This is a genomic window from Enterococcus sp. XAF26B05_ASV22, from assembly GCF_056727285.1.
Genome location: NZ_CM161538.1, coordinates 2,764,334 through 2,822,004, shown reverse-complemented (window position 1 = coordinate 2,822,004; position 57,671 = coordinate 2,764,334). Strand labels below are relative to the sequence as shown.

The following is a 57,671-nucleotide window of genomic DNA, read 5'->3' as shown; positions in this document are numbered from 1 at the left end:
AACAAAACGAAAAAGCAGTTGTTGGAAGCGGAAGAAGAAACCTATCGGAAACAACGGAATGCGCTATTGGAGGAAGAAAAGGAGAAGCAGTAAATGGGGTTGAAATTTTATGTTGGTGAAATGCAGGCGCAAGCAAGTGACGCTTCACGAATGAACCAAGAAGCAAATCAAGCAATCGCTTCGCTTCAAAAAAGTATCGCGCAATTTTTATTCGCACCGTTATCAGGAAAAGCCTACGACTCGGCGAAGCGTTATTTCAATGTGGTCTATACACCCATCTGTCGTTCTGTTACTATGACAGGAGAAGCAATGGCAAGTGCCCACAAACGACTGATCAACGAGTATCAAAGTTCCGTTTCAAGTATCGATACAGACGAAGACCAAATCATGAGTCAAATCAACCGATTCGAACAGTTGAAACAACAGTTAGAGCATCAGATGACCGTGTCAAAAGAGGTCCAGCCAAGTTTAGAACGTCGCTATATCAACGCTTGTGAGAGTATTGCCAAAAAAAGAGAACAATTAGAGAAGTTTCATGCTTTTAACGCCCGCTCGGCCAGTTTCTTTTCAGAATACGAAGCTTGCCAACAAGAGCTATCTCGAGGGATAGCGCAAGTCAGTGGATGTAAAGCTTGGAATGGGGCTTCGGGGACATTTGACCTTGGGAAATTAGATATGACCTGGGCAACTTCGATCAATGAACGGTGGAAAAATCGCGCTGAAGCAATCGAAAACAAACGAGCAAAAGAATTTGCGGAAGGGATGAAAGGTCGTTACCATTGTCGTGTCCAACTTGCCACAGGCGCTTACGTATGGATGTGGGTGACTGATCCAAGTAAAGTCACACAAGCAGATGTTCAATTCAATGAAAAATATAAGGAATACCTAGATATTTTGACGAAACCCGAAAAGGGTTTGGTTGACGAGTACTTTCAAACAATTACAGAAGAATTGAAGACAGGGATCAACAAAAAAACTGGGAAGCCATTAACGGATTTAGAAAAAGCGCAACGATGGTCGACCATCGCAAGTGCGATTGCAGCCGTAGCAATTGGTGCTTATTATGGAGGAAAAGGGTTTACTGGCAAAGGGACAAACGCACCCAAAACGCCTACTTTAAAGGGAAATAAAGGCGGTAAGAACTATACACTGGATCGAGGGAAGAATAAAGGGAAAACTGGATATAAGAAACCTAGTGGGGCTAGAAATGTTATTAAAAATAACTTAGGTAAAGAAATAGATATAACTCCTTCTAAAGTTCATACTAAGGTGAATAAAAACCCGGGACCATTTGGTGAACCTAATAGTAGTGTAGATATTTTAGATTCTAAAGGAGAACTTACTACAAGACGATTTTATGATGAAACAGGAAAAGCTATACGTGATGTTGATATGACAAATCATGGTAATCCTAAAAGACATCCTGAGTACCCTCATGAACATAAGTGGAAGTACGATCCTAATGGAAAACCTACTAGAGAATAAAAAATATATATGGAATATGGAGGTTTGTAAATTATGGACTATAAAGAAATGGAAGAAAGCGTAGGTTATGGAGAAGAATACAATTTTTATTATAAGGATAAAGAATTTTGGATTAGTCAAAATTCTGACGGGAATTACTTAACTGAAGTTGGTGGAGAAACTCAAGAGTTTAAAAACCCAGAAGATTTGTTGAAGAATGCACGAATAAATGGGAAGTCTATTAGCGAGATTTGGGAAGAAATAAAAGATCAGTTTTAAAATAAAAAGGCACTTTATCACGAGACTGTTAATCAAGCGATAAGGCCTAAACTCACTAATCAGGTTGCTGATAGCTAATAATATAAAAAAGTGTAATGTATTTGTTTAAAAATACGTTACACTTTTTGATGTTTGACAATTAAAAAATATCCCAGTCTCTTTTCTGAAATTTAAGAACCAAATCACTAATCTCTGTTAGTTCATTTTTAGTCAAGTTAGGTAGGCTTTGAATAATTTCATACTCTTCCTCTGAAGTGATAGTATATTTGGTATCCACACCATCGACAAAAGAAATAGTTGGTATTTGGCCAGCAAGCTTTAAGAAATAGAGGAGGGTATATTGTTGAAAATAAAGAATGAATTATGTGAAGTTTTAGCTAGTGATAACATTTATGAGGAGTCCGTTGAAAATTTTGATATTTTAACTGAGAAAATGAATGATGACTTCATTCCATATCGTATTGAGCAAAATGTAATGATGTGGTTGAACGAAAAAGGTATTATTGGTGAAATAGAGTGTATCTTTCCAATGCAAATAGATGAAAAAATTTCTTTGGTAGAGAGTAAAAATTCTGAGACTAAAGATGGTTTTCCTTTGATAGATATAGAAAGACCTATAGAAGTACCAATAGTAAAAGTTTTTAAAAACAAAGAATATTTTATTTTGTATTTTTCAGAATTGGAAATGTATGATAAAAAAATTAAATCTAAAAATCTTTCTTTTTATGCGAAGGGTGATGAACTGATAGCTATAAAAGCTGAAATTTCATAGTAAAGTGATAGAAGTGCGCATTGTAGTCAAACATTAACTAGTTTACGACTAGAGAATAAGGGTTTTACCCATTATTTTGCTGGATTCTGAGAGTGGAGTAGAAAAGGGTTGAAAAACAAATTTAAATGCTAAAGCAAACGGTGAGTATGTTATGTTGAAAAGGCTCGAGGGACAAGTCAAGGTGCTAGCAATTTCGTAAGTTCCTCGGGCACTAACAAAAAGAAAAACCAAATAAATAAAGTCGATAGCAACGTTAGTAGAGCCTGGCGGTCTATTGGCTTTATTTATTGGGTTTTACAGATTATAAGAGTCATTCTTCTCTCTATTTTCCAACTTCAATGGATGTGTGTGACTGATCCAAGTAAAGTCACACAAGCAGACGTTCAATTCAATGAAAAATACAAAGAATACCTAGATATTTTGACGAAGCCAGAAAAGGGTTTGGTTGACGAGTATTTTCAAACAATTACAGAAGAATTGAAAACAGGGATCAATCAAAAAACAGGGAAACCATTAACGGATTTAGAAAAAGCACAACGTTGGTCGACCATCGCAAGTGCGATCGCAGCCGTAGCAATTGGTGCTTATTATGGAGGAAAAGGGTTTGCTGGCAAAGGGACAAACGCACCCAAAACGCCTACTTTAAAGGGAAATAAAGGCGGTAAGAACTATACACTGGATCGAGGGAAAAATAAAGGGAAAACTGGGTATAAGAAACCAGGTGGGGCTAAAGTACCTAAAGTTAAAATTCCAGAACAAAGTTTGAAACATGCTGATGTTGGAGATTTCACTGTTAATCCTTCTACAGGAAAAGTATCTAAAATGAAAGGTGGCGGTCATGGTCAATCTAACATTGATTTCCTAAAAGAAAAGGGGTTTGAAGTAAATATTGAAAACACTTATCCTAATGGTGTTAGAACTGGAAATGTACCACACCATAAAACACCATCTAAACGTACTGGAACAGGACAATAATGGTTTCCAGAAAATTGGACAAGTAAAGATATAGAGACTGCAGGACAACAGATTGCTAGCCAACCAAACTTTGCAAGTGCTAAAAATGGTGAAGTTATTTTTGGAGATTATAATGGTGTGCGAGTTGGTGTAATAAAAACTGATGGAAAAATTGGAACTATTTTTCCAGATGGTACAAAACAACCATAAATAATTATTTAATTGGGAGAAAAATTATGAATATATCTAATCAAATTAAAGAAAATTTAGAGGAACGAAGAAGTATAAATGAAGAAGATGATTTTGGACTTGAAAAAAGTTGGGCAAACTTGACCAATATTTTATTCATAAGTGAAGATGAAACTATCAATTATTTGAAAAACTGTTCTAAAGAGGATGTGTTATTAATTAGTTCGGTTTTTGATGATGTTTCCGAAAAATTACAAAGTAGGAAATTTATTTCTTGTTTAAGAGAACTTGATAAAAAGTATCCTGATTTGAAATTAACATTTTTTATTGATGATGCTGAAAGTTACATTGAAAATTAAATAAAAAAGGCACTTTACTATCCGATTGGCGTCGAATAGTAAAGCCTTGATTAGTAAGCTGTAACTCACTAATCAAGTTGCCAATAGCTAACAAAAGCTAGCTGTATTTATTGTACAAAAATTCAAAGGACTTTTCTAATCATTTTGACTGTTTTTTTGATGTACAAATCAGCTAAGTTGTAGAATGCTGAAACGGTATGAGTGGGTGAAAAAACACTGATCCGTTTTTTTCGTATATCAAAAAATTGAAGTAGTAAAAAAGATTCAAACAGAAAATAAACAAACCATTAAAGAAATTAGTCATAAAGCTATTTATACTGTGTACATTTGACCTTGGGAAATTAGATATGACCTGGGCCACTTCGATCAATGAACGGTGGAAAAATCGCGCTGAAGCAATCGAAAACAAACGAGCAAAAGAGTTTGCGGAAGGGATGAAAGGTCGTTACCATTGTCGTGTCCAACTTGCCACAGGCGCTTACGTATGGATGTGGGTGACTGATCCAAGTAAAGTCACACAAGCAGATGTTCAATTCAATGAAAAATATAAGGAATACCTAGATATTTTGACGAAACCCGAAAAGGGTTTGGTTGACGAGTACTTTCAAACAATTACAGAAGAATTGAAGACAGGGATCAACAAAAAAACTGGGAAGCCATTAACGGATTTAGAAAAAGCACAACGATGGTCGACCATCGCAAGTGCGATCGCAGCCGTAGCAATTGGTGTCCATTCTAGTATAATGAACGTAGTTAGCTAAGATAGATTTTTTAAATTTCTTTCACATGATTCAAAAAATAGAAAGCAAATCACTTCTACTTATTGTTATTTAAGCTTATAATAAACTAAAATTCTAGGAGGCATAGCCGATGAAAGCAGACGAAAAAAAAGTTTATGACTTCATAATGGATCGAACGAAAGCTGGTCATCAAGAAGACATGAAACAGTTGCTAGCAGAACTGATGGAAAGAAGATCAACGGACAAGCTCGATAAAATGTACCTGATGAGTGTGGTTCCTAGAGCTCTTTCTTATTTAGACCCTGATGCAGTTAATGAAGTAAAAAAAGTAGTGTCAGAGTTTACAGCAAAACGATAAGTTAAAAAATAAAGGCAAGCTGATTCAGGTGGATGAGTTTGTCTTTTTTTTAGGTGTAGGAAATTCCAGATGAAGAAATCAGAATCGAAAAATATCTTAATTCAATCGCATGCAGAAATACATAGAAGAAATCTCTACGACAGTTCAAGAAACCTGTCGTAGAAATAGACAAAAATTGGATTTTTCATTTGTTATTGATAAAATAATTATGCTAAAGTAAATCAGTCATTAAAAAGAGTGGGTGAGCAGGATGAAACATATAAAAAATACATTGAAGTTATTTAAATTAGATTGGCAACGCATTTTTAAAAACCCAATCGCTACATTTTTGATTATTGCACTGATGATTATTCCATCACTTTATGCATGGTTCAATATTGAAGCTTTATGGGATCCTTATGCAAACACAGGAGAGTTACCAATTGCAGTATACAGTGATGATCAAGCAGCATCATTCAAAGGTAAAAAAGTCAATATTGGTGAGGAAGTCTTAAAAAATCTTCATAAAAACAAACAATTGGGTTGGCGGTTCGTCGATTCTAAAGAAGAACTAGACAAGGGCGTACGATCAGGTAAATATTATGCTGGTATTTATCTACCCAAAGATTTCTCCAAAGATTTGTTAAGTTTTACGACAGGGGAAATCACTAAGCCTAAAATAGACTATTCAATCAATGAGAAGATCAACGCAATTGCACCAAAAATTGCGGAAAAGGGCGCGACTTCTTTACAAGCACAAATCACTGATGAATTTACTAAAACAGCTAGTGGGACATTGGTCAAGGTTTTTAATGATATTGGCTACAACTTAGATTCTAATTTAGTCAGTATCACAAAAGTAAAAAACATGATTCTTTCAACAGATGAAAACATGGCTCAAATCGATAAATACACACAAGAAGTTGTAGCATTACACGGGAAAATGCCAGAACTAAAAACAAAATTGGCGAAAGCAAATGAGTTTGTTGAATATTTGCCAGAAGTCGATGCATTAGGAGCGAAATTAGTTGATTTAAATAATAAGATGCCGACGATCAAAGAACAAGCGAAAGTTATTTTAACGTTGCAAGAAAAAATTCCGGAAATTCAAAATGCTGGTAAACAATTAGCGATGATCGATGATGATTTTGCTTCTGTTGAACAAACGATGAATGAAGGGATCGAAGAAGCGAAACAAGGCTTAACGATTATTCAACAAGTTCAAACTGCACTACCAGATATTGAAAAACTTGGAAATCAAGCAGATCAATTAGCGACTGCCACGAGTGAAGGGGCAACGAAATTGCAAGAGGCACTACCAGGCATTACAAGTAGTATGAAAGTGACCTTACAAGCAATTGGAACAATCAGTTCTAGCGTTTCATCTGTTGTCGAGCAACTACGAGACAATCGTTTGACACCTGACGAGCGCGAAATGCTGAAACAACAATTGTCAGCTAGTCTAGGAAAACAGCAAGTGGTTGTTCAACAATTGATCCAAACGTTGACACAGATTCAAGAATCCGCTGGAAATCAAGAGTTACAGCCTACTATTGATAAGTTAACAACAATTAGTAATATGATTTCAGATTTAAAAGTCAAAGTGGATAATTTAGATGTAAATGCTATTACAGATGCTGACTTAGAAGCGATTCAAAATGCAGCCAATGAAATTGCTACAACCGCATCAAGTATTGATGTTGAGGCGGTTTCAACGATGGTCAATGATATCTTAACGAAACTGATCGCAACAATTAGTACCGCTCAAGGACTCCTTGATAAAGCAAAACAAATAGACTTTGCTTCATTATTAAACGCAACACAAGGTACTGTTTCAAATGCAATCGGCATTTTAGAAAAATACCAAGCAGAGTTACCTGCAATTAAACAAGAAGTTCATGATGCCAATGTTTTATTGAACGGCCATATGGATACAATCGTAAATGGGATCAACAAAGGTGCCGACCTTTACAATAACGAATTGCCTGTAATAGAAGATAAACTTGGATTAGCAGCAAATTTCATTCAAAATGATTATCCAGGAATCAGAAATAATATCACAGATACATTGAATACGGTCAATGACAAAATGCCGGATTTAGAGTCTGCATTAGATAAAGCCAATGACTTAGTTCAAAACGATTGGCCAACCATCAAAACTGGGGTGCGTAAAGCCGCTGAAGCAATCCGAAAAGGTGAAAAGGATGTAGACCTTGGTCAAGTGATAAAACTGTTTAAACTTGACGCCAATGCTGAAAGTGACTTCTTCTCGAAACCCGTAGAAATATCTGAAGATAAAATTTATCCTATTGCAAATAATGGCTCAGCGAGTACACCGTTTTATACAGCTTTGTGTTTATGGGTCGGCGCAGTGTTGTTTTCAAGCGTTGCAACAACCGATTTTTATTTAGACGAAAAGGACCGCACGAAATATTCTAAACGAGAACAATTTTCTGCAAGAATGTTGACATTCTTAGTCATGGGATTAGCACAAGCGTTGATTGTGACGTTAGGAAATTATTTCTTATTAGGTGTAGATGTAAGACAACCTTTTTATAGTGTCTTGTTCGCCTTATTGATCGCTTTCGCCTTTATGATGATTGTTTACGTTTTAGTAGCGCTGTTCGGAAACGTCGGAAAAGGAGCTGCGATCATTATATTAGTACTGTCTATTTCTGGCGGTGGCGGGAATTATCCAATACAAGTGTCTGGTAAATTCTTCCAGTTTATTAATCCGTTTTTACCATTTACCTATGCGGTGAATTTATTGCGAGAATCGGCAGGAGGAATTTACTGGCCAAACGCGTGGAAAGCAATTATCATTTTAAGTGGTATTGCGATCGTTTTCTGTGTATTAGGGATTTTCTTATATCCGTATGTCGAGGAAAAAACGAAGAAATTAGAGAAGGTCTCTCATGAGAGTCGTATCTTCCACTAAAATAGTGTAGTTATTTATAGCAAAAGAGTGAGGCAACTTTGGAATAAGTTTGCTTCACTCTTTTGCTATTTTGTGATAAACAGGACATAATAGAGACAAGCTTCCTCTTTTCAAGGTGCCCCTAACAAAAAAGAAAAGACCTCCAAGCATTCAAATCGGGGCTTTCTAAACAATAAAAAGTCGCTAATAAAAGTCGTTTTTCACTATACAAATTTTTGAAATCATTTTATAGTTTTGAAATATGCTAAAAACGAGGTAGGGATTATGATGATAAATTTTTTAATTGGTCGTTTTGAAAAAAAGCAACAAAAAAGTTCAGATATTCGAACAGCATTTGGGATTTTTGCTGGAATCGTAGGATTATTATCTAACATGCTACTCTTTGTCAGTAAATTTTTGATAGGGTTGATTTCCGGTAGTGTGTCGATCATGGCAGATGCAATGAACAACTTGTCAGATACAGTATCATCTGTTTTGACCTTAGTCGGTTTTTATATTTCTGGTAAGCCAGCAGATGAAGAACATCCATATGGTCATGAACGATTCGAATACATCAGTGGTATGTTGGTTTCTTTACTGATTACATTTGTCGGTTTTCAATTTTTTATGACATCGATCGATCGGATCAAAAATCCGCAAAGTATTACAGTTACTCCAGTAATTTTGATTATTTTAGTTTTATCGATATTGATCAAAGTGTGGCAAAGTGTTTTTTATCAGCGTGTTGCTAAAAAAATTGACTCCAATACACTAGTTGCAACGGCTAAAGATAGTTTAAATGATGTATTTACGACGATTGCTGTATTAGTTTCAGCTACAGTTGAAGGAGTGACGGGATTAAAGATCGATGGAATCGTGGGATTGGTCATTGCTTGCTACATTATTTTTAGTGGCCTTCAGTTGATTCGAGAATTTGTAAATGAGTTGATGGGGTTACGCCCTAATCAAGCAGCAATCGATGAAATGAAGCTGTATTTATCGTCTGTTTCAGAAATTGTAGGATACCATGATTTATTGATTCATCAGTATGGACCAAGTAAAATGTTTGCTTCTGTACATATTGAAATCGATGACCGTTGGGATTTAACAAAGGCTCATGAAACAATCGACGAGATCGAAAATAAATTTAAAAAGCAGTTGGGTGTAGAACTCGTTTGTCATATCGATCCGGTAAATTTACATGATCAAAGGCAACAGTTTATTCATCAAGAGCTGAAAAAGGTTATTAAAGGAATTAGTGACGAGTTAAAGGGACATGATATTCGTTTAGTGGATCATGGTGGAAAACCGCGCATTTTATTCGACTTAGTTGTCCCAAATCATTTTAAAGGAACCGATCAAGAATTAAAGATTCGTCTACAAGAGCAAGTCTATAGAAATATTGGCGATTATATAGTAGAAATAACGTTTGATCACAATTACCTATTGTAGAGGTCTCTATAATGATGAAAAAAAGAATATATATATAATTTTTCTCAAAAATTATATATATATAGTTATTTTATATAAAAAAATGAGAAAAACAAAAGCTCCTAACATGTTAATATAGATGAGGACTTGTTAGGGGGAAATAGAAAAATGGATACAAATTTATTGATGGTTCTATATTTTTTAGTGATAGTGATTGTTGTTTTAACATTGGTGATTATCAGAGACAAACAATTGTTACAGAATTTATTAGAAAAAAAAGAGAGAAAACAAGAAAAAATTACGGATTTGAAATTAGAAAAAGTTCGTTTAAAGCATATAATAAAAATGCAAGATGAAACAATTTCTCATATGTTGATGTCAAATACGCAGTATTCTAAACCAGTGGGACTGGGTTATCTGAATCGAGATGCTTCAGAAGAATCTGCTATTCAAGAATGGCACTTGGATGAATATGAAAGTATGAACCGAGAGTATTATCAATAAAAACAGTGACGAAGAGCTGACGTAAAATGTTGTGAGGCGGCTGGGACAGAAGCGCTTATTTCCGAAGGGATTGCTTCTTCTCCCACCATTTATTCGTATTTAGGGTGTGATACAAAAGTGATTTTTACTTTTGTATCACACCCTTTTTACTATGGCAAAATAGGATAGTAAATTTAAAATACCAAGTAGTTCAAGCGTATCTTCTTAATGAAGGAGAGACTCCTTTGGCAACGAAGTTGGTAATAGAAAAAATTTTAACAATATAAAAAGGGCGGATTTCTCCACTCCTAAAACAGTCTAACTTTTAGAGTACACAACAAAATAGTTATCACTCAGTCGCTTTTTTACTTTTAAAGTCTGTACGAATATTGTTTAGACGTTTTTAGTAAGGTTTAAGAAATGGTTTGTTCTTTTTCTATTAACGCCGAGAAAAGAAGGGAAGACGAACTATTTTTTTTAAAATAACATTCTTGTTATAATGAAGAAAATCAACGGACTGAGAGTTTCTTTAATGGATAAAGAAAGAGTGATAAATTTTTTAATAGTTTAACATGAAAATAATTGACAATCCCAATTTATGAGCGTAGCATATGTCATTGTTTGTGGAAAAAATACAAATTTTTCCTACTAATAGGTTATAAAAAAATAGAGAAGGAGAGGGGAAAAAGTGGACTATTTAAAACGATTATTCATCGGAAAACCATTGAAATCTACTGAAAATGATGAACATAAATTAAGTCGATTTGCAGCATTGGCTTTGTTGTCATCAGATGCATTGTCTTCAATTGCTTATGGTACAGAACAAATAGTTGTTGTACTTGTTACACTGTCTGCTGCTGCTATATGGTATTCACTACCGATTGCTGCTTTTGTTATTATTTTACTTATATCATTAACGTTATCTTATCGGCAAATCATTCATGCGTATCCTCATGGCGGTGGAGCTTACGTTGTTAGTAGTGAAAATTTGGGAAAAAATGCAGGTCTAGTGGCTGGTGGTTCACTGTTAGTTGACTACATGTTAACGGTTGCTGTTTCGGTTTCTGCAGGAGCTGAGGCGATCATTTCGGCGGTACCGGCTTTATACGGTCACCAAGTCGCAATTTCGATTGTCATTGTTTTGTTGATTATGTTGATGAATTTACGGGGATTGAGAGAATCCGCTAGTTTTTTGATGTTGCCTGTTTATAGTTTTATTGCCGTGATTACACTGCTCATTGCAACAGGTTTAGTTAAGATCTTTACAGGTGCCGTACCATTACATGCGACCGCAATTCCAGGAACCGTTGTACCAGGTATCACGATTGCGTTGATTTTACGAGCATTCTCATCTGGTTCATCTTCTTTAACGGGGGTTGAAGCAATTAGCAATGCCGTGCCATTTTTCAAAAAGCCTCGAGCAAAAAATGCGGCTGGAACATTAACAATGATGGCGGCAATTTTAGGATTTTTCTTTGTCGGCATCACGTTCATAAACTATTGGTATGGAATCGTCCCAAAAACTGAAGTAACTGTGCTAGCTCAAATCGGGAAAGCGGTTTTTGGACAGAATATTCTTTATTATGTACTGCAATTTTCTACAGCGTTGATTTTAGCTGTTGCTGCTAATACGGGATTTTCAGCTTTTCCAGTACTCGCATACAATCTAGCAAAAGATAAATTTATGCCCCATATGTATATGGATCGGGGAGATCGTTTGGGTTACTCAAATGGGATTTTGACTTTGGCAGCTGGATCGGTTGTTTTGTTATTGATTTTTCAAGGGTCGACGGAACGATTGATTCCGCTGTATTCCATTGGTGTGTTTATTCCGTTTGCTTTATCTCAGACAGGGATGGTTCTTAAATGGCGGAAAGAGACTGAAAAATGGTTATCAAAATCGATTGCTAATATTGTCGGTGCGTTTATTTCTTATGCGATTATCGTTATTTTATTCATGTATCGTTTAGGCGATATCTGGCCATTCTTTATTATTATGCCTGTTTTGATTTTTGTTTTTTACAGTATCCATGCTCATTATCAAAATGTAGCTGAACAATTGCGCTTAGAGGAAACTGTGAAGCAACAGGAATTTTATGGCAATACAGTCATCGTTTTAGTTGGGAATGCGACTCAGGCAAATGTGGGAGCTGTAAATTATGCTCGTTCGATCGGTGATTATGTGGTTGCGATGCATGTGTCATTAGATGAAAATGTCGCAAAAGAAAAGGAAATTGAAGCAGAATTTAAGCGACATTTTCCTGATATTCGTTTTTCTGTCGTTCATTCATCTTATCGGTCGATTACGAACCCTATTCTTCGTTATGTTGATTTGGTGAGTAAAAATTCAGCGAAGCGACAGTATACGACGACGGTGTTGATCCCGCAATTTGTCCCTAATCGACGTTGGCAAAATATTTTGCATAATCAGACGAGTTTACGTTTACGTCTACGGTTATCTTGGCGAGAAAATATTGTTGTCGCAACGTATAGTTATCATTTGAAGAAATAGAAACAGAGCAAGTAAGAATAGTTAACATTCTTACTTGCTCTGTTTGTCAAATTCTAGGAATGTTTACTCGCTGGATCTAATCGGCGTTCGATCATGCCTAATATCCAGTCTGTAATGATAGCCATTAAAGCCGTTGGCAATGCTCCAACAAGGATAATTGCGGTACCATCTGTGGCATTTGTTCCGCGAATAATAATATCGCCAAGACCGCCGGCACCTACAAAAGCACCAATTGCTGTGATTCCAATCGCCACAACTAAAGCATTACGAATCCCTGCCATAATTACAGAAACGGAGAGTGGCAATTCCACCATATAAAGTCGTTGCCATTTTGTCATCCCCATGCCTTTACCGACATCTAAAATATTTCGATCAACTTGAATCATCCCAGTATAGGTATTCTTAATGATCGGTAAAAGAGAATAGAGAAAGACTGTAACAATAACGGTATTCACTCCAAGGCCAAGACCTAGCATCAAAATAGAGAGCATTGCTAGGGAAGGAACTGTTTGAATTAAGTTTGCGATACTCACGACCCAACCAGCCATTTTTCTTCTTCGAGCAATGAAAATACCAATTGGGATTCCTACGATTGCAGCAAATAATACACCGTAGATGGAAATTAAGAAATGCCGAACAAATTGACTCAAAACATAACTACCGTTTTGCTCAAAGTAATAGAAAAACTGTTGTAGTAAATTCATATCTTGTAGATTCTGCATTATTTCCCACCTCCTTCAGATTCGAAGAAATGGTGTTCTTTTAAGAAGTTTTCCGCAACTGTTGCTGGTTCCATTAAATCGTTGTCTGCTTGATAATTTAGTTTTTGCATTGTTTCTGTCGAAATTTTTCCTGAAAGTTTAGCAATGACATCGTTCAATTCAGGATGTTTTTCTAAGAGTTCATCCGTTGCAACGGCACAGGCATCGTAAGGTGGGAAGAAGTGAAGGTCATCTTCTAAAATAACTAAATCATAACTGCCAATCCGGCCATCTGTTGAATACCCTAAAACAACGTCCATCTTATTAGCCGCAACAGCATCATAAACTAAACCGATTTGCATAGGAAAAACACGTTTGAAGTCAAAGCCATATGTTTCAGTAAATCCTTTATACCCATCGCCTTTACGGTCGATCCAAGAGGTGTCAACGCCAGCGGTCAATTGATCACCAACTTTTTTAAGGTCGCTGATGGTTTTTAAATTGTATTTTTTTGCTGTTTCTTGTGTGACCATAAATGCATAGGTATTAGCAAATCCATAAGAATTAAACCATTTTTGTTGGAATCTTTTTTGAAACTCTTTTTGCACGACATCAAACGCTTTTTTAGGATCTTTGATTGGTTCCATGTTTAAGGTAGTCGTCAAATCGGTTCCGGTATAACGAGCTGCTGAAATTTGAGCATCTCCGTTCATCATTGCTTGATGATTGATCGTAGTTGTTGCTAAATTGTTGATGATCGTCGTTTTTTCATCTGTATAATGTTCGATCATGCCAGCAACTAAACTTGCTAGTATTTGCGCTTCTGATGTAATTCCACCAGTAATGGAAATCGTAGAATCATCGGAATTAGAAGCAAGCCCAGGTAAAGAACAACCAGATAAAAGCAATGCGCTAAAAAATGTTATGAGTAATAATTTTAATTTACGTTTCATCATTCTGCCTCCCTTAATGCTTTAGGAGTTAATTTCTTCTCTAACAGACCCAATAATAAGTCTGCAGCTAAAGCTAAAATAGTAACAGGAATGGTTCCCGCAAAAATCAAATCAGGTTGATAATTATTTAATCCGCTGAAAATGAAGTCTCCGAGACCACCAGCACCAATGTAAGAAGCGAGCGTTGCCCATGCAATGACATACACTGCAGCTAGGCGAATTCCGGCCATGATCGTTGGCATAGCGATAGGTAACTCAACCATGAAAATCGATTGCACATTTGTCATGCCCATTCCTTTGGCAGCATCTTTATAATCAGAACTTACTTCTTTGATCCCAATATACGTATTTCTTAAAATAGGTAATAGAGAGTAGATAAGTAACGCAATGATTGCTGGAATTTTACCAACACCAAAGATCGGAATCATCAATGCAAGTAGTGCCAATGAAGGAACGGTCTGTAAGGCACTTGTTAAACCAATGACAATGGCAGCCGTTCTTTTTGTTCTCGTCAACAAGATTCCAATTGGGACAGCAAACAAAATTCCTAAGATAAGTGCGACACCAGAAATAAAAATATGTTCACCGATTTTAGTGACAAGTTCATTTCCTCTTTCTAAAAGAAACTGATTCATTTTGCTACACCTCCGCTTGAGGTTGTTTGACATCAGTTGATTCTATTTCACTTGTAAATGGAGTGGTTTCTTCTGTTTCTTCTTCACCCCAGATAACATCATACACAATGTCTACTAAAGAAGCTCTAGTTAGAATTCCAACGACTTTTTGTCGGTCATCAACAACGGGAACATATTTTAGTCCACGTTTTAAAATTCGTTGCAGGGTATCGCGTAATAATGAGGATTTTTTTACAAAGAATACTTTAGGATTCATGATATCGCTGACACTTGTCGCGGTATTCCTACGGCGGTCAATCGTTTCAACGTCAATAAAGCCTTTTAGGACGCCTGCGCCATCCACCACTAAGAGTGTATCAACACGTTTTTCTCTCATTAGTTTGATTGCTTCTGACAATGATTTTTCCGGGGTGATCGTGATAGCGTTATTTAGCATGACTTCACCAACTGTAGTGATATCTGGTTTAGCCTGGATCAAGCGATCTTCACCGATCAACTCTTCGACAAATTCATTGACTGGATGACGTAAGATATTGTCTGGTGTATCAAATTGAATGACTTTCCCTTCGCTCATGATGGCAATTCGATTCGATAATTTTAATGCTTCATCCATATCGTGGGTAACAAACACAATGGTTTTTCCTAAACGTTCTTGTAAATCTTTAACTAAATCTTGTAAAGAGTCTCTTGTGATTGGATCTAAAGCTCCAAAAGGTTCATCCATCAAGATAATATCCTGATTCGCTGCAAGAGCGCGGACAACACCGATTCGTTGTTGCTGACCTCCGGATAGCTCATTGGGATAACGATCTAGCATTTCTCTAGGGAGTTCAACTAAATCAATCATTTTTTCTGCGATTTTATTTCGTTCTTCTAGGTCAACTTTTAATAACTTCGGTACAAGAACGATATTTTCTCTAATCGTCATGTGTGGCATCAAGCCGATATTTTGAATGACATAGCCAATTTTTCTGCGTAATTCTACTGGATTAATTGTTTGAATATCTTCACCATTGATCATGATTTTTCCTTTTGAAGGATCAGTCATTCGATTAATCATCCGCATAGAGGTTGTTTTACCACTTCCGCTAGTTCCGATAAAGCAGATAAACTCCCCTTTATTAAAAGACAGATTGACGTCATCTACAGCGATTTTACCGCCTTTGTAAATTTTTGAAACATGTTGAAATTCGATCAACTTTCTCACCCCAAATTCTTTTTTCTGTGTCTCATTCTTTAAATGATTGCAGTGTTTCCTAACAAACGTTTCTACTACTAGTATGCTACAAAATAACGATTTGGACAAATCAGATGTTTTTTTTGTCATTTTAAATTAAAATTTGTGAGAAAATTACTCGATTTTACCAACGAATTTGGGAGTAAAGAATAGTGAGCGTGATTAGGGAACTATTATTCTATTGACAATAGTAGGGAACCTTAGTATATTTATGATGAGCATCTACTGTTTTATGAATAATAGAGTAGGGAAGGAGCATGAAATTTAAAGAAATAGTTTAAGATAGTTGGTGTGTAGGGTCATTTAATAGTAGTTAACCTGTAAAAATGGTTCGATTGCGTATGATTATGTTAGTGGGTAACGTTACGGTTACCTTTAAGATGCAGAACTTTTCACGTAAGTGTTACTATCATAAGGTAGATCTGATTTACTCAAAAATAGAAAAGATACAAAAAAAGACAGTAATTAATAGCATAAAAGGAGTTTATTAAGCACATGAAAATTAAGAGAATAGTTATAATCTTTGCTTTAATAGTTGTTATTTTGACTGGATGCGCAAAGAATGCAGATCCGAAAGATGTTGCCACAACTTTTATCAATAATGTCATTTATGATACAGATAATGAAGAGGCAGAAAAGTACTTCTATCAATTAGATGCGCCTAGTCAGAACGATCTGATTCAGGATTTCTCTGAATTATTCGATGTTTCAAAAGAACAAGCAAAGGACTTGGTAGAAATTTATCAAGAACGATTGGATGAAGAAACCAGCTTTTCTGTAAAAATGAAAGACAGTTCCTCAAATAAGTATAAAGCACAAGTAAAAGTGACAGGTTTAGATCAGAGAGCGTTTAATCAGACTTTGGATAAGAAGACAGATGAAGAATTAGTAAAGTGGTTAAGAGATAAAGGGTATGACACGGTCAAACATATAGAAGACATAGACAAAATTTCTGATGAAAAGCAATTAAAAGGCATTTTAAATGAATTAAACGAACTAACAGAGAAAGACCATAATCAACTTCAATTTGAGGCACTAAAAGAAGCGTTTAAAGAATTGAAAGCATCCAAAGAAACGAAGACGATTTATTTAGAATTGGAGCCGGATAAGAAAGAAAAAAAATATTGGATCATTGTAGATGAAGAGAAACGATACGGAGAACTATTGGATGCTTTTCAAGGATAATTTGATAAAAAATATAGTGATTAAGGGGAAATTAGAATGAAAAAATTTATAGTATTTTGTTTGGCTCTTTTTATCGTTGGTGTGGGAATGTCTCAGACAATCAATACCGCGAATGCTACATTTTCAAAAGATGAGGAAGTTAAGGAACGTTTTGCTTTAAAAAGAGAACATCTTGCTGAAGTCGTATCAAGAAAGATTACTCATGTTGAAAATTCAATTAAGAAAAAGTTAGAGGCAAAAGAAACAAAACGAGCCCAAAAAAAGCAACAAGAGGAAGCGAAAAAAGTAGAAGAGGAACAAGCTGCTAATCAGAAAGCTCTGAAAGAGACAGAAAAAGAATCAGCGGCAAGTCAACAAGCAGTAGAGGAGACACCACCTCTATCGCCAGAAAATACAGAAGGAACCGAGGCCGTTTCTGGTGCGTCAGCTAATGGACAAGAAATAGGACGGAGAAACAGAGAGTGGGGCGAGCAGTTAAGCGATCCTAATTTGACACCGGAAGAACGTCAAGGTATCATTCAAGAGAAAAAGAATTACAACCGCTATAACCACTGATAGAAGGCCAAACCTTTTTTGTTCTAAAGCATAAATCATTTTGTAGCAGGACTGATTTTCAACGTTTTGAGAAGCTAGACTTTACTTATTAAGGAGAACGTTTTTTTCTAGAAGAATCGTAAAGATTGGCATCTTACTAACTGGTGTTGTAATCGGTCTATTTCAGTAGATACTTATAAGAGATAGCGGGTAATTTTGTCAATCAAAACTGTGATAAGGGGATTGAGCGATGAGGGCTTCTAGCCAGTTTAAAAAAGGTGCTTTAGAAATGTGTGTGCTTCATCTTATTCAAAAAGAAGATAGATATGGATATGAATTAACACAACGAGTGAATCAGTTTATACCTATTACTGAAGGCGCGCTTTATCCCGTTTTACGTCGATTAGTCAAGGAATCCTATTGTGATATCTATACAAAAGAATCACCTGATGGTCCATCCAGAAAATACTATAAAATGACTGACAAAGGAAAAGAATACTTGAAAGTTTTAGAAAGTGATTGGGATGATTTCGTTGAACAAGTAAGTAAACTAAGGGAGGCAGAATAGTACAGACGATGGAAGACTATTTAAACCAACTAAAGGCTGCTTTTGCTGAAGAAGATATAGAACAGTTCAATGAGTTAAAAGAAGATTTATTGGAACAATTAGCTATTTGTTTAGAAGAGGGACAGACAGAGGCTGAGGTAGTATCTAGACTTGCGCTACCGGAAGAGATTGCCGCAGATTTTTATGCGGATCTCAGTTTATCTGCGGCAATCAATGCTAAAACTTCTGTTGTACCAAGAGAAGCAATTCAAGAGATATTCATTCAAACACAGAAAAAAAGAATACACAAATGTGTAAAAACAGTATTGAATTTTTTCAAACCATTTATACTACTCATCCTATTAGCAACTCTTTCTTTCTTCTTGATATATCTATTTAAAGAGCTGAATGAAGAACAAAATCTTGCCGGAATTCCAACGATTTTGAGTCTACTATTGTTGGCAATTATTTTGCAAGTAGTTAAAAGTTGGATTGTAAAAAAACGTCGGTTGATCAATGGTCTATCGAGTGGATTGCTGGGATTGAGTTTATTGATGCTTCTGTTTTTTTCTGTAACCAACCAATTGCTGTATAGAGGTAGACCGTACTATAAGGAGATTCGTTTATCTTCTGAAAAACATGCTGCCTTTCGTTTTGATTCAGATGCGGATGTTGAGTTTACGACTGTAGAAGTATCTAGTGCGGAAAAGCCAAGATTGATGGTCAAGGGGCGTTTTAAAGAAAGTGATATCCAAAAAATTGAACGTGGTTCATATGAAAATAAAATAAATTTGACTTTGGATAAAGAAAATATGTTTGATGTCTTTACTAAAACTGGACGATCTGAAGTGATTTTTTTCATTCCCAAAGGGGCGATTCTTGATGATTTTCATTTAGGCTTAAGCCGTGGAGATTTGCGTTTGTTGGATATTCAAACAAAGAATTTTGATTTAGAATTAATTACTGGTGATGTCTATGTGAAAAATATTATTGCAGATACGGGGACTATACGCAGTGCGTATGGTGATGTGATCATAGAAGAATCTGCAATGAATTTGAAAGTAAAAAGTGATTCTGGTAAAACAATTATCACGGGCATGTTAGGTGATCTGAGCATTGAAGGGAATAAAGGACTGTCTATTTTAAAATTCCTACGCTCAGATAATGTTGTCCTAAACAATCGATCGGGCCGTACGATTTTAGAAGATTCTGAAACAAAGAAACTGAACGCTACTGCCACAAATGGCCAAGTCATTGTTAAGAGAACAAAAGGTGAGCTCATGATAAGCAATGAAACTGGTAAAATCATTTCAGAAGAAAATCAAGGTACATTAGCACTTGAAAATGGATCAGGTACCACGATTGCTATCCAGGAAAGCAAAGTAAATGCAACTGTATCTAGCCAGTCGGGCTTTATCAAATGGCTGCAAGGCCCCAGTCAACCCGTAACTATTAAAGCAAATACAGATACTGGTGAGATGAGGAATGATTTTGCTGATCTGCAAGATAACACAAACTATTTAATTGATGTAAAATCAAAAAGCGGAGATGTCAAAATTTTAGAAAAAGTTGAATAACATTTTCAGTAGCTTCAAATCTTATAGAAATATAGAGTCTAGAGGGAAACTATTTTTTAGTTTTAGCTCTAGACTTTTTATTTAGTTTCATTGATAGTAAAAAGAGCCCTATCAATTAACTTATCACCAAAGAAGAAATGAACTTCATAGCCAGATAACCTAAAAAATGGTAGAATAGCCAAGACAAATCAAGTAGAAAGAGTGACAAATATGCTTAGTACAGAAGATTTTGATTTTGATTTACCAGAAGAACTGATTGCCCAAACGCCTTTAAAAGATCGAACAAGTTCAAGACTTTTAGTTTTAAATCGAGAAACCAAGGAAATAGAAGATAAACATTTTCACGAGATCATTGATGAATTAACTCCTGGTGATGCACTGGTCATGAATGATACAAGAGTGCTGCCGGCTCGCTTATATGGTGAAAAACCTGAAACAGGTGGGCATTTAGAAGTACTTCTTTTGACCAATACAGATGGAGACACATGGGAAACACTGATAAAACCAGCCAAACGCGCAAAAGTTGGCACCAAAATCAGCTTTGGCGATGGTCGTCTGACGGCAACTGTTGTGGAAGAATTAGAACATGGTGGTCGGATTGTGACGTTTAAGTATGAAGGAATCTTTTTAGAAATTTTAGAATCTCTTGGAGAAATGCCTTTGCCGCCGTACATTAAAGAGCGTTTAGAAGATCCAGATCGGTATCAAACCGTCTATGCCAAAGAAAATGGGTCTGCAGCAGCCCCTACAGCAGGTTTGCACTTTACGCAGGAACTACTTGCTAAAATTCAGTCAAAGGGCGTGAAGCTTGTTTATTTGACCTTACACGTCGGATTAGGAACTTTCCGTCCCGTTAGTGTGGATAATATTTCAGAACATGAAATGCATAGTGAATTTTATCGTTTAACAGAAGAAGCCGCCGCTCAACTGAATAACGTTCGTAAAAACGGAGGGAAAATTGTTGCAGTAGGAACAACATCGATTCGTACGTTAGAAACAATCGGAACCAAGTTTGATGGACAAATCAAAGCAGATAGTGGCTGGACAGATATTTTTATTACGCCAGGATATGAATTTAAAGTCGTACAAGCTTTCTCAACGAATTTTCATTTGCCTAAGTCAACCTTAGTAATGTTAGTCAGTGCATTCGCTGGTAAAGAATTAACACTTGCGGCGTATCAGCATGCAATTGATGAACGTTATCGGTTCTTTAGTTTTGGAGACGCAATGTTTGTGAAGTGATACAAAATAAACGTCTAACAAAAAACTCATTCTATCTCTAAGTGAAGTGAGTAGGAAATAAGTGCAATCTGGTTCGCAGATTGTGCTTGTCCTATTTGTTCAAACTTAGAAATGAATGAGTTTTTTATTTTTTGGATTCGAGGTAGTAGCAATTATAAACCGCTTAAAAGTAATGTTTGGGACAATTCTCTTTTACGGACTGATCTTGGTAAGAAACAACGAATTTCATCTTCGTTGAAACCAATCTGTAATCTTTTTTCATCAATCATAATTGGACGACGAAGTAGTCCAGGATTATTTTGGATAAGTTCTAATAATACGTGCAAAGGGAGCTCATTAATATCTGTATCTAACTTTTGGAAGACTTTAGAACGAATCGAAATGATATCTTCTGTTCCTTCTTCCGTAAGGATTAATATATTTTTTAGTTCATCTAATGTAATAGGAGTAGTGCCAAAATTCTTTTCTTCAAATGGAATATCATGATCGATCAGCCATCTCCGTGCTTTTCTACATGATGTACAGCTATTTGTTGTATACAATTTTAACATAAATTTCAGATCCTTTCGAAAATATTGGTACATACCTCTTAATAACTATAATATACTAAAAGTAAAAGATTCACAAAATAAATGCTTACGAAATAGCTGTTTGTTTTTATCAAAAGGTAAATATAAATGAAAATTCACAAACTTTTGTTATTTTTGTGGGTCATTTCAATACCAATTGTGACATTAAGAAATCGGGCTTGTTATGTAAAGGCTTTATTTTAATGAGCGATTAAAAATGTCGCTATTCCTTTGACAAAGAAATACTGGATTTCGAGAGGTTAATTGTTGGAAATCATCATTTTTATGTTGTTAGAATTAATAATGAAATAAACTTATGATAGTATTTTTCCTACTTTTTTATTATGATTATAAAGAAGACAGAAAATGTCAAAGGAGAGGGATCGCTGATGGAAGAATTAACCTATAGTTACGCTACAACAATATCAGAAAGAATCCAGTGTTGGAAAGACTTAGATATAGAATCCGAGGATTATTTAAAACAGTGGCAAGCACGTAAAAGTTTATTGAAAATAGCCGATTATGATAAAATAGTTCAACATTATCATGTAGATAAACGAACGTTTGGCATGGGACTATTACCTTTTACTGAAGAACGTGCGACATTATTAATGCCGACTGTTGAAAAAAGTGAGTGGTTCCAACTTCACAGACAGCTATTTTCAGTTGAAATCCCAATAAAAGAAATGACATTAGTCACTGCATTGCGTTTTCATTTGCATTATTACGAAGAACATATCCGAACTATTTTACAAAAATTTCCGTCGCTTCACATACCAGAAAAAGTAGTGACAGAGCTAGTCGATCAATTATCCAATGAGTTCTTTTTTATTGCGCAAAAAACATTAGTCTGGGATGTCCATCAGATGATTGAAGAATATCAGCTTCAAGCTGAATCTAAAGAAGCTGAGTTCACTAAATACATCGAAGAATTTCTTGGTGATAAGGAACGAACCTATCTTTTTTTTGGAGAATATCCTACACTGGCTAGAATTCTTGCGGTCAGGTTGACTTTTGCGTGTGAAGTAATCGAGGAGTTTATCTCTTCTGTAAACGCTTCATCAGACTCTTTAACTGAAACGTTTGCTATCTCTACGCCGATGGAACTCACTAAAATTGAACTCGGACAAGGAGATAGTCATAATCGTGGGAGAACAGTGATCCAGTTTCAAGTGCAAGGTACACCGCTGATTTTTAAGTTTAAGAATCTAGAAATAGGAGAGCGTTTTAATGCTTTATTGACCTATCTTGAAAGCTTAGATTCAACGTTGTCCTTTTATAAAATCAAGCGAATCATTCGCCCGACATTTACCATTGAGGAAAAAGTCGCATATCAGGAATGTAAAAATGAAGGGAATGTGACTGATTTTTATCAAGAGTATGGCCAGTTACTGGCAATCGTCTATTGGTTAGGGGCAACGGATTTACATATGGAAAACGTGATTGCTCATGGGCCACATCCTGTGTTGATCGATGTTGAGACGTTGATTCGGCCTGAAATGTTCAGCTTGACTCAACCAATATCGAAACAAACGCGAATAGAAAAACAATCTGTACTTGTATCAGGTTTACTACCGCAAAAAAAACAATGGAAACGTGAATTGGAAATGGACGCGTTATCTGGTACCAAGCAAAAATTACCAAAAAAGGTCAGAAGATTGAGAAATGATCGTTCTAGCGATATTGCTTTTCAATTAGAAGAAGCCTATATGGACGGCGCCCAGAATATTCCGCGTCTAGCTGGAAAAGAAGTTGATTATCTACTTTACCGTCAGGTGATCCAAACGTCGTTTGAAAAAATGAATCAACTATTACTAAAAAACAAAGCTAAATTTATTGAACAAGTCAAAACATTATTGGCAAATACAACGATCCGACTCATATACAGAGATACACAACAGTATGGGAATTTATTGAATTTTACTTTACACACAGATTGTATGTCTAATTATATTGAACGTGAAAAGGTCATTGAAAGTCTATGGAGGAGCAAAATTGTTCCAGAACCATTGATTCCTTTCGAAATAAACGCGATGTTAGATCATGATGTGCCTTTAGTGACAGCTAACACCTCATCAACAACGATTGGCATAAACGGTCATGAGCTAGAGCATTTATTAATACAGACCCCGTTAGAAGATACGGTAAAGCATATGGAGCAGATAACAGAGAAAACCAGTCATTTTTCGTATCTGTTACTAAAGGAAAGTCTAGGTACTCTAGAATATAATACGCAAGAAATAGTGATTCCAACAGAAAACGGTTCAATTGACTCCTCATTATTACAAAAAGCGGCTGATATTGGTGATAAAATCGTTGATCAGATGATGGTAGATCCAGAATATGGCGATGTAACTTGGATGTCTGTTTTTCCAGAATCAGATGATGAGATAGGAATCGTGTATCCTGGAACAGATCTTTATGAAGGTAGCGGGGGCATGTACCTGTTTTTAGTATATTTGAACTACTTTGTTCCAAAAAAGAGCTACCAAGAAATGATTGATTTATTGGAAAAAGAAATTTTTCTAATTGAAAACGAATCAAAGACTTACCAAAGTGCTTTCTTCGATGATGGAATGCGTCTGACCGTTGCATTTTATGTGACAAGACTGCTCAAAGATGACAAGCATCGTTTATACATGGAAAATAGCTTAGCAACGTTAGAAAAATCTCAGATAGAAGAACAAAATAAATGGAATGAATGGATTTATGGTAAAGCTAGCTTATTAACAGTTTTAGCAGCGGTCTATCAAACATTCCAGGAGCAAAAAGCCTACGAACTACTTGTAAAATATGTACAAGCAGTGACTTGTGACGAGATGGATGACAATAGCTTTGCTCATGGTTATGCGGGAGTATGTTATGGTTTGAGTAGAGCAGACCAAGTTCTTAATGACAAGAAGACAAAAGAAAAACTAGCTTGGTATCAAGAGAAGTTTGAAGAAAGGCTTGAAAAAGACGTAATTGTAACTAAATCATGGTGTCGAGGAACATTGGGCATTATGGAAGTAGGAAAAGTATTGAACCTCACTTTTACGAAGGAAATTCTTGAAAATGTAGAGGATGATTGTTTATGCCATGGAAATTTTGGAAATAACGATAATTATTTAAATGATATTAATTTATTAATGGGTAATGTCATTAAATTAAAATCTGATCCAGAATGCATTCCCATTGGTCTTTTTTGCGGCTTAGCAGGGATAGGGTTTCAATTGTTAAGAGCGTATGACTCGTTCAATGTTCATTCCTTGTTATTCGTTAAGTGAAACAATCTGAAAAAAGAACTTTACTTATTCGTGAGAACGTTTTATAATTTATGTATTGAAGTAAGGGGAGGAATATTATCATGAGAAAATTATCTATTGAAAAAATGGAAACTACAAAAGATTCAAAAAAAGTTGATGTAGTAGTAGGAGCTTCGTTTGAAAGAAGTAAGAACTCTGAAGATACTATGGATAGATCAGAAACAATCGTTGCAAATACTGTGGGCGGTTGGTCTCGGTTAGTTTGTTGGCCATAAACATGAATAGATAAAAAAAAGAACTAACAAGAGTTAGTTCTTTTTTTTATCTATTAAATTGATTTCTTTAAAATCATAATACAAATAGCTTCAGTACCAGATATAATTAATACAGCAAAATTCAAAATCCATGAATATGCTAATTCATTGTAAGATGCAATATCGTAGAATAAGTTACTTAAAGCAAATAGTATAATTAAAGTGATAATAAAAGAAATAAAACTTGCTGCTGAAATAATTTTCTTTCCACGTTCGTCTTTTCCTTCTTTACTAAAGAAAAAGTAAACAGAATATACGATAAACACAATGGATAGTGCAATAACCACTAGGCTAGACCAGTGATTGACAGGCAAGTTATCAAAAAAAGATTTAAGTGATTCAGTCATAATTTATCCTTTCCTTCCGTTAGTCGGTTTCTTCGTCTGTTTGCTCGTCTTCGGTTAATTTCTTGAAAGTGAAAATCTGTTCAATCGGCACTTCGAAAACGTCTGCTATGTCGTGAGCCAGTAAAAGGGAAGGATTGTATCTATTTCTTTCTAGTTGAATAATTGTTTGTCTAGATACTCCCACTTTGTCAGCAAGTTCCTGTTGGGTCATGCGTTTCATGGCTCTGTAGACGTGAATGGAACTCTCAAAAGATGAGTTCTTCTTTTTTGGCAATGCAAATCCCTCCAATAGTCTAATTTATGTATTAAATAAAAAGCGCATAGTCAATATACCATATCTTACTTTCACTTACAAATATCATGCAGATAAAATATAGAGAAAAAAGCCAAGCTTCTCGATTAGCCTGGCTTTCGTTTCTGGAAGGAATCAGTGTATCGAATGAGTTTTTTTTACTTTTCGTTATACATGCAAAGTAATTAGTTGAATTTCTTGTTCATAAACCAAATCTTGTCTTCATTACATTTTCTACATTTCGTTGCTTAAATTTTTTTTTTGATTAAACAATCTTTATATGTGTTTTTTGATTTATTTGGATGAATCATCCAACCTTTTACACATACTCACTATTTGTAAAGATGTTTTTATGATCTTTATACTCTACATAGACACACTGTTTTGAAAGGTGAATCCTGTTCTGCTAACAATTTTGTGTTTATTCGTTTCGTGCTTCGAGAAATTCTTCAATCCAACTGATTAATCCTCCTTCCTTCTACAAGTATAATAACACGGATAGAAAACGTTTTCAAATAAAAGAATTTTATTTTTCACTTTCTCTAATTATTTAATGGCTGAGTGAGTAATCAAAAAAAGTGTGAAGAAAAAATAAAAAATTAGCCATATTTATTGAAGTTTGAAAAAAAAACATGGTATAGTGAATGTAGATACTATATTAATAGAAGGAAAAAATAAGAATGGGGGGATAGGATGGAAGCATACAAACAACCTATCGAGACAATTATCAAAGAAGTGAACACAAATAAAGAGCAAGGATTAACGGAACAAGAGGTAAAGAGACGCCTTAATGAACATGGCGCTAATAAGTTTCAGGAAGCTAAAAAAGAATCGATCCTGAAAAAGTTTCTTCACAGTTTATCTGATTTCACCACAATGATTTTATTAGTTGCAGCAGCTATTTCGTTTTATACAGCAATTGCTACGGATCATGGAGATTATTTTGAAGGGATTCTGATTATCGCAATTGTGATCATCAATGCGGTATTGGCCATTGTTCAAGAAGGAAATGCTGAAAAATCGTTAGCAGCATTGCAGGATATGAATAAGCAAAGCAGTTCTGTTTTACGTGATGGCAAAGTAGAGACCATCGATGCAGAAGATGTTGTTGTTGGCGATATACTTGTACTAGAATCAGGCTCGATGATTACAGCAGATGCTCGTTTGATTCAAGCATCGCAACTTAGAGTGGAAGAATCTGCCCTTACCGGGGAAAGTGAACCTATTGAAAAAGATTCAGAGTACATAGGGAAATCTGATGCACCAATCGGGGATCAAATCAATATGGTATTTAAAGGTTGTACGGTTTCAAACGGTCGTGGTCGAGCAATCGTTACAGCAACTGGTATGCAAACTGAAATGGGAAAAATCGCTGGATTATTGAACGATGACGTGACACAGCAGACACCGTTACAAAAACGTTTGAATCAGTTAGGTAAGCGTATCAGTTTCATTGCGTTAGGTGCTGCAGCATTAGTGTTTATCATTGGTGAATTACAAGGTGAGCCAATGTTGGAAATGTTCATGACAGCAGTATCGCTAGCAGTAGCAGCGGTACCTGAAACGTTGATGGTGATTGTAACATTAACACTCGCTTATGGTGTGCAGAAAATGGCTAAAAAACATGCAATCATTCGCCGTTTGCCAGCTGTTGAAACACTTGGAACTGCAAACGTTATTTGTTCTGACAAAACAGGAACGTTAACACAAAATAAAATGCGTGTTAGACGTGTCTGGTCTCGTGGAGACGAAGTAACGGATACCGAAGATGCAATGACCGATGAAGCGATGGAAGTTTTAAAAATGGCTTCTTTATGTACGGATGTTATTGTGGACAAAGAAGGAGACGACCTGGTTATCCAAGGGAATCCAACGGAGGCTGCAATTGTACGCGCAGTGGAAGAAAATTATCATACAAAAGCTGAGTTAGAAGAAAAATACCCAAGAATCGGTGAAATTCCATTTGATTCAGAGCGTAAAATGATGACAACAGTCCATAAAATGGGGAAAAAATATATCTCTGTAACCAAAGGTGCGTTTGATGTTTTATTGACACGTTTCCGTTTTGGCGATTTAGATCAAGCAGCTGTAGTGAACGACCGATTTGGAAAACGGGCATTACGCGTTATTGCAGTTGGTTATGCAATCTATGATGAAGAACCAACTGAAATCACTTCAGAGGCTTTAGAGAAGAATCTGCGACTGTTAGGATTGATCGGTATGATCGATCCGCCGAGACCGGAAAGTAAAGGTGCTATTGCTAGAGCTAAAAAGGCTGGAATCAAAACAGTTATGATCACAGGGGACCATGTAGTAACAGCAGGAGCGATTGCGAAAGAATTGGGGATTTTAACAGATAAGAGTGAAGCTTTGACAGGATCAGAGTTGCAAAAAATGTCTGATGAAGAACTAGATTCACGAGTGAAATCACTTTCTGTTTATGCTCGAGTAACACCAGAGGATAAAATTCGTATTGTTAAGTCTTGGCAACGTACAGGAGCGGTTGTTGCTATGACGGGTGATGGAGTCAACGATGCACCAGCTCTAAAAGCAAGTGATGTTGGATGTGCCATGGGTATTACAGGAACGGATGTCGCTCAAGGAGCTGCGGATATGATTTTAACGGATGATAATTTTGCAACCATCGTTGATGCAGTAGGGCAAGGCCGGGCCGTCTATCGAAATATTCGTAAAGCGGTAAACTTTTTACTGAGCTGTAATATCTCAGAAATATTCATTGTATTGATCGCGATGTTATTAGGCTGGGGTGCACCATTTACGGCGGTTCAATTATTATTTGTTAACGTTGTGGCAGATGGTCTTCCAGGGTTTGCTTTAGGGAAAGAGCCAGCTGAAAAAGGGATCATGGATGAAGCGCCAATTCCAAGAAATGAAGGAATATTTGCTCGTGGTTTATGGCAGAAAATTGGGATCAATGCGTTTGTCTTCACGGTAATCACCTTGTTTGGTTTTTACTTGGGTGCAAATGTTGATTCAGTGTCATACTTTTTCGAAGCAAGTCATGAAATTGGTCAAACTGTTGCATTCTTGATTTTAGCTTATTCATCGATTTTACATGTCTTTAATGTTAGAAGTACAGAATCGATTTTTAGAGTAAAATTATCAACGAATAAATCACTGTTTGAAATGGCTGTGTTGGCTGTTATTATTACGACAGTTATTGCTTTATTACCATTCACACAAGATCTGTTCGGATTAGTTCCAATTGGAATGAATCACTGGTTATTAGTAATGGGCTTATCGATCGTGCCAATTTTTGTAAATGAGATGATCAAATTCCATTATTCAACAGAAGAAGAAACTGAATAAAAATAGAATAACTGCAACGCTTGATGTACTGATTCCTTAATAGAATTTAGTACTTCAGGCGTTTTTTTTGTAAATATTTAATTATGTGAAAGGGCGCTGTGAAAAGACTATTGAAATTATTTACATAAAAGGCTTGCTAAAATGGTAAAGGAGTATTATAGTTGTTATCAAAATCAGTTGTTTTGATTTTTTAGCGATGTTTTTTTAAATTAATTATAACTAAACAACCGATATTTTTATTTGGATGCCCAAATAAAAATCTTAGGGGAGTAGCAACATAGTTTATCTATGTTTTTAGATCAACAGCAAGTGTGAAAACACTGGTCTAAGAATGAAATTGCGAGACCTAAGTGTAAGGGCCAAGTGTCGTTTCACTTAGGTCTCTTGTTTTATTTAAAAATGGAAATTTTGGTACTGTGTTTTCATGCTGAAGCTGAATAAATACTTTGGCTTTTAACAACATCTAGCTTCGCAAGCTAACTCTTGGGAAAGAGAACGAACCCTTTTAGTGATAAAAAATGTCACACATAAAGGTCCCTATTCTTTAGTCCGAGTTATACAAGCCTGCCTAGCTTTTAAATTGGAGGAGAATCTTGTGGTAGAGAAGTCAAAAGTTTCGCATCATCAGAAATTGACGGCTGCTGGTCTTTTAGTAGCGATGGGTGTCGTTTATGGAGATATCGGAACAAGTCCGCTTTATGTGATGAAAGCGATCGTGGGAGACAATGGTGGTCTTCAAAATGTTTCAGAGAATTTCATTATTGGTGCGGTATCATTAATCTTTTGGACATTAACGATTTTAACAACAATCAAATATGTTGTGATTGCTTTGAATGCGGACAACCATGGTGAAGGGGGGATTTTCTCTTTATACACGCTTGTGCGCAAAAAAGGAAAATACTTGATTATTCCAGCCATGATTGGTGGTGCAGCGTTATTAGCCGATGGCGTATTGACACCTGCGGTAACGGTGACTACTGCGATTGAAGGATTGCGGGGAATACCAGTTTTCTTTGATCGGTTCGGGAGCAATCAAAACATTATCGTGATGATTACCTTAGTTATTATTCTTATCTTATTTTCTGTTCAGCGTTTCGGAACGGATGCGGTTGGAAAAGCTTTTGGGCCGATTATGTTTGCATGGTTTACATTTTTAGGTGTCATGGGGTTAATTAATTTTGGGCAAGATTGGACCGTTCTTCGTGCGTTGAATCCATACTATGCAATCCATCTGCTTTTTAGTCCTGAAAATAAACTAGGGATCTTTGTTTTAGGAAATGTATTTTTGGCCACAACAGGTGCAGAAGCACTGTATTCTGACTTAGGACATGTTGGTAAACACAATATACGTGCAAGTTGGCCGTATATCAAAATTTGTTTGATTTTAAACTATTTAGGACAAGCAGCTTGGATTTTGAACGCAAAAAATGATCCATCTATTTTAGCGATTGAAAACCTAAACCCATTTTTCCAAATGATGCCAAATAGTATTATGTTTATCGGTGTTGTTTTTGCTACAGTGGCAGCAGTAATTGCATCACAGGCCTTAATTTCAGGTTCATTTACTTTAGTTTCAGAAGCAATTAAATTAAAGTTGTTTCCAAGATTGAAAATTATTTATCCAGGTGCGAATATTGGTCAAATGTATATTCCAGCAGTCAATATGATGTTATGGATTGTCTGTTCATTGATCGTAATCACGTTTAGAACCTCTACGCATATGGAAGCAGCGTATGGTCTTTCAATCACTGTAACGATGCTGATGACAACTATTTTATTGATGTTTTATTTACTACAAAAAGGTGTACCAAAATGGGTTGCCTATCTGGTTACCTTATTCTTTGGAAGTATCGAATCGATTTTCTTTGTCTCAAGTATTGCGAAATTCTTCCATGGTGGTTATGTTGCTGTCGGAATCGCGTTGTTGATCTTAGCGGTAATGACGATATGGGAATGTGGCAATATTATCAAAGAGAAAACATCGGATACCGTTCCGCTTAAACAATATGTTGAACAATTACGGCAATTAAAAGACGATACAAGCGTTCCGAAATCTCAAACAAATGTTGTTTTCATGACACCAGATACGATTGGGGACGAGATCGGACGACAAATCATCTATTCAATTTTAGATAAACAACCAAAAAGAGCAAATGTCTATTGGTTTGTAAATGTTGAAGTAACCGACGAACCGTTTACGAAGGAGTATTCTGTGGATATGATGGGTACAGATTTTATTGTGCAAGTACAGCTTTACCTTGGTTTCCATGTGGCGCAAGAGGTCAATGTTTATATTCGACAAATCGTTCACGATTTAATGAAAGAAGGTCGTTTACCTAAACAACCACAGAAGTATTCATTGACACCAGGTCGTGAAGTCGGAGATTTCCAGTTTATTATTATTCGTGAAGAGCTATCTAAAGTGACGGAGTTAAAGAAATGGGACCGTCAAATCATGCAATTAAAATTGGCAATCAAAAAAAGAACGACAACGCCAGAAAACTGGTTTGGTTTGGAATATAGTGAAGTAAAATATGAATCTGTTCCGTTGATTATTGGTGATACGCGGAAGACTAGATTAAGGGAACGAAAAGGGTTATCCTAAATAAAAATAGCTTAAATTAAACGGCGAGAAAAAAGTAGCTCTTTCGAATAAAAGTCGAAATTGTCGGAGCTAAATGCTTTTTTCTCTGCCTTTTTTCATTCGATAGTTCCTATTCGCGCTATTTCGAAAGGACAAGTATAATAAGTAAAGAGAATAAAAATGAGGTGTAAAAGATGCTTGCAATAAATTTTTTTATATTATTTTTAATGATTGCGATTACGGCTTTTTTTGTCGCGAGTGAGTTTGCTCTAGTAAAAATTCGTATGTCTAGATTAGAACAATTGAAAAAAGAAAATGTCAAAAATGCTGAGTTGGCGATCCATGTGACACATCATTTGGATGCTTATTTATCTGCCAGTCAATTAGGTATAACTTTAACAGGATTGATTATTGGGTGGGTTGGCGAAGGTTCGGTAGCGACATTGTTGCATCCGCTGATAGGGAACTTACCAGTCAGCGCTGCGCTTAGTCGGACGGTCTCAGTGATTTTAGGATTTGCAATTGTCACATATGTGGATGTTGTGGTCGGTGAGTTACTGCCAAAAAGTTACAGTATTGCCCAAACTGAAAAGGTTGTTTTAGCCATTGTAAAACCTCTGCATTATTTTTATAAAGTGATGTATCCTTTTATTTGGTTGTTGAACCATTCTGCAGCGAAACTTGGAAAAATATTAGGGATAAAATTAGTTTCAGAAGGCGAAGAAACATTGACGCAGGAAGAATTGTTATATGTAGCCGTTGATTCGTATAAAAAAGGGGAACTGACTAAAGAGGAATATCATTATATGGAAAATGTGTTCGAATTCGATGATACCCTTGCTAAAGAAATTCAGGTCGATCGCACCTCAATGGAAGTTTTTGAAGCAGATGAAACGGTGGCGCAGGCTATTCAACACTCTTTGAAAAGAGGACATACTCGCTATCCAGTCATTGATGAATCGAAAGATAATGTATTGGGGTATGTAACGTTGCCCGCCTTAATCAAAGAATCGTTTATCAACGATCAAAGAAAAGTCGGCGAATTAGTAGAGGAGCCAATCATTGCTTTGGCTACTATCCCAATCAAAAGTTTGTTAACGATGATGCGAAAAGAAGGAAAACATATTGCGATTTTAAAAGACGAATATGGTGGAACAACAGGAATGGTCACGATTGAAGATATTTTAGAAGAGCTAGTTGGAGATATCAGGGATGAAACAGATTTAGAAAATGCGTTGATTGCAAAAGAAGCAGATAATTCTTATATCGTCTCAGGGAAAATCACGTTGGATGATTTTGAACGCTATTTCAATGTTAAAATTCCATTGTTTGAAAACTCTGAAATGTCTACGATAGCAGGCTTTATCGTGGAGCAAAAAAACAATCAAATTGTTGTAGGAGATCAAATAAAAATCGATCGTTTTACTTTTGAAGTGATGGATTATGAGCATGCCCATATTGATTACTTTAAGGTAATAAAATCAGCCGAATAACAATAGTAACACACGGAGAAAAAATAAATTCTCCGTGTGTTTTTATCCATTCTGTACTTGTTGAGAAAACCCAAAAAGATGATTGACGTAAAGTCGTTATTCAGCTAGGATTAAGGAAAGTGAAATCAGAAATGATTGACGTAGATGCACAAATCTTTTTAACGAATAAACAAAAATTAAAAAACGAACGGGTTTACATAACGTTTTATTATATGGAGGCAATTCATTGATAAATGTAACAGAAATAACGGAGAAAATGTCTCCGAATCAGAAAATCAATTATGATCGTGTTTTGCAAAAAGTGATTGCAGAATGGGAAAAATTGGAGGTTCGTCCAACTATTTTGCTTCACAGCTGTTGTGCGCCGTGCAGTACCTATTCGCTTGAGTATCTAACGAACTATGCGAATGTTACGATTTTTTTCGCTAACTCCAATATTCATCCAAGAGCAGAATATCAACGCCGCGAAATCGTGCAACAAAAATTTGTAGAGAAATTCAATGAGCAAACCAATAACCAAGTTCAGTTTTTAGCGGCACCTTACGAACCAAATAAATTCATTCAGATGGTGCAGGAAAATAAATTGACAGAAGAACCCGAAGGCGGAAAAAGATGCTCTGCTTGTTTTCAAATGCGCTTAGACATTGTTGCGGAAAAAGCACAAGAATTAGGCTATGATTACTTTGGGAGTGCACTAACACTCTCTCCGAAAAAAAATAGCCAATTGATCAATGAAATTGGCATTGATATTCAAAAATTTTATGCAACCAATTATTTGCCTAGTGATTTCAAGAAGAATAACGGATATAAGCGTTCAATCGAGTTGTGTAAAGAATACGATGTATATCGTCAATGCTATTGTGGCTGTATGTTTGCGGCAACAAAACAAGGTGTTGATTTAAAAGTGGTGAATAAAGAAGCAAAAGAATTTTTAGTGGAGCAATCAAAACAGTAAAATAGAACAAGGATGGGAGAGCAATGCTTAACTCCGAGAAATAAGAGAGAGTTGTTTATTCTCCTACCGTTTATTCGGACTCCTTGAAGCTGAGATATGACTGTAGAGTTATGTCCCAGCTTATTTTTTTTGAAAGATTCAATGCAAGTGTATAGTTTTAAACTATATAAACTGATAGAAAATAAATGTTATTCTATATTTCTTTCACGTGGTAAAGTAGATTCAATACCTTATAGGAGGAGTAAAAGTATGAAAACATCTATTATCGGGTTTCCACGTGTGGGAGAGTTGAGAGAATTGAAATTTGCAACAGAAAAATATTTTAGAAAAGAAATCTCAGCAGACGAATTAGAAGCAAAAGGAAAAGAATTGCGTAACAAACATTGGCAATTGTTAGTCGATCAGGGAATCGATTTTATTCCAAGTGGTGATTTTTCATTTTTTGATACAACATTAGATACTGCAGTCTTACTGAATATCGTACCAGAAAAATATCAAGCGCTGCAATTATCCCCTTTAGAGACTTACTTTGCGTTGGCTAGAGGCTATCAAGGAGAAGCGGGTGATGTTACAGCTTTAGCCATGAAAAAATGGTTCAACACTAATTATCATTATATGGTTCCAGAACTCGATGATGAGACAGAACTTAAGCTGGTTGGAGATAAGCTTTTCACCAACTTTAAGGAAGCAAAAGAAGCAGGGATCATTACTCGTCCAACTATAGTAGGTCCCTTTACGTTATTAAAATTAGCTACGTATCACGGATCAAAACAAGCACATGATTTTTATGAAGCAGCGATTATTGCCTATGCACAAATCTTTGATCAGTTAAAAGAACTAGGAGGTGAATGGCTTCAAATCGATGAACCAGCTTTAGTTTTGGATCTATCACCTGCTGAAGTTAAACAATTTAAAGAATTGTACCAAAAATTATTAGCGAAAAAAGGCAACGTAAAAATAGTAGTGCAAACGTATTTTGGAGACGTCCGAGATGCGTATCAGGAATTGATTGAATTACCTTTTGATGGAATCGGCTTAGATTTTGTTGAAGGAAGGAAGACACTAAGTTTACTTGAGGAACATGGATTTCCAGAAGATAAAATATTATTCGCAGGAGTCGTAAATGGGAAAAATATCTGGAAAAACAACTATCAAGCTACGTTGGCATTACTTGAAAAAATACAATCATTTGGCAATATTGTGTTAAACACATCTTGTTCACTGCTTCATGTTCCTTTTACGTTAGCCAATGAATCAGCATTGACCAAAGAGGTGACAAATTATTTTGCTTTTGCTGTAGAAAAATTAGCTGAACTGACCGATTTAAAGAAAATAGTTGAGAATAAAAAAGACAATCAAGAGCTGTTGGATGCTAACACTGCGCTATTCGAGCAAGAACGCTTTTCTAGAAATAAACAAGTAGCACAGCAAGTTGAATCATTAACTGAGAAGGATTTTATTCGTTTACCCATCTTAGCGGATCGTGCAGAGATTCAAAAGGATAAATTGACACTACCCATTTTACCGACGACGACGATTGGTTCATTCCCGCAAACAAATGAAGTCAAACAAAATCGGGCGAAATTTAAAAAAGGTGAAATTACTGAAATTGAATATACTGCTTTTAACCAAGCAAAAATTGCGGAATGTGTCGCTTTTCAAGAAAACATCGGGTTGGATGTTTTAGTTCACGGTGAATTTGAACGCAATGACATGGTTGAGTACTTTGGTGAAAGTTTAGCAGGTTATTTGTTTACTGAAAAAGCTTGGGTTCAATCGTATGGAACTCGTTGTGTAAAACCGCCAATCATCTGGGGGGACGTTTCACGCTCAAATCCAATCACAGTTGCTTATTCTAAGTATGCTCAAACTTTAACGGACAAACCGATGAAAGGAATGTTGACAGGTCCTGTAACGATTTTGAATTGGTCATTCCCTCGTGAAGATATCAGCTTAAGAGAATCAACGCTTCAGTTAGCATTAGCGATTCAAGAAGAAGTATTGGATTTAGAGGCTAACGGAATTGAAATTATTCAAATCGATGAAGCAGCTCTGCGGGAAAAATTGCCATTACGTCAAACAGATTGGCACTCTGAATATCTAGATTGGGCGATTCCCGCTTTCCGTCTCGTTCACAGCAAAGTACAGCCGACAACTCAAATTCATACACATATGTGTTATAGCGAATTTGCTGATATTATTCAGGATATCGATAATATGGATGCGGACGTTATTTCATTTGAAGCTTCTCGTTCAAATTTAGACATTTTAGATGCATTAAAAGCAATTGACTTTCAAACTCAAGTTGGACCAGGAGTATATGATATTCACTCTCCGCGTGTTCCTTCAGTGGAAGAAATCGAAGAAACCATTCACAATATTCTCAATAAATTACCGACTGAAAAAGTTTGGGTCAACCCTGACTGTGGTTTGAAAACAAGAGGAGTACTAGAAACGGAATCCAGCTTGAAAAATTTAGTACTTGCGGCAAAAAAGGTACGTGGAGGGATTTAGATGAGAACGGATATCTTATTCAAAAAAAAGACCGTCTTTTCTTATGAAATTTTTCCGCCTAGACGAACAGCACCCATTGAAACGATTTACCATACATTGGATCGTATGAAAGAACAACAACCTGATTTTATCAGTGTGACGTTAGGTGCGGGGGGAACTGGTGAAAACTTGAGTACCGCAGAGATTGCTCAGAAAATACAAGAGGAACAATTTTTGCCAAGTGTGGCACATTTGCCTGCTGTGAATTTTTCAAAAGATGAGATTCTTATTATTTTGGAAGAACTAAAAGAAAAAAAGGTAGAAAACATTTTAGCTTTAAGAGGCGATATTTTACCAAACAAAGAGCCCAAGAAAGATTTTTCCTATGCCAGTGATCTGGTCGCGTTTATCCAAGAACAAGGAGATTTTAATATTATCGGTGCTTGCTATCCCGAAACGCATGGAGATGCAGAGAGTTCTGTTGAAGATATTCGGAACTTAAAACGCAAAGTTGATGCGGGTGCTAACCAGCTGATTACACAATTATTTTTTGATAATAACTATTTTTATACATTTAAAGAAAAGTGTGATATTGCCAATATCAATGTGCCGATTCAAGCTGGTATTATGCCTGTAGTGAATAGAAAGCAAATAGAGCGTATGATAAAGATGTCGAGTGTTACCTTACCAACAAAATTTTTAAAAATGATGGAACGCTACGAGCACAATCCAGAGGCTATTCGTGATGCAGGAATTGCCTATGCCATTAATCAAATTGTAGATTTAGTTGCCCAAGGAGCAGATGGGATCCATTTGTATACGATGAATAATCCTTATGTCGCACAAAAAATTAGAGACGCAACACGCAGTTTATTTAATGCTTAGTTGAAAAATATGAAATTCAAATAACTATACAATTCACCTGCCTTAGATAGGTGAATTGTGTGGTTTTTTTATATATTCAGATGTTAAATTTTTATTTTTTTGATATTTTAAGGGTTATTCGATTCTTTTTATTTACTTTGTTTTATTTTTTATAAAATAACAAAAACGAATTTTGTTATTTTGTTTATTTAAAGATTAGATAATTGTCTTTTTTACCTTTTTTTAAAACGTTTATTATATGTTTTTTTTGCAAAAATGTTTATATATGAGAATAAAGCCTTTTCAACCTGGGTTTTTATTTTTTTATTTTACATATAGATTAGTTTGAGTTCTTAATAGAAATTAAGTTTCCTCATTTAGTAAAAAATATTACAAAGAAATTTTCATATAATTATTGACATAAAAATAACAAGTGGTTATAGTTTTATATAGATGAGAAAATTATTATTTTAGTATATTTTTTAATTAGTTGCTGAAAAGTATGAATTTTATTTTTTTACAATAGAAAGTAGCCGTTAAGAATATCCAACTAAATGAAAGGAGCATATATATGCCGAGAAAAACGCCTGTCAGAAAGAGTGTACGTACTAAAGACGAAAAGGCTAGGCAGAGTACTCCGGAAAAGCGTTCGCGTGGATATACAGAATCTAAGAGATTATATTCGGAAAAGGTGAGAGAGGGACAGCCTAGAAAAAAGCCAAGATTACGGCCGGTAGCGCAAGGCTCTCGCGGTAAAATTTCTGAAAACCCTAGAGGCTCAAGCTATCAAGAATATCCTCGTCAAGTAAGACCTCGTCGAACAGCTCAAGAACGAAAGGTGAGGGAGAACTATAGAGGCAAGCTCCCAAATCAGGCTCCTAAAAGTCCAGGACTATTGGTATTTGCTTACCTAGGTAATCTAATTTTTTATGTTGTTATCATTGGCATTATTTTGATGTCTGTAATGTTTTCATTTAGCTCAAAGTCGACAGCATCGATTTTTGGTTATCGATTTTACACCGTTTTGACTAATTCTATGGTGCCACAAGAAAATGGACCAAAAGGTGGTTTTTACGCTGGAGATATTGTTGTTGTTAAATTGATGGATGGCGATAAGGTAAAAAAAGATGATATTGTCACATTTGGTGTGGGCGATGGTTCACGGTATCTGACTCATAGAGTAGTAGAACGCAAAGGTGAGTTAAATGGAGAAAAAGGAGATTACCTTATTACCAAAGGAGATGCCAATAAAACCAATGATCCACCCGTAGAAGCAGATCGAGTACTTGGAAAAGTAGTATTTGCAGTGCCAAAAGTAGGGAGCGTTATAGAATTTGCTCGTGAAGAATTTTGGGCTTGCTTGGTTTGTATTTTGTCATTATACGGCTTTTTCTTAGTGCTTAAAGCCTATTTATTTTCACCCAAAGAAGAACCTGTTAGGCGAAAAAACAGAAGACGCCCAGCATATGAACGATGATATTACCACTTTGCCTTATCTAATAAGGTAAAGTGAGAATATATATATTATATTTTTATAGGAGGATTATTTAAAATGAAAAAAAACAAAAAGAAAAAGCTGGTAGCTCCAGCGTGTCTAGCATTATTAGCTCCAGCTGCAGGTACCTTTGCGTGGATCAATTCTCAAGACCAACGAATTAACCGTGTGAAAACTGCCGCAATTAAAGATGGTAGTGTCAGTGTTGAAGAAAATTGGAAGCCAAAACCAATCGTTCCAGGTACGAATGCCACAAAAGAAGTAGCGGTTACGAATTCTGGTGATACTCCAGTGTTTGTGCGTGTTTCATACGAAGAAGTATTAAAACATTTAACAGAAAAAGGCGCTGTAACGAATCGTACGACAGGTTGGAAAGCGAATGAAGTCTTGTCTTTATCTGATGATATTCCAGTCGAATATGATGGAGAAAAGTATACGGGTCCAGAGAGCGACTACATAGATGTTACAGCTAAGGTAAAAGATGGCTCTAATGCCGCTTTACCAGCAGGTGTTAAAGTTTATGCAAAAGGTTCAGTTACTAAAGATCCTGTAACTGGTGCTGAAAATACAACATTCAGTTATTCTGCATTCTTTGAATACGCTAGTGGTAAATACCAAGCGATGGAAACAGAAGTATCTGTGGCAGGCGGAAATGCTGTTGGGTCACAAATCGAAGATTGGAACTTTGTGATGTCAAAAGCTGAATATTCAGTTTATAAAGGTGGCTATAGCAATATGGCAACAAACTGGGCTGCTTCTTCTTTAGAAGGTGCTTCAGCAGATGCGACTACAGCTAAAGCTTCACTTTTAGGTAGTGCAGGCAAAAAATATGATGTTGATTACGATTACACAAGCAAAGCTTTAGGATTAGATGCACTTCCTGCAGTAACACCAGCAACAGATGGTGATCAAATTCCAGTTGCAAATTCAGAGAAAAAAGGCGTTCAAGCGGATAAAGTAGCTCTAGGAGTGAGTGGAATCAGAGTAGAATATGGTACAGATATGGTGACAACTGCTGCATTAGCTAAAGATAAATGGGCTTACAACAAAGAGGATGGCTATTTCTACTTCACGAGTCCAGTTATCTCAGGTGCGACAACACCGCATTTGTTGAAAAAACTAATTTTTACAAACGATATTGGAACAGAGTATACAAATGCAACATATGATTTAATTGTAAAAATGGAAGCTATTCAAGCAACTAAAGAAGCGTTAACTGATAGCACTGGTTGGAACTTAAATGGAGCAGACGACTCAGAAACTAAAAAAATTACAGCTTATTTAGATGAACAAGCAGCAAGCTAAATTCTAGTTATGAAAAAGTAAAGGGAAGGGGATAAAAAGATGCAGCAATATCAAGTACAAAAACGTCTACTATTATTGGTTTTATACAGTTTATTAAGTGTTTTTATCACTTTCACAAGTGGAACGTTACTAGCTATTGCCAGTCAAACCCTTCCTCCAGGGGTGGTCATTGGCGATGAAACAGGAATATCTGCCTCTTCGGAAGGAGAATATTATGTTGATTTGCCGAATGTCTTACCTGGAGAAAGCTATGAAAAAACGATTACGATTCGTAGTCTGGATGTAAAAGAACCGTTTGAATTAGGAATCTTAGTAACCCCAGATAATAAAAAAGGGGTGATTGATTTTGACAAATCGATCACATTGACCTTGTCCATTGACGGAAAAAAAATTTATCAGGGACCGTTATTAGGGAATGGAGAATTTGATTGGACAGTTCAACCATTGATAGTAGGAACATGTGAATATGGTAAAGATCAAATTTTAAATGCAGTGTTCGAGGTTGATAAAGACTTGAACCAGGCAGATTATAAAGAAGAAAGCCAGTTGTTGTATCACTGGACTTTTGTCGCAACTAAAAATCAGCCAAAAACGTCAGAGACTAAAGATAGTAGTACAGATCGACCAAGTAAACCAGCATCTAAAGGGATGTTCCCGATGACTGGCGAAGAAATTAAAAATTTGATTTATAAAACATTGGCAGGACTTTTATTGATGTTAATTGCAATTTTATTATGGAAAAAACGTAAAGAAGAACAAGAAAATGTAGAGTAGAGGAAGGGGGAGACAATTGAGTAGAAAGAAAAAATTGTTGAAAATAATCAATCAAAATAAACCTTTTTTGGCTGTATTTTCTGTATTTTTAAGCCTACTACTTGTAGTAGGAAGTACATACTCGTGGATTACCTATAGTGATGAAAAAATCAATCAAAGCAATCCTAATACTAAGAAACTATCCGCGGCAATCGATGAAGTCTTCACCCCAAATCTACAATGGGCGCAAGGGAAGACTACTGAAAAGAAATTGCTAGTGAGGAACAACGGACAAATGCCAGCCATCGTTCGGATATCTTTGTATGAATTTTTTGCCCAGTTTGAGCTTGATATGACTGATGGCGTTGGTAATGGTAACCAAAAAATTGTAAGTAGTTCAAGTGGATCAGATTTAACAATGGAAGATACTGCTACTTGGGAAAAAGGCAGTACATATAAGATTGCTTCTGAAACGTATTATGTAGCTTCAGAGGTTTACAAAGCCGATAAAAAAAACGTAAGTACAGCTTATGTCTACAAAGGAACTCGACCGATCGAGGCACTGAAGTATTTAACGATTCAATTTAATGATAATGACATTTATGATGAAAATAATAAACCAATGCCTGAAACACAAAATTATTGGTATTATTCTGATGGGTATTTTTATTATTCAGAAGTATTGCAGCCAAAGGAAAAAACGACATTGCTTATCGAAAGTATTACGTTAGATCGAATGTTACCAAACAAGTATAAGAGTTCTTTATATCAGTTGATTCCAGTTATGGATGCTCACGATGTTACAAAATCTCTAATGGAGAACTGGAATATTCCTTCTAGTTCATATCTGGAAGCGATATATCGTGAAAAAGTTCATTAGGAGGGGATTCAAAATGAAATCAAAGAAAAAAGTTGTTCATTTTTTATGGATACTGCCTGTCCTTGCTGTGCTTTTACTTATTGGAAGTGTAACAGCATATGCAGCGATGATGATGAGTGAGGAGAAAGTTAATCTTTTTCAGGTTGGCAATCTTCAGACGAAAGTGAAAGAAGTTTTTACGGAGCCAACAACAATTAAGCCAAATGAATCAGTTACAAAGGAAGTATCAGTAGAAAATACAGGAACAGTAGATCAGTTTGTCCGAGTGATGCTTCAGCCAGAAATTCGTTTAGAAAATGGCGAAAGCACGCGATTATTACCCTCAAAAATTGGAGAAGAGGTTCTTTTAGAGCTGAATCTTACGGATTGGACATTAGGTGAAGATGGTTATTATTACTATTTAAATGTTTTAAAGTCAGGCACTCCCAATAATACTACTAAAAACTTATTCACTGAGGTCAAATTAAAACAAGATTTAGGACTAGAGTATCACAATGCAACTTTTAACTTATTAGTAAAAGTAGAAGCGATTAATTGTGCTAAATATGCTTATCGTGATGCATGGTGGCAAGGGTCTACACCTAGCAGTGGAGCGTTAGAGGCAATCGATAAAAAGTTAGCTGAACATGCGGAGTAAGGATAGGCACATGGAATAATTATTCCATGTATGCCTATTTCAATTCAACACTCATGAAATGAGTGTTTTCTAGGAAGAAATCATTGATTTGATAAGTTTTGAAAAGAAGGAGATAAAATGAAAAAGCAAAGACAGAAATTGAAGAGTAAAAAGAAAAAAATGAGTCTTTTTTTACTACTTGTTTTATTTGTTATTAGCGGCTATCTTTTTGTGGGGCAAGGTGATTTGAAGGCTTCTACTGTGGTAACTAAAAGAGATTTTAGGTTAAAAGCTGAAAATAGATGGAGTGGACTAGATAAAAAAAGTTATGCTGATCTAGAATGGGATAGTGTAAAGGACTTGAGTAAGTCAGGATATCAACTATATCAATCGGAAGATGGCAAATCTTGGAGTGTACGTTCCCTAAATTATGGGAAACCAATAAAAGTTCTGAATATTTATCCAGATATAGCAGGATCTAACACACTGAAAAGCTGGATGGATGGTTTAAATTTAAAAAATTCTAGTGGCGAAAAATTAATTAATGTTAAGGCCGTAAGTCAAAACAACTACGGAACTAATCCCAATGGCTATCTAAAGGACGCAAAAGGCGAATTTCAATATGATGTTATCATGTTTGGTTCTTGGGATTACAATAATCATTTAGATATCTCGGTTACTGCAAAAAACGCAACACAAGAATTTATTGATTCTGGAAGAGGCGTTCTTTTTGGGCACGATACGATTACCCCTAATGATCGTGGTCATACGAATTTTAATAGCTTTGCGGGTCAATTAGGGTTTAAATTGCAAGCAAAGTCTTTTCAAATTGGAAGTACAAATGTAAAAATAACTAATAATGGCTATTTAATGAAATATCCGTACGAGCTACAGAATGATATGGAATTAAAAATTCCACTTACACATACGTGGGGGCAAGGGATTTTGCCTAACTCAAAAACAACTAAATGGTTAGAATTTGAAGCACCATTTAATTGGGATAAACCGGGGGATGGCAGTGCAGATCCAACCTTTTATCTAGCCACCACTAATAATCTTGGTATGATCCAAACGGGTCATAGTAATGGAACATCTACTTCTGATGAACGAAAAATCATAGCAAATACATTATACAATTTAGCTCAGGTTTCTTTTGAAACAACGGCACAAGATCAAACTGTTAAAGATGATCGAGCGCCAGCACTGGCAAATGCTGTACAGAAACCGGGTGGTAGCGTAGATAATTTTGACATTGAAATTGATAGTATGGATCAAGGGAAAGAGTATCAGTGGTATATCGAAGCAGATACGATATCCAGTGGCTTAAAAAAATCAGATGTCGTAAAAGAGACCATTATGAGTAATATAGCTGGCTATTTTTATAAAATCGACAATTCTGCGACTTCAACTTTAGCAGGGACTGTTGAAGGATATAAGGATGAATTCGGTCGGATTGGTTCTAGTAAATATGATATTTATGTGGCACCAACAGGAAGTACAAATCCAGCAGATCCAAATTATGATCCTACACAAGACGCGAACTTAGTCGACTATGATACCAAAGGGACAATTTCTGGCATCAATGGAATAACTGATTTGGAAAAATATATTCATATAGTATCAGTTGATCGTTCAAATAATGTGAGCAAAGTAAAAACAATTCAAATCAAGGATTTGATGAATGAGTTTCGTGTTTTTGAAAAGTATTTCGATACCGAAGGAACACAACTTCAGGCTGATTCATATCAAGATATTCCTAAAGACAGTAATTATGAAAAGATAGTTATGAACATTGATAATTATGTCATAGATAGTTATAAAATTGACGCTGGAACTGACGTAGCAACGGGTCCAGATGCTAAAGTATCTATTGAGAAGGTAAACAAAAACTATACCGTAACTTACTACTACAACAAGCTGATACAATTGAATGTTAGACAGATGATAGTATCAGGCAATAGTGAAGTAATTTCACCGAGTGACGGGTACGTTCAGATAGATAATGGAAAAATTGATAAAAATAGTAATCTATTTAATTTAGCGGTGACTTCAGGAAAAGATGGGGAAGATATTGATTACTCATCGGTAAAATTAGCTAAGAGTGGCGGTCATCATCAATTATTAGTAACCTTAATGGTCCCAGAATATTATCGTTTTAGTGGATATATCGCGACAACAAGTGATGTGCCACATGATAGAAAAGTGAAAAGAGACGGTGAAATTAAATTAGATATTACGGAAGATACGAATTATTGGCTGACAATTTACGTAGAACCAACTGTTGATTCTACTATTTCGCCTACACCATACAGTTGGAATTATAAGGAGAATCAATTAGGGAAAATTGAGAATAGTGGACAATAAGAGCAAGTTTATGCAATGCCAAGTAGAAAGCGTTGGATTCTTAAATCTAATAGAAAAGGAAGATTCTTTGTGTATTTACTATTAATTGCTCTTGGATTAATCATATTTATCCATAGCCTCTTGCTCATGACTATCATTCAAAGAAATACAGAGATGACAAAGAAAATTGCCCAACTTGAGAAGCGAAATTCTCTTTCAAAATCCAGCGGTCAGCGGCAATTTCCAAATGAGCGCAAGACTAAATTAACGAAACGAGGAAGTAGATAACGATGAATATAGGCTATGCTCGTGGAAACAAATTGAATCAGCAATTTGATGTTTTAGAATCGTACGAATTAGACGAAATTTTTTCAGATGACAATCATAGTTATGACGTATTCCAAGATCCTGACAGTGATTATCAGAGATTATTGGATTATACGGAACCAGGTGATTGTTTAGTCATTGCTTTTTTAGAAGTTATTTCCAGAGATTACCAGCAACTACTTGTTTTTTTTAATGAATTGGAAGATTTAGAGTTAGATTTAATTGTATTGACTTCACCAGAGCTGACGTTAAATGATTGGCGGGAAGTGCTTTCGTGGGTTAGTCGTAATGATCAGTTACTACATCCACGTTTAATCAAGCTAAACTTAAAGCCAGGAAAAAAGCAAACGAAAGAAACTTATTCTGTATTTACCAGAAATGCAGAAGCTAAACGACTCTATCGTGATGTCATGTGGCAATTAGTCGGTAAGAATAAACTACGAACGATTGCTAAACAAAAAGGCGTTCCAGTTGAGACGGTTTATCGAATCCAGCAAGAATTTAAACGAGTAAAATTAGCAGTTATCTTAGCAATGTGTTTCTTTTTGACAATTGCTACAATTAAAATTACTGAGAACTTTTCGGACAATATACTGATTCAAATCGTGGTCTGTGTTGTTTCAACTGTAGTTATTCTTTATAACACTTTATCAGATAGCGAACAGCAGTAATAGAAAATCAATTAAAAATAGTTTTGCTTTTTCCATTAATTCACTAGGAAAAAGCAAAACTATTTTAGTTTAAAACGTCATTTTTTCGATTCGGTCAAAGGCTTCTTTCAAAACTTCTATGTTTTGTGTGGCTGCTAACCGTACATAATCGTCACCAGTTGTTTCACCAAAGGCTTTTCCAGGAATCATCAAGACATTCGTTTCCTTTAAGACTTTTTCAACAAATGGGACAGAAGTTAGGCCTGTTTTAGAAATGTTGATAAACGCATACATACTTCCTTTAATTGGGTGAAGCGAAAGAAATGAGATTTTGGCAATTCTTTCTTCCAGATACTCCAATCTTTCTTTAAAAACAGACACAACACTTGGTATTAATGTTTCAGAATGCTTTAAGGCATAGATTCCTGCTTGTTGGGAAGGACTTGGTGCAGAGTAAGTAATACTTTCGTTGATTAATTTTGCTGCGTCATTGATATAATCAGGTGCAATCATATACCCGATCCGCCAACCAGTCATTGCAAATCCTTTTGAGAAACTACTGAACGTAATTGTATTTTCAGGAGCAAAATTAGCCATTGGTATGAAATCATCATAGAAGCAAAAGGCCTCATATACCTCATCAGAGAGGATGTAAAAATCATTCTCGATAGCTAAATCAGCGATTGCTTTAAACGTTTCAGGAGAAAATACAGCGCCCGTTGGGTTATTTGGCGAATTGATAATAATCGCTTTTGTTTTATCAGTGATAGCTGCTTTCAATACATCGATATTGATTTGAAAACCATCTTCTTCATAAGTTGGAATAAAAACTGGTTTACCTCCAGCAAATAATACTTGGTCTTTATACGGCGAGAAATAAGGTTCGTGAATCATTACCTCATCATCAGGATCGAGTATTACTTGCAGTGTTAGGTACATACCATGTAATGCACCGACCGTTGCACGCACTTGGCTAGGTTCAAAGGACAGATCATATTGTTTTTGATAAAAATCTACTACGGTTTCAATAAAGGCTTGACTGCCACCGGATGCAGTGTATTTCGTATGACCATTTTTAACATCTGTAAAAGCCGCTTCAATGATTTTTTCATCTGTGATCAAATCGGGATCACCAATCGATAAATCTAGTAAATCAGGTACTTGTTTCGCTAAGGTGGCAATATCCATCAAGATATTCTCCGTAGGTTGTTGATGTTTTTTTGCAATGTTTGAACGATCCATGTTTTTACCTCCGATTTCTTTATTCATATACTATTTTTTAAGAGGACAAAACAAGCTTATTTATACTTGCTTTGTCCTCTTTCGACTGTTATAAAACTTTTCTTAAAAAATCTTGGGTTCTTGGATTTTTCGGTTCGCCAAAAATTTCTTCAGGTGTCCCTTCTTCCTGAATGATTCCAGCATCCATGAAAATCACACGATCGGCAACTTCACGTGCGAAGCCCATTTCATGTGTAACAACGACCATTGTCATGCCTTCAACTGCCAAAGCTTTCATAACGGCTAAAACTTCACCGACCATTTCTGGATCAAGTGCAGAGGTTGGTTCGTCGAATAACATGACATCAGGATTCATTGCTAAAGCACGAGCGATCGCTACCCGTTGCTGTTGTCCGCCAGATAAGCTTGAAGGGTAACTTTCGGCTTTTTCTTGTAAACCAACTTGTTCTAATAGAGCCAGTGCTTTTTCTTTCGCCACATCAGGTGCTTCTTTTTTTACTTTGACTGGACTGATTGTTAAATTGGCTAAAACGGTTTTATGTGGAAATAGATTGAAATTTTGGAATACCATACCCATTTTCTGGCGTAGAGCATCAATATCGGTATCTTTGTCCAATAAATTTTTCCCTTCAAATTCAATCGTTCCATCTGTTGGTTGTTCTAATAAGTTTAAGCATCGTAAGAAGGTACTTTTTCCACTACCAGAAGGTCCGATGATTACGACAACTTCTCCAGCTTTAACATCTAAGTCGATCCCTTTTAAGACTTCATTTTTTCCGAAGGTTTTGTGTAGATTTTTAATATTAATCACTAGTACTCATTCTCCTTTCAGCAACACCTAATAGGCGTGAAATGGTAAAGGTTAAAACAAAGTAAATCAATGATACTACTAAATAAGGTAAGAATGGTTTAAAGCTAGCTCCTTGAACATTGCCGGCTTGGAAAATCAATTCTGAAACACCTATAACTGAAACGACAGATGATTCTTTGATTACAGTTACAAATTCATTTCCTAAAGCAGGTAAGATATTTTTGATTGCTTGAGGTAAAATGATGTAACGCATTGCTTGTGGTTGGTTCATACCTAGAGAACGCGCAGCCTCTAGCTGACCTTTGTTGACTGCATTGATTCCAGCACGAACGATTTCAGCAACATAGGCACCACTGTTCAATGCAAGAGCAATACAGCCAGCAGCGATTTTCGATAAATCAAGCCCTAAAACACCCGTGCCAAAATAAACAATAAAGATTTGGACTAGTAATGGAGTACCACGAACATATTCAATATAGCAGATGGCGATACCACGTAAAATTTTTGATTTAGATAATTTCATCAAAGCAAGCAGTCCACCTAAAATAGCACCAAATAATACGCCCATAAAGGCTAAGAAAATCGTATAACCAGCACCGCTGATATAGAATTTACCATATTTTCCAAGGAAGCTTTCATCATCTGTAAACATTAATTTGCCTGCTTCTTTCTTATAACCCTCAAGTAAATTGTTATCATTGATTGTTTCGATCGAAGCATTGACTTTTTGTTCTAAAACAGGTGCATTTTTAGGAATCGCAACGGCAGCATCTTTTTGGCCTTGTTCAAATGAAACGTCTGCAAACGTCAAGTCTTGATCACGATCAACGTAAGCTTCAGCAACTGGGCCTTCCAAAACAGCAGCCTCTACTTTTTTATTTTTTAAATTCATGATGATGTCTGGTACTTTTTGTAAAGAAGTAGGAATCGAACCGATAAGTTCCGTCTTAGCTAATTCTTCTTGTGTCGTTTGCTTTTGAACGCCAACTTTCACACCATCAAAATCTTTTGTTGATTGAAAGTTATCTTTATCCGCTTTTCTAACGACTACTTTTTGTTGGACGTTCATATACGGAGTTGAAAAATTAACTTCTTGTAGTCGTTCAGGTGTTGGTGCCATACCTGAAATGATTAAATCGATTTTACCTGTTTTCATTGCACCTAATAATGCATCAAAACCCAATTCTTCGATTTTTAATTTAACGCCCATATCATCTGCAATTTTTTGTGCAATTGAGATGTCAAAACCAACGATTTGGTCTTTACCGTCAACATCTGCGTGAAATTCATATGGTGCGTAATCAGCAGACAAACCAACAATCAGTTCCCCACGTTTCATGATGCTGTCATAGACTGGATCAGGTTCTTCAGCGATTACTGTAGTTACTGGGATAAAAGTCAGTAGTACCAGCAAGATTGGAATAATAAGTGCTAAGGTTTTTTTACATAATTTCATTTGTTCTTCTCCTTTATAATAGAGTAATAACAGTTGAGTATGCGCAACTGCTTGTATTCAATAAATATTCTAAAAAACGTGCATAAATGTATAAAAATTTATTGTTTTTGGATGTGTTTTATCATATCATAGATTAGGAGAAAGGAAAAGTGAATTTTATCAAAGAATTTAAAAATGTCACTTTTGCATAAAAATTAGTAAAAAATGAAAGGTTGGGACCAATGAATCAATCGTTGATAGTAAGAGGAGCGCCACAAGAATATGAATGCCGTGTTGGTGCGTGGGATGATTTAGAAGAACATTTAAATAGAAGAAAGCTTAAACGTGTGATGATATTACATGGAAAAGATTCGTGGGAAGCTGCCAAGCCATATTTTCCAACATTAATGACTATAGATACATACTTTGTATATTATGGAGGAGAATGCACGGATGAGAAAACAATAGAGCTGAAACAGCTTTTTGAACAAAAAGAACTGGAAGGTATCATTGCTGTAGGAGGCGGAAAAATTGCAGATTTAGGTAAAGCAGTAGCGAATCAATGTACTAAACCTATCTTGATTTTGCCAACCTTAGCAGCAACTTGTGCTGCGTATACACCGTTAAGTGTGATATACGAAAATAATGGTGCAATGAATCGCTATGATATTTTTGCGAATAGCAATGCCCTAGTTTTAATCGAGCCTAAGGTTCTCTTAGATTCACCGATCGAGCTGATGATCGCAGGAATTGGTGACACGATCGCTAAATGGTATGAAGCCGATGCGATGATCTCGCAATTAGCGGTACAGCCGATTGAAATCCAAGTCTCTGCTTTCGCAGCCAAAAAATGCAGAGATGTTTTACTCGCTGACAGCCAAGAAGCGCTAAAAGCAATGAAAGAGAAAGAAATCAATCAAGCTTTTTTAAATATTGTAGAAACAATTATCCTACTTGGAGGAATGGTGGGAGGCTTTGGTGACGATTATGGTCGGACATCTGGCGCTCACTCAATTCATGATGCACTCACTATTTTACCTGAAAGTCATCATCAATTACATGGCAATAAAGTCGCGTACGGTGTTCTGGTTCAATTGGTGATCGAAGATAAATGGAATGAAATTGAACAACTAATGCCATTTTACTCCAGTCTTGATTTACCAACTTCTTTAAAAGACATGAAAATGAACTTAACAGAGGATGATTATCAGCGAGTGGCGGAGCGAGCTGCTGAACCACATGAAACAATCCATTATATGAAAGAAAAGATTACTAAGGATCGGGTAAAAGATGCAATGAAGGCACTTGAAAAGTTCAATACAAAATAAAATCGAACAAAATGTTTGCGTTTGTTCTTTTAATGATAGCTATTTTATGAGAAAATCTATCTATAAGGGAGGAAATAAAAATGAAAAAAATAGTAAGTGTTTTAATGGTAGTAAGCATGCTAAGTTTTTACCCAAATTGGGTATTCGCTGAAGTCAAAACAAGTAGCACAATTGAAAAGGTTCAATCGACAGAAAAAATGATTGAAAGTGAAACAGAATCCACCGAAGTCCAAAGTGTAACAACTAAGATTTCTTCTGACTCAACTACGTCATCGAGTGACGCTGAAGAGGTTGATTCAATGAGTGAAGAAGCTGAACAGACGGATAGAGCTTCTATCATTGCTGGCGGTTGGACTACTCCACATATTCTATATAAGACATATGTCCAAGATTTAGGATGGCAAAAGCAAGTCTCAGATGGTGCAACGAGCGGAACTATTGGAAAAGGAAAAGCAATCCAAGGAGAAAATATGTACTTTCATGGTGGTGGACCTGGAATCAATCAATGGATTGAAACGAGTTATCATCTTGCCGATTATGGATGGAATTCAGACAGAGGTATATATGAAGAATTTCAAGGGAAAAGGTTTAAAAAACGTTTGGAAGCAGTTCGATTTAGATTAGTTGGTACAACGCTAAGTCGGTATAATCTTTATTATCGAGTTCATGTCCAGAATTTTGGTTGGCTAGGATGGGCAAAAAATAACGAGCCAGCTGGAACTGAAGGCTATGGATATCAAGTAGAGGCGATTCAGATTTGTTTTGTTCCCAATAATAAACCAGCTCCTGGAAGCACAGCTAATACTTTCAAAAAAATGCCTAAACTCAATTATCGTGCAAATATTCAAGGATTAGGTTGGCAAGGATATGTTCATAATGGTAAAACCAGTGGAACAGTAGGTCGCGGACTTCGATTAGAAGGGATTCAGGCAAGAATAGCAGATTATCAGTCTTCTGGCTCTGTTGAATACCAGACCCATGTTCAAAATATTGGTTGGCAAGGTTGGAAATCAAATGGAGCAACAAGCGGCTCAGTAGGAAAACAATTGAGAACAGAAGCTGTTCGTTTTCGTCTAACAGGACAATTAGGTAAGGATTTTGATATTTATTATCGGGTATATGTGGAAGAGGCTGGTTGGCTAGATTGGGCAAAAAATGGTACATCTGCTGGTACTAGTGGTTTCGGATATCGCCTAGAAGGAATTCAAGTCAAACTTGTTAAAAAAGGAAGTGTTGCACCAGGAAAAACGCAGAATGCTTTCTTTGATCGAATAGAATCAGGTAGCAATTTTTCGAAGGTTATTCAGTAATATCTATGTCTGAATATTACTAAATTAAGCACTGATAAAAAGCCTAAGGTAAAGCGAAATATATGTTTTATCTTAGGCTTTTAATATAAAGAAAGGCAATCTAATGGTTCAATAGTTACCGAAGTAATTCGCTTTATTTTACTTTTTCTACTTAAGTTCAAGCGATTTCACTAAATTATTAGAAAACATATCAAATCTATAGTTGTAACCACTTCAGCTCTTGCAAATACGAACAAAAAAAAGTATGATGAGGAAAGTGTAAATATACAAAAGAAAGTAGGAGAATGAATGACAGAACCAGCCATTCGTTATCGTTTAATAAAGAAAGAAAAACATACAGGTGCCCGTTTAGGAGAAATCATCACCCCTCACGGAACGTTTCCAACACCAATGTTTATGCCTGTAGGAACGTTAGCGACAGTAAAAACAATGTCACCAGAAGATTTGAAAGAAATGGGCGCAGGAGTGATTCTGAGCAATACGTATCATTTATGGCTTCGTCCGGGAGATGATCTGATTGCAGAAGCTGGTGGCTTACATAAATTTATGAATTGGGATCAACCAATTTTAACTGATTCTGGTGGTTTTCAAGTATTTTCATTAAGTGATATGCGTAAAATCACGGAGGAAGGTGTTCATTTTAGACACCATTTGAATGGGTCAAAACTATTTCTTTCACCAGAAAAAGCAATCAACATTCAAAATAATCTAGGCTCTGATATCATGATGAGTTTTGATGAATGTCCGCCGTTTGATGAAAGCTATGAGTATGTGAAGAAATCGATTGAGCGTACATCACGCTGGGCAGAACGTGGCTTAAAAGCGCATGCTAATCCAGATCGTCAAGGCTTATTTGGAATCATTCAAGGCGCAGGGTTTGAAGATCTACGTCGCCAAAGTGCAAAAGAGTTGATCAGTATGGACTTTCCAGGATATTCCATTGGTGGTTTATCAGTAGGGGAACCAAAAGCGGAGATGAACCGTGTACTAGATTTTACAACACCTTTGATTCCAGATAACAAGCCAAGATACCTAATGGGTGTGGGAACAGCAGATTCATTAATCGATGGTGTGATTCGTGGGATCGATATGTTTGACTGTGTCTTGCCAACTCGTATTGCTAGAAATGGAACGTGTATGACATCGAAAGGTCGTCTGGTTGTTAAAAATGCGCAATACGCAAGAGATTTCCGTCCCTTGGATGAGAAATGTGATTGCTACACTTGTAAAAACTATACGCGGGCTTATATTCGTCACTTGATCAAGGCTGACGAAACATTTGGGATTCGTTTAACGTCTTACCATAATTTATATTTCCTATTGAATTTAATGAAACAAGTTCGTCAAGCAATTATGGATGATAATTTATTGGAATTTAGAGAAGCCTTTTTTGAAGAATATGGTTTCAATAAAGAGAATGCGAAAAGTTTCTAAAAAAACGAACAAAAGACTAGTGTTGTAAAAGAAATTTTGTTACAGTAAACTAGTGATTATAGGATAGAGAGGTGAATAGATAATGGGCGGAGGACTTTCGTTTATTTTACCATTAATTCTTTTAGCAGGAATGATGTTTTTTATGACTCGTTCGCAAAAGAAACAACAAAATGAACGTCAAACACTTTTGGATGCAATGAAAGTGGGCGATGAAGTTGTAACGATCGGCGGTTTACACGGCGTGATCTCTGAACTTGATGCTGACAAAAAAACTGTATTGATCGATTGTGAAGGAATTATCCTTGAATTTGATCGTGCAGCAATCAAAACAGTGAAGCCAGGTACAGTTGTTGCAAATGATAATGATGTAACTGTAGTTGAAACGAAGGAAGAAACAGTTGTTGAAGAACCAACTGTAACAGAAACTTCTGAAAACAACGAAACGAAAGAATAAATTCCAGCTTGCTGGAATTTTTTCTTTCTAAAACATATAAGAAAGTACATAGGTCATTCTTTAGAAAGAAGGGGAGAACCATCGAAAAGCTATCGTGGCATCAAAAGTTCTTATTGAAAAAAGAATTAAAAATCAAATGCCGATCTTTTCAGCAACTTGGTTATTCATCTGTTAATGAAACCGAATTGATGAACTATCTTGTTTCTTATCGGTGGAAAAAGAACGCTCCATCATCGATCAAAGCTTGTCGTGAAGACATTTTACATATTGAGCCAAATGAATTTTTTGATTATCAGCAGTTGATTGCTCAAACAAGTAGTTTGACCATTAAAGATTGGCATGACTTGACGGATCTATTCTAATTTTGAATAGGTTCTTTTTCTTTTTATAAATTAGGGAACGCTTGCTTTGGTAGATGAAATAAAAAAAGCGTTAAATGTGAAAAAAATCACAAAAAACTATTTACAAGAAAAAAATATTGTTGTATGATGTGTATGTGAAATAGTTAACAAGAAAAAATTAATTTATTTATTTTTCTAGGAGGATCAAAATGGCTAAAACAATGAAGAGAGAAGATACTAAAAAGACTGATGTAACAGCAATGATCGACGAATTGGCAAAAAAAGCAAATGTTGCTTTAAAAGAAATGGAAGACTTTGATCAAGAAAAAGTTGACCACATTGTGCACCAAATGGCAATGGCTGCTTTAGATCAACATATGCCTCTAGCAAAAATGGCTGTCGAAGAAACTGGCCGTGGGATATACGAAGATAAAGCAATCAAAAATATGTATGCCTCTGAATATATCTGGAATAGTATCAAACATGACAAAACAGTGGGTGTTATCAATAAAGATGACCAAACAGGTTTAATCGAAATCGCTGAACCAGTTGGGGTGGTTTGTGGGGTTACACCAACAACCAATCCAACATCAACGACAATTTTCAAAGCGTTGATTTCTATCAAAACACGTAACCCGATTGTCTTTGCTTTCCATCCAAGTGCACAAAAATGTTCTGCTGAAGCTGCTCGAATCGTTCGCGATGCTGCAATCAAAGCAGGGGCTCCTGAAAACTGTGTACAGTGGATCGAACAACCTTCTTTAGAAGCAACTTCAGGTTTGATGAATCATCCTGGAATCGCGATTGTTTTAGCTACTGGTGGTAGCGCCATGGTTAAATCGGCATACTCAACTGGTAAACCAGCGTTAGGTGTTGGACCAGGGAATGTTCCTTCATATATTGAAAAAACAGCAAAAATCAAACGTGCAGTAAATGACTTGATCGTTTCTAAATCATTCGATAATGGTATGATCTGTGCTTCTGAACAAGCTGTGATCGTAGATAAAGAAGTTTATGCAGCTGTAAAAGCTGAATTTGAAGCACACCAAGTATACTTCGTCAAACCAAACGAATTACAAAAACTTGAAGATGCCGTGATGAATGAAGGGAAATATGCAGTAAATCCAGCAATTGTTGGGTATTCTGCTGAACATATAGCAGAATTAGCAGGAATCAAAGTACCAAAAGGCACAAAAATTCTAATTGCTGAACTTGAAGGAGCAGGAGCGGAATACCCACTTTCTCGCGAAAAATTATCGCCAGTTTTAGCCATGATGAAAGCAAAAAATACAGATCATGCCTTTGATTTATGTGAAGCAATGCTTGAATTAGGTGGTTTAGGTCATACAGCAGTGATTCATACAGAAGATGAGGATCTACAAGTGAAATTTGGTTTGCGTATGAAAGCTTGCCGTATCTTAGTGAATTCTCCATCAGCTGAAGGCGGAATCGGGAATATCTATAACGAAATGATTCCTTCATTAACATTAGGTTGCGGATCTTACGGTAAAAACTCAGTCTCTAAAAACGTATCTGCTGTTAACTTGATCAATGTCAAAACTGTAGCGAAACGGAGAAATAATATGCAATGGTTTAAATTACCGCCAAAAATTTTCTTTGAAAAAAATTCATTACAATATCTACAAAAAATGGAAAATGTTGAACGTGTGATGATTGTATGTGATCCAGGAATGGTTCAATTTGGTTACGCTGATACGGTTCGTAAAGAATTACAAAAACGTAAAAACGACGTTCAAATCGAAGTATTCTCAGCAGTTGAACCAAATCCATCTACAAATACAGTGTATGCTGGAACAAAAGTCATGGTTGATTTTGAACCAGATACAATCATCGCTTTAGGTGGGGGATCTGCAATGGACGCAGCTAAAGGCATGTGGATGTTCTATGAGCACCCAGACACAGAATTCTTTGGCGCTAAACAAAAATTCTTAGATATCCGTAAACGCACATACAAAATTGAAAAAGCAGTTAAAACGCAATTTGTATGTATCCCAACAACATCAGGTACAGGTTCAGAAGTCACACCATTTGCTGTTATTACAGATAGTGATACGCATGTGAAATACCCATTAGCTGATTACGCATTAACGCCAGATGTTGCGATCATCGATCCTCAATTTGTGATGTCAGTTCCAGCTTCTGTAACGGCAGATACTGGTATGGACGTTTTGACACATGCAATTGAGTCTTACGTTTCAGTCATGGCTTCTGATTACACGCGTGGATTAAGTTTACAAGCGATTAAATTGGTATTTGACCACTTAGAAAACTCAGTGAAACGTCCGGATGCAGAAAGTCGTGAAAAGATGCATAATGCATCAACAATGGCTGGTATGGCTTTTGCCAACGCATTCTTAGGAATTTGTCACTCAGTCGCACATAAAATTGGTGGAGAATACGGCATTCCTCACGGACGTACAAATGCGATTTTATTACCGCATATCATCCGTTACAATGCCAAAGATCCTTCAAAACATGCAATGTTCCCTAAATATGACTACTTCCGTGCAGATACAGATTATGCTGATATTGCGAAATTCTTGGGTCTTAAAGGCAAAAATACTGCAGAATTAGTGGATGCACTAGCAACAGCTGTTTATGATTTAGGGGTATCAGTTGGAATTGATATGAACTTGAAAGCACAAGGTGTAACACAAGAAATTCTTGATTCAACTGTTGATCACATGGCTGAATTGGCTTATGAAGATCAATGTACAACAGCTAATCCGAAAGAACCATTGATCAGTGAATTGAAACAAATCATCATTGATGCATATAATGGTTAAACGTCTATAAGAATACTAAGTGCTTGGGACATGATGACTTCACGCATCATGACCCAAGCACTTCTTTTTTACGAAAAGAGATATAATATTAGTAAATGAAATGGTTCTACGTCAAATTGTGTTGGTGAACAAAAAACTGAATAGAAATCAAAGTCTGGTAAGGATAGAACATTCTTATCAGGCTTTTTTATTGTTGTGAAAAAGTAAGACCTTGAATAATATAAATACGTGAACGAAAATGATAAAAGTTTCGATAGCCATAGGCTACCCGTTTGATTACCTTAAGTTTATTGTTTAAGCCTTCAGTAATACCATTAGAATAAGGGAAGCGAAAAGAATTTTTAATGCCTTCTTTATATTTGTTAAAGAAGAGTAATTTCTTTTTGAACCAGTGTGGTAGCTGATTATCTAGCTGTTGAAGATACTCAAAAAAGAGCGTATGTTCTCGATGAGAAAAAGCGTATTTTAAGTATTGAACCGTATCATAGCCTGTTCGTAGGACATCATCATAGTGCAACAGTTCATCGACAATATCTTGTTGACTTAATGGTCGTTTAAATAAGGGCTGATAAGCTCGACAGTTTATATCTAACTTATTGGAATCTT

The 57,671-nt window shown here is 36.0% G+C and carries 49 protein-coding genes and 1 pseudogene (2 of these 50 running past the window's edge); 39 read left to right on the top strand and 11 right to left on the bottom strand.

Going from position 1 to position 57,671, the window contains the following annotated elements; genetic code table 11:
• The 13 genes and pseudogenes from AC1PU0_RS13970 to AC1PU0_RS13910 all read left to right on the top strand — a co-directional run.
• On the top strand, nucleotides 1-93 hold the final stretch of the coding sequence (locus tag AC1PU0_RS13970) for a hypothetical protein (RefSeq protein WP_479998494.1). Its footprint begins 255 nt before the window's first position; 93 of the gene's 348 nt are visible here — the last part of the coding sequence; its start codon lies beyond the left edge, outside the window; it ends in the stop codon at nucleotides 91-93.
• A complete protein-coding gene (locus AC1PU0_RS13965) occupies nucleotides 94-1,485 on the top strand; it encodes a T7SS effector LXG polymorphic toxin (RefSeq protein ID WP_479998493.1) in 1,392 nt (463 codons plus the stop codon).
• Nucleotides 1,486-1,518: 33 nt separating this feature from the next.
• Nucleotides 1,519-1,743 carry a hypothetical protein gene (locus AC1PU0_RS13960; RefSeq protein WP_206850772.1) on the top strand — a complete coding sequence of 75 codons (225 nt, stop codon included), beginning with the start codon at nucleotides 1,519-1,521 and terminating at the stop codon, nucleotides 1,741-1,743.
• A gap of 343 nt (nucleotides 1,744-2,086) precedes the next feature.
• Nucleotides 2,087-2,515 (top strand): hypothetical protein, encoded by a 429-nt coding sequence (locus AC1PU0_RS13955; RefSeq protein WP_206850770.1) that lies wholly within the window; start codon nucleotides 2,087-2,089, stop codon nucleotides 2,513-2,515.
• Between the two features lie 348 nt (nucleotides 2,516-2,863).
• Nucleotides 2,864-3,490, top strand: a complete 627-nt coding sequence (locus AC1PU0_RS13950; protein WP_479998492.1) for a hypothetical protein — start codon at nucleotides 2,864-2,866, stop codon at nucleotides 3,488-3,490.
• A gap of 12 nt (nucleotides 3,491-3,502) precedes the next feature.
• A pseudogene (locus AC1PU0_RS13945) lies at nucleotides 3,503-3,679 on the top strand (EndoU domain-containing protein); the annotation flags it as partial.
• Nucleotides 3,680-3,705: 26 nt separating this feature from the next.
• A complete protein-coding gene (locus AC1PU0_RS13940) occupies nucleotides 3,706-4,017 on the top strand; it encodes a hypothetical protein (protein ID WP_479998491.1) in 312 nt (103 codons plus the stop codon).
• A gap of 347 nt (nucleotides 4,018-4,364) precedes the next feature.
• The gene (locus AC1PU0_RS13935) at nucleotides 4,365-4,778 is read left to right on the top strand and encodes a hypothetical protein (protein WP_479998490.1); all 414 of its coding nucleotides are present in this window, start codon (nucleotides 4,365-4,367) and stop codon (nucleotides 4,776-4,778) included.
• Nucleotides 4,779-4,887: 109 nt separating this feature from the next.
• Entirely contained in the window at nucleotides 4,888-5,115 is a 228-nt protein-coding gene (locus AC1PU0_RS13930) for a hypothetical protein (RefSeq protein ID WP_206836199.1), read from the top strand.
• Nucleotides 5,116-5,365: 250 nt separating this feature from the next.
• On the top strand, nucleotides 5,366-8,032 hold the full coding sequence (locus AC1PU0_RS13925) for a YhgE/Pip domain-containing protein (RefSeq protein WP_479998489.1): 2,667 nt from the start codon (nucleotides 5,366-5,368) through the stop codon (nucleotides 8,030-8,032).
• Nucleotides 8,033-8,299: 267 nt separating this feature from the next.
• Entirely contained in the window at nucleotides 8,300-9,463 is a 1,164-nt protein-coding gene (locus tag AC1PU0_RS13920) for a cation diffusion facilitator family transporter (protein WP_181429537.1), read from the top strand.
• Between the two features lie 147 nt (nucleotides 9,464-9,610).
• Nucleotides 9,611-9,946 (top strand): hypothetical protein, encoded by a 336-nt coding sequence (locus tag AC1PU0_RS13915; protein WP_069653863.1) that lies wholly within the window; start codon nucleotides 9,611-9,613, stop codon nucleotides 9,944-9,946.
• Nucleotides 9,947-10,613: 667 nt separating this feature from the next.
• Nucleotides 10,614-12,437 (top strand): amino acid permease, encoded by a 1,824-nt coding sequence (locus tag AC1PU0_RS13910; protein ID WP_206850678.1) that lies wholly within the window; start codon nucleotides 10,614-10,616, stop codon nucleotides 12,435-12,437.
• Nucleotides 12,438-12,490: 53 nt separating this feature from the next.
• Here the strand turns inward: AC1PU0_RS13910 and AC1PU0_RS13905 are convergent, their stop codons facing one another.
• Genes AC1PU0_RS13905 through AC1PU0_RS13890 form a run of 4 tightly spaced genes read right to left on the bottom strand, consistent with a single transcriptional unit; the run spans nucleotide 12,491 to nucleotide 15,924 of the window.
• Nucleotides 12,491-13,159: an ABC transporter permease gene (locus AC1PU0_RS13905; RefSeq protein WP_069653861.1), complete on the bottom strand. Its 669-nt coding sequence runs from the start codon at nucleotides 13,157-13,159 to the stop codon at nucleotides 12,491-12,493.
• Complete coding sequence (locus tag AC1PU0_RS13900; protein ID WP_277989361.1) at nucleotides 13,159-14,094, bottom strand: osmoprotectant ABC transporter substrate-binding protein; 936 nt, start codon at nucleotides 14,092-14,094, stop codon at nucleotides 13,159-13,161. Before AC1PU0_RS13900 ends, AC1PU0_RS13905 begins: the two co-directional genes overlap by 1 nt.
• Nucleotides 14,091-14,726 (bottom strand): ABC transporter permease, encoded by a 636-nt coding sequence (locus AC1PU0_RS13895; RefSeq protein WP_069646389.1) that lies wholly within the window; start codon nucleotides 14,724-14,726, stop codon nucleotides 14,091-14,093. The genes AC1PU0_RS13900 and AC1PU0_RS13895 overlap by 4 nt, the downstream gene beginning before the upstream one ends.
• 4 nt (nucleotides 14,727-14,730) lie before the next feature.
• Nucleotides 14,731-15,924: a betaine/proline/choline family ABC transporter ATP-binding protein gene (locus tag AC1PU0_RS13890; protein WP_242596661.1), complete on the bottom strand. Its 1,194-nt coding sequence runs from the start codon at nucleotides 15,922-15,924 to the stop codon at nucleotides 14,731-14,733.
• 534 nt (nucleotides 15,925-16,458) lie between these two features.
• On the opposite strand from AC1PU0_RS13890, the gene AC1PU0_RS13885 reads away from it, so the two are divergent.
• The 5 genes from AC1PU0_RS13885 (at nucleotide 16,459) to queA (ending at nucleotide 21,048) form a co-directional block, all read left to right on the top strand.
• Nucleotides 16,459-17,148: a hypothetical protein gene (locus tag AC1PU0_RS13885; RefSeq protein WP_069653857.1), complete on the top strand. Its 690-nt coding sequence runs from the start codon at nucleotides 16,459-16,461 to the stop codon at nucleotides 17,146-17,148.
• Between the two features lie 36 nt (nucleotides 17,149-17,184).
• On the top strand, nucleotides 17,185-17,703 hold the full coding sequence (locus AC1PU0_RS13880) for a hypothetical protein (RefSeq protein ID WP_479998488.1): 519 nt from the start codon (nucleotides 17,185-17,187) through the stop codon (nucleotides 17,701-17,703).
• Between the two features lie 229 nt (nucleotides 17,704-17,932).
• Nucleotides 17,933-18,250, top strand: coding sequence for a PadR family transcriptional regulator (locus AC1PU0_RS13875; protein WP_206850685.1), 318 nt, complete (start codon nucleotides 17,933-17,935; stop codon nucleotides 18,248-18,250).
• Between the two features lie 8 nt (nucleotides 18,251-18,258).
• Nucleotides 18,259-19,806 (top strand): DUF4097 family beta strand repeat-containing protein, encoded by a 1,548-nt coding sequence (locus AC1PU0_RS13870; RefSeq protein ID WP_206850686.1) that lies wholly within the window; start codon nucleotides 18,259-18,261, stop codon nucleotides 19,804-19,806.
• Nucleotides 19,807-20,016: 210 nt separating this feature from the next.
• Nucleotides 20,017-21,048: a tRNA preQ1(34) S-adenosylmethionine ribosyltransferase-isomerase QueA gene (queA, locus tag AC1PU0_RS13865; protein ID WP_069653854.1), complete on the top strand. Its 1,032-nt coding sequence runs from the start codon at nucleotides 20,017-20,019 to the stop codon at nucleotides 21,046-21,048.
• A gap of 152 nt (nucleotides 21,049-21,200) precedes the next feature.
• Here the strand turns inward: queA and spx are convergent, their stop codons facing one another.
• Nucleotides 21,201-21,599 (bottom strand): transcriptional regulator Spx, encoded by a 399-nt coding sequence (gene spx, locus AC1PU0_RS13860; protein WP_069653853.1) that lies wholly within the window; start codon nucleotides 21,597-21,599, stop codon nucleotides 21,201-21,203.
• Between the two features lie 407 nt (nucleotides 21,600-22,006).
• Here spx and lanM point away from each other — a divergent pair, with 407 nt between their 5' ends.
• Entirely contained in the window at nucleotides 22,007-24,883 is a 2,877-nt protein-coding gene (gene lanM / locus AC1PU0_RS13855) for a type 2 lanthipeptide synthetase LanM (protein ID WP_430597604.1), read from the top strand.
• A gap of 80 nt (nucleotides 24,884-24,963) precedes the next feature.
• Nucleotides 24,964-25,137, top strand: a complete 174-nt coding sequence (locus AC1PU0_RS13850) for a hypothetical protein (RefSeq protein ID WP_167351504.1) — start codon at nucleotides 24,964-24,966, stop codon at nucleotides 25,135-25,137.
• A gap of 53 nt (nucleotides 25,138-25,190) precedes the next feature.
• Here the strand turns inward: AC1PU0_RS13850 and AC1PU0_RS13845 are convergent, their stop codons facing one another.
• Both AC1PU0_RS13845 and AC1PU0_RS13840 read right to left on the bottom strand, forming a co-directional pair.
• The gene (locus tag AC1PU0_RS13845; RefSeq protein ID WP_069653852.1) at nucleotides 25,191-25,523 is read right to left on the bottom strand and encodes a hypothetical protein; all 333 of its coding nucleotides are present in this window, start codon (nucleotides 25,521-25,523) and stop codon (nucleotides 25,191-25,193) included.
• A 19-nt stretch (nucleotides 25,524-25,542) separates the two neighbouring features.
• A complete protein-coding gene (locus AC1PU0_RS13840) occupies nucleotides 25,543-25,797 on the bottom strand; it encodes a helix-turn-helix transcriptional regulator (protein WP_069653851.1) in 255 nt (84 codons plus the stop codon).
• 711 nt (nucleotides 25,798-26,508) lie between these two features.
• On the opposite strand from AC1PU0_RS13840, the gene AC1PU0_RS13835 reads away from it, so the two are divergent.
• From AC1PU0_RS13835 to AC1PU0_RS13775, 13 genes are all read left to right on the top strand, one after another.
• Complete coding sequence (locus AC1PU0_RS13835; protein WP_111248534.1) at nucleotides 26,509-29,145, top strand: calcium-translocating P-type ATPase, PMCA-type; 2,637 nt, start codon at nucleotides 26,509-26,511, stop codon at nucleotides 29,143-29,145.
• A gap of 658 nt (nucleotides 29,146-29,803) precedes the next feature.
• Nucleotides 29,804-31,750, top strand: coding sequence for a KUP/HAK/KT family potassium transporter (locus AC1PU0_RS13830; protein WP_181429552.1), 1,947 nt, complete (start codon nucleotides 29,804-29,806; stop codon nucleotides 31,748-31,750).
• A gap of 173 nt (nucleotides 31,751-31,923) precedes the next feature.
• Nucleotides 31,924-33,222, top strand: coding sequence for a hemolysin family protein (locus tag AC1PU0_RS13825; RefSeq protein WP_206834790.1), 1,299 nt, complete (start codon nucleotides 31,924-31,926; stop codon nucleotides 33,220-33,222).
• A 226-nt stretch (nucleotides 33,223-33,448) separates the two neighbouring features.
• Nucleotides 33,449-34,177, top strand: a complete 729-nt coding sequence (locus tag AC1PU0_RS13820; protein WP_111248536.1) for an epoxyqueuosine reductase QueH — start codon at nucleotides 33,449-33,451, stop codon at nucleotides 34,175-34,177.
• Nucleotides 34,178-34,426: 249 nt separating this feature from the next.
• Nucleotides 34,427-36,691: a 5-methyltetrahydropteroyltriglutamate--homocysteine S-methyltransferase gene (gene metE, locus AC1PU0_RS13815; protein ID WP_206850688.1), complete on the top strand. Its 2,265-nt coding sequence runs from the start codon at nucleotides 34,427-34,429 to the stop codon at nucleotides 36,689-36,691.
• Nucleotides 36,692-37,555, top strand: coding sequence for a methylenetetrahydrofolate reductase [NAD(P)H] (gene metF, locus AC1PU0_RS13810; protein ID WP_206834785.1), 864 nt, complete (start codon nucleotides 36,692-36,694; stop codon nucleotides 37,553-37,555). It abuts the gene before it with no gap.
• A gap of 550 nt (nucleotides 37,556-38,105) precedes the next feature.
• Complete coding sequence (locus tag AC1PU0_RS13805; protein WP_206850690.1) at nucleotides 38,106-39,011, top strand: signal peptidase I; 906 nt, start codon at nucleotides 38,106-38,108, stop codon at nucleotides 39,009-39,011.
• Nucleotides 39,012-39,086: 75 nt separating this feature from the next.
• Entirely contained in the window at nucleotides 39,087-40,334 is a 1,248-nt protein-coding gene (locus AC1PU0_RS13800; RefSeq protein ID WP_479998487.1) for a hypothetical protein, read from the top strand.
• A gap of 39 nt (nucleotides 40,335-40,373) precedes the next feature.
• On the top strand, nucleotides 40,374-41,108 hold the full coding sequence (locus AC1PU0_RS13795) for an LPXTG cell wall anchor domain-containing protein (protein ID WP_206850692.1): 735 nt from the start codon (nucleotides 40,374-40,376) through the stop codon (nucleotides 41,106-41,108).
• Nucleotides 41,109-41,124: 16 nt separating this feature from the next.
• Nucleotides 41,125-41,967, top strand: a complete 843-nt coding sequence (locus AC1PU0_RS13790) for a BsaA family SipW-dependent biofilm matrix protein (protein WP_206850693.1) — start codon at nucleotides 41,125-41,127, stop codon at nucleotides 41,965-41,967.
• Between the two features lie 13 nt (nucleotides 41,968-41,980).
• Complete coding sequence (locus tag AC1PU0_RS13785) at nucleotides 41,981-42,604, top strand: TasA family protein (RefSeq protein ID WP_069653840.1); 624 nt, start codon at nucleotides 41,981-41,983, stop codon at nucleotides 42,602-42,604.
• A gap of 117 nt (nucleotides 42,605-42,721) precedes the next feature.
• Nucleotides 42,722-44,947, top strand: coding sequence for a hypothetical protein (locus tag AC1PU0_RS13780; protein ID WP_206850694.1), 2,226 nt, complete (start codon nucleotides 42,722-42,724; stop codon nucleotides 44,945-44,947).
• Between the two features lie 269 nt (nucleotides 44,948-45,216).
• Nucleotides 45,217-45,924 (top strand): recombinase family protein, encoded by a 708-nt coding sequence (locus AC1PU0_RS13775; RefSeq protein ID WP_111248544.1) that lies wholly within the window; start codon nucleotides 45,217-45,219, stop codon nucleotides 45,922-45,924.
• A 69-nt stretch (nucleotides 45,925-45,993) separates the two neighbouring features.
• Here AC1PU0_RS13775 and AC1PU0_RS13770 read toward each other — a convergent pair whose 3' ends face one another.
• The 3 genes from AC1PU0_RS13770 to AC1PU0_RS13760 form a co-directional block, all read right to left on the bottom strand.
• Nucleotides 45,994-47,145, bottom strand: a complete 1,152-nt coding sequence (locus tag AC1PU0_RS13770; protein ID WP_111248545.1) for a pyridoxal phosphate-dependent aminotransferase — start codon at nucleotides 47,143-47,145, stop codon at nucleotides 45,994-45,996.
• Between the two features lie 88 nt (nucleotides 47,146-47,233).
• On the bottom strand, nucleotides 47,234-47,956 hold the full coding sequence (locus tag AC1PU0_RS13765) for an amino acid ABC transporter ATP-binding protein (RefSeq protein WP_111248546.1): 723 nt from the start codon (nucleotides 47,954-47,956) through the stop codon (nucleotides 47,234-47,236).
• Entirely contained in the window at nucleotides 47,949-49,412 is a 1,464-nt protein-coding gene (locus AC1PU0_RS13760) for an ABC transporter substrate-binding protein/permease (protein WP_069653834.1), read from the bottom strand. Before AC1PU0_RS13760 ends, AC1PU0_RS13765 begins: the two co-directional genes overlap by 8 nt.
• Nucleotides 49,413-49,633: 221 nt before the next feature.
• On the opposite strand from AC1PU0_RS13760, the gene AC1PU0_RS13755 reads away from it, so the two are divergent.
• From AC1PU0_RS13755 to adhE, 6 genes are all read left to right on the top strand, one after another.
• Entirely contained in the window at nucleotides 49,634-50,719 is a 1,086-nt protein-coding gene (locus tag AC1PU0_RS13755) for an iron-containing alcohol dehydrogenase family protein (protein WP_206850696.1), read from the top strand.
• A gap of 80 nt (nucleotides 50,720-50,799) precedes the next feature.
• Nucleotides 50,800-52,029 (top strand): hypothetical protein, encoded by a 1,230-nt coding sequence (locus AC1PU0_RS13750; protein WP_206850697.1) that lies wholly within the window; start codon nucleotides 50,800-50,802, stop codon nucleotides 52,027-52,029.
• A gap of 288 nt (nucleotides 52,030-52,317) precedes the next feature.
• The gene (tgt, locus tag AC1PU0_RS13745; protein WP_069653832.1) at nucleotides 52,318-53,463 is read left to right on the top strand and encodes a tRNA guanosine(34) transglycosylase Tgt; all 1,146 of its coding nucleotides are present in this window, start codon (nucleotides 52,318-52,320) and stop codon (nucleotides 53,461-53,463) included.
• A gap of 82 nt (nucleotides 53,464-53,545) precedes the next feature.
• Nucleotides 53,546-53,917 (top strand): preprotein translocase subunit YajC, encoded by a 372-nt coding sequence (gene yajC / locus AC1PU0_RS13740; protein WP_069653831.1) that lies wholly within the window; start codon nucleotides 53,546-53,548, stop codon nucleotides 53,915-53,917.
• A gap of 80 nt (nucleotides 53,918-53,997) precedes the next feature.
• On the top strand, nucleotides 53,998-54,279 hold the full coding sequence (locus AC1PU0_RS13735) for a post-transcriptional regulator (RefSeq protein ID WP_069653874.1): 282 nt from the start codon (nucleotides 53,998-54,000) through the stop codon (nucleotides 54,277-54,279).
• Between the two features lie 188 nt (nucleotides 54,280-54,467).
• Nucleotides 54,468-57,065: a bifunctional acetaldehyde-CoA/alcohol dehydrogenase gene (gene adhE, locus AC1PU0_RS13730; RefSeq protein ID WP_069653830.1), complete on the top strand. Its 2,598-nt coding sequence runs from the start codon at nucleotides 54,468-54,470 to the stop codon at nucleotides 57,063-57,065.
• A 187-nt stretch (nucleotides 57,066-57,252) separates the two neighbouring features.
• Here the strand turns inward: adhE and AC1PU0_RS13725 are convergent, their stop codons facing one another.
• On the bottom strand, nucleotides 57,253-57,671 hold the 3' portion of the coding sequence (locus tag AC1PU0_RS13725) for an ISL3 family transposase (protein WP_479998486.1). The gene runs 859 nt beyond the window's last position; the window shows 419 of its 1,278 coding nt (coding positions 860-1,278); the start codon falls outside the window, past its right edge; it ends in the stop codon at nucleotides 57,253-57,255.

Bases quoted from the DNA above. Each gene is read 5' to 3' on its own strand.
- AC1PU0_RS13965 (WP_479998493.1), top strand. From the start codon at position 94: ATGGGGTTGAAATTTTATGTTGGTGAAATGCAGGCGCAAGCAAGTGAC.
- AC1PU0_RS13960 (WP_206850772.1), top strand. From the start codon at position 1,519: ATGGACTATAAAGAAATGGAAGAAAGCGTAGGTTATGGAGAAGAATAC.
- AC1PU0_RS13940 (WP_479998491.1), top strand. From the start codon at position 3,706: ATGAATATATCTAATCAAATTAAAGAAAATTTAGAGGAACGAAGAAGT.
- AC1PU0_RS13935 (WP_479998490.1), top strand. From the start codon at position 4,365: ATGACCTGGGCCACTTCGATCAATGAACGGTGGAAAAATCGCGCTGAA.
- AC1PU0_RS13930 (WP_206836199.1), top strand. From the start codon at position 4,888: ATGAAAGCAGACGAAAAAAAAGTTTATGACTTCATAATGGATCGAACG.
- AC1PU0_RS13925 (WP_479998489.1), top strand. From the start codon at position 5,366: ATGAAACATATAAAAAATACATTGAAGTTATTTAAATTAGATTGGCAA.
- AC1PU0_RS13920 (WP_181429537.1), top strand. From the start codon at position 8,300: ATGATAAATTTTTTAATTGGTCGTTTTGAAAAAAAGCAACAAAAAAGT.
- AC1PU0_RS13915 (WP_069653863.1), top strand. From the start codon at position 9,611: ATGGATACAAATTTATTGATGGTTCTATATTTTTTAGTGATAGTGATT.
- AC1PU0_RS13905 (WP_069653861.1), bottom strand. From the start codon at position 13,159: ATGCAGAATCTACAAGATATGAATTTACTACAACAGTTTTTCTATTAC.
- AC1PU0_RS13900 (WP_277989361.1), bottom strand. From the start codon at position 14,094: ATGATGAAACGTAAATTAAAATTATTACTCATAACATTTTTTAGCGCA.
- AC1PU0_RS13895 (WP_069646389.1), bottom strand. From the start codon at position 14,726: ATGAATCAGTTTCTTTTAGAAAGAGGAAATGAACTTGTCACTAAAATC.
- AC1PU0_RS13885 (WP_069653857.1), top strand. From the start codon at position 16,459: ATGAAAATTAAGAGAATAGTTATAATCTTTGCTTTAATAGTTGTTATT.
- AC1PU0_RS13880 (WP_479998488.1), top strand. From the start codon at position 17,185: ATGAAAAAATTTATAGTATTTTGTTTGGCTCTTTTTATCGTTGGTGTG.
- AC1PU0_RS13875 (WP_206850685.1), top strand. From the start codon at position 17,933: ATGAGGGCTTCTAGCCAGTTTAAAAAAGGTGCTTTAGAAATGTGTGTG.
- AC1PU0_RS13870 (WP_206850686.1), top strand. From the start codon at position 18,259: ATGGAAGACTATTTAAACCAACTAAAGGCTGCTTTTGCTGAAGAAGAT.
- queA (WP_069653854.1), top strand. From the start codon at position 20,017: ATGCTTAGTACAGAAGATTTTGATTTTGATTTACCAGAAGAACTGATT.
- spx (WP_069653853.1), bottom strand. From the start codon at position 21,599: ATGTTAAAATTGTATACAACAAATAGCTGTACATCATGTAGAAAAGCA.
- lanM (WP_430597604.1), top strand. From the start codon at position 22,007: ATGGAAGAATTAACCTATAGTTACGCTACAACAATATCAGAAAGAATC.
- AC1PU0_RS13850 (WP_167351504.1), top strand. From the start codon at position 24,964: ATGAGAAAATTATCTATTGAAAAAATGGAAACTACAAAAGATTCAAAA.
- AC1PU0_RS13845 (WP_069653852.1), bottom strand. From the start codon at position 25,523: ATGACTGAATCACTTAAATCTTTTTTTGATAACTTGCCTGTCAATCAC.
- AC1PU0_RS13835 (WP_111248534.1), top strand. From the start codon at position 26,509: ATGGAAGCATACAAACAACCTATCGAGACAATTATCAAAGAAGTGAAC.
- AC1PU0_RS13830 (WP_181429552.1), top strand. From the start codon at position 29,804: ATGGGTGTCGTTTATGGAGATATCGGAACAAGTCCGCTTTATGTGATG.
- AC1PU0_RS13825 (WP_206834790.1), top strand. From the start codon at position 31,924: ATGCTTGCAATAAATTTTTTTATATTATTTTTAATGATTGCGATTACG.
- metE (WP_206850688.1), top strand. From the start codon at position 34,427: ATGAAAACATCTATTATCGGGTTTCCACGTGTGGGAGAGTTGAGAGAA.
- metF (WP_206834785.1), top strand. From the start codon at position 36,692: ATGAGAACGGATATCTTATTCAAAAAAAAGACCGTCTTTTCTTATGAA.
- AC1PU0_RS13805 (WP_206850690.1), top strand. From the start codon at position 38,106: ATGCCGAGAAAAACGCCTGTCAGAAAGAGTGTACGTACTAAAGACGAA.
- AC1PU0_RS13800 (WP_479998487.1), top strand. From the start codon at position 39,087: ATGAAAAAAAACAAAAAGAAAAAGCTGGTAGCTCCAGCGTGTCTAGCA.
- AC1PU0_RS13795 (WP_206850692.1), top strand. From the start codon at position 40,374: ATGCAGCAATATCAAGTACAAAAACGTCTACTATTATTGGTTTTATAC.
- AC1PU0_RS13785 (WP_069653840.1), top strand. From the start codon at position 41,981: ATGAAATCAAAGAAAAAAGTTGTTCATTTTTTATGGATACTGCCTGTC.
- AC1PU0_RS13780 (WP_206850694.1), top strand. From the start codon at position 42,722: ATGAAAAAGCAAAGACAGAAATTGAAGAGTAAAAAGAAAAAAATGAGT.
- AC1PU0_RS13775 (WP_111248544.1), top strand. From the start codon at position 45,217: ATGAATATAGGCTATGCTCGTGGAAACAAATTGAATCAGCAATTTGAT.
- AC1PU0_RS13770 (WP_111248545.1), bottom strand. From the start codon at position 47,145: ATGGATCGTTCAAACATTGCAAAAAAACATCAACAACCTACGGAGAAT.
- AC1PU0_RS13760 (WP_069653834.1), bottom strand. From the start codon at position 49,412: ATGAAATTATGTAAAAAAACCTTAGCACTTATTATTCCAATCTTGCTG.
- AC1PU0_RS13755 (WP_206850696.1), top strand. From the start codon at position 49,634: ATGAATCAATCGTTGATAGTAAGAGGAGCGCCACAAGAATATGAATGC.
- AC1PU0_RS13750 (WP_206850697.1), top strand. From the start codon at position 50,800: ATGAAAAAAATAGTAAGTGTTTTAATGGTAGTAAGCATGCTAAGTTTT.
- tgt (WP_069653832.1), top strand. From the start codon at position 52,318: ATGACAGAACCAGCCATTCGTTATCGTTTAATAAAGAAAGAAAAACAT.
- yajC (WP_069653831.1), top strand. From the start codon at position 53,546: ATGGGCGGAGGACTTTCGTTTATTTTACCATTAATTCTTTTAGCAGGA.
- adhE (WP_069653830.1), top strand. From the start codon at position 54,468: ATGGCTAAAACAATGAAGAGAGAAGATACTAAAAAGACTGATGTAACA.